Annotated in this window: 54 protein-coding genes, 1 tRNA gene and 1 riboswitch (1 of these 56 cut by a window edge); of the genes, 31 read left to right on the top strand and 24 right to left on the bottom strand. The window is 61.4% G+C overall.

Going from position 1 to position 54,927, the window contains the following annotated elements; all coding sequences use genetic code 11:
- Positions 1-230 precede the first annotated feature (230 nt).
- Both NKI59_RS35080 and NKI59_RS09175 read right to left on the bottom strand, forming a co-directional pair.
- Positions 231-503 carry a beta-barrel domain-containing protein gene (locus NKI59_RS35080; protein WP_502897332.1) on the bottom strand — a complete coding sequence of 91 codons (273 nt, stop codon included), beginning with the start codon at positions 501-503 and terminating at the stop codon, positions 231-233.
- Between the two features lie 116 nt (positions 504-619).
- On the bottom strand, positions 620-1,717 hold the full coding sequence (locus tag NKI59_RS09175) for a cupin-like domain-containing protein (RefSeq protein ID WP_352570606.1): 1,098 nt from the start codon (positions 1,715-1,717) through the stop codon (positions 620-622).
- A gap of 183 nt (positions 1,718-1,900) precedes the next feature.
- On the opposite strand from NKI59_RS09175, the gene NKI59_RS09170 reads away from it, so the two are divergent.
- A complete protein-coding gene (locus tag NKI59_RS09170) occupies positions 1,901-2,041 on the top strand; it encodes a hypothetical protein (RefSeq protein WP_352589768.1) in 141 nt (46 codons plus the stop codon).
- Positions 2,042-2,108: 67 nt separating this feature from the next.
- Here NKI59_RS09170 and NKI59_RS09165 read toward each other — a convergent pair whose 3' ends face one another.
- The 3 genes from NKI59_RS09165 to NKI59_RS09155 all read right to left on the bottom strand — a co-directional run bounded on the left by NKI59_RS09165 (position 2,109) and on the right by NKI59_RS09155 (position 6,646).
- On the bottom strand, positions 2,109-3,434 hold the full coding sequence (locus NKI59_RS09165) for an HlyD family type I secretion periplasmic adaptor subunit (RefSeq protein ID WP_352703699.1): 1,326 nt from the start codon (positions 3,432-3,434) through the stop codon (positions 2,109-2,111).
- Complete coding sequence (locus NKI59_RS09160; RefSeq protein WP_352570603.1) at positions 3,431-5,038, bottom strand: ATP-binding cassette domain-containing protein; 1,608 nt, start codon at positions 5,036-5,038, stop codon at positions 3,431-3,433. The genes NKI59_RS09165 and NKI59_RS09160 overlap by 4 nt, the downstream gene beginning before the upstream one ends.
- A gap of 96 nt (positions 5,039-5,134) precedes the next feature.
- On the bottom strand, positions 5,135-6,646 hold the full coding sequence (locus NKI59_RS09155; RefSeq protein WP_352703696.1) for a hypothetical protein: 1,512 nt from the start codon (positions 6,644-6,646) through the stop codon (positions 5,135-5,137).
- A 709-nt stretch (positions 6,647-7,355) separates the two neighbouring features.
- On the opposite strand from NKI59_RS09155, the gene NKI59_RS09150 reads away from it, so the two are divergent.
- From NKI59_RS09150 to NKI59_RS09130, 5 genes are all read left to right on the top strand, one after another.
- The gene (locus tag NKI59_RS09150) at positions 7,356-9,506 is read left to right on the top strand and encodes an ATP-grasp domain-containing protein (protein WP_352703694.1); all 2,151 of its coding nucleotides are present in this window, start codon (positions 7,356-7,358) and stop codon (positions 9,504-9,506) included.
- Positions 9,507-9,552: 46 nt separating this feature from the next.
- Positions 9,553-10,017 (top strand): hypothetical protein, encoded by a 465-nt coding sequence (locus NKI59_RS09145; protein WP_352696798.1) that lies wholly within the window; start codon positions 9,553-9,555, stop codon positions 10,015-10,017.
- A gap of 311 nt (positions 10,018-10,328) precedes the next feature.
- Positions 10,329-12,635: a CapA family protein gene (locus tag NKI59_RS09140; protein WP_352703692.1), complete on the top strand. Its 2,307-nt coding sequence runs from the start codon at positions 10,329-10,331 to the stop codon at positions 12,633-12,635.
- 720 nt (positions 12,636-13,355) lie between these two features.
- The gene (locus NKI59_RS09135; RefSeq protein WP_352451186.1) at positions 13,356-13,781 is read left to right on the top strand and encodes a hypothetical protein; all 426 of its coding nucleotides are present in this window, start codon (positions 13,356-13,358) and stop codon (positions 13,779-13,781) included.
- Between the two features lie 175 nt (positions 13,782-13,956).
- Positions 13,957-15,162: a TadE/TadG family type IV pilus assembly protein gene (locus NKI59_RS09130; protein WP_352703690.1), complete on the top strand. Its 1,206-nt coding sequence runs from the start codon at positions 13,957-13,959 to the stop codon at positions 15,160-15,162.
- 379 nt (positions 15,163-15,541) lie between these two features.
- Here the strand turns inward: NKI59_RS09130 and NKI59_RS09125 are convergent, their stop codons facing one another.
- From NKI59_RS09125 to NKI59_RS09115, 3 genes are all read right to left on the bottom strand, one after another.
- Positions 15,542-16,933 carry a UDP-N-acetylmuramoyl-tripeptide--D-alanyl-D-alanine ligase gene (locus NKI59_RS09125; RefSeq protein WP_352703688.1) on the bottom strand — a complete coding sequence of 464 codons (1,392 nt, stop codon included), beginning with the start codon at positions 16,931-16,933 and terminating at the stop codon, positions 15,542-15,544.
- 1,085 nt (positions 16,934-18,018) lie between these two features.
- Positions 18,019-18,095: transfer RNA gene (locus tag NKI59_RS09120), tRNA-Arg, on the bottom strand.
- A 47-nt stretch (positions 18,096-18,142) separates the two neighbouring features.
- Positions 18,143-18,835, bottom strand: a complete 693-nt coding sequence (locus NKI59_RS09115) for a winged helix-turn-helix transcriptional regulator (protein ID WP_352457625.1) — start codon at positions 18,833-18,835, stop codon at positions 18,143-18,145.
- Between the two features lie 339 nt (positions 18,836-19,174).
- Between NKI59_RS09115 and NKI59_RS09110 the strand changes: the two genes are divergently transcribed.
- From NKI59_RS09110 to NKI59_RS09095, 4 genes are all read left to right on the top strand, one after another.
- Positions 19,175-19,501, top strand: coding sequence for a DUF1330 domain-containing protein (locus NKI59_RS09110; RefSeq protein WP_023677873.1), 327 nt, complete (start codon positions 19,175-19,177; stop codon positions 19,499-19,501).
- 121 nt (positions 19,502-19,622) lie between these two features.
- The gene (locus tag NKI59_RS09105) at positions 19,623-20,153 is read left to right on the top strand and encodes a hypothetical protein (RefSeq protein WP_084641262.1); all 531 of its coding nucleotides are present in this window, start codon (positions 19,623-19,625) and stop codon (positions 20,151-20,153) included.
- 120 nt (positions 20,154-20,273) lie between these two features.
- Positions 20,274-20,564 (top strand): DUF768 domain-containing protein, encoded by a 291-nt coding sequence (locus NKI59_RS09100; protein ID WP_023677875.1) that lies wholly within the window; start codon positions 20,274-20,276, stop codon positions 20,562-20,564.
- Between the two features lie 41 nt (positions 20,565-20,605).
- Positions 20,606-20,749 (top strand): glycine zipper domain-containing protein, encoded by a 144-nt coding sequence (locus NKI59_RS09095; protein ID WP_198023575.1) that lies wholly within the window; start codon positions 20,606-20,608, stop codon positions 20,747-20,749.
- Positions 20,750-20,821: 72 nt separating this feature from the next.
- Here NKI59_RS09095 and NKI59_RS09090 read toward each other — a convergent pair whose 3' ends face one another.
- Positions 20,822-21,985, bottom strand: a complete 1,164-nt coding sequence (locus NKI59_RS09090) for a M20 aminoacylase family protein (protein ID WP_352703685.1) — start codon at positions 21,983-21,985, stop codon at positions 20,822-20,824.
- Positions 21,986-22,255: 270 nt separating this feature from the next.
- Here NKI59_RS09090 and NKI59_RS09085 point away from each other — a divergent pair, with 270 nt between their 5' ends.
- Both NKI59_RS09085 and NKI59_RS09080 read left to right on the top strand, forming a co-directional pair.
- Entirely contained in the window at positions 22,256-23,434 is a 1,179-nt protein-coding gene (locus tag NKI59_RS09085; protein WP_352703955.1) for a D-alanyl-D-alanine carboxypeptidase family protein, read from the top strand.
- A gap of 4 nt (positions 23,435-23,438) precedes the next feature.
- Complete coding sequence (locus tag NKI59_RS09080) at positions 23,439-24,566, top strand: CobW family GTP-binding protein (RefSeq protein ID WP_352589741.1); 1,128 nt, start codon at positions 23,439-23,441, stop codon at positions 24,564-24,566.
- 193 nt (positions 24,567-24,759) lie between these two features.
- Here the strand turns inward: NKI59_RS09080 and NKI59_RS09075 are convergent, their stop codons facing one another.
- The 5 genes from NKI59_RS09075 to NKI59_RS09055 all read right to left on the bottom strand — a co-directional run bounded on the left by NKI59_RS09075 (position 24,760) and on the right by NKI59_RS09055 (position 28,692).
- Positions 24,760-25,035: a sulfurtransferase TusA family protein gene (locus NKI59_RS09075; RefSeq protein WP_352703684.1), complete on the bottom strand. Its 276-nt coding sequence runs from the start codon at positions 25,033-25,035 to the stop codon at positions 24,760-24,762.
- 5 nt (positions 25,036-25,040) lie between these two features.
- Positions 25,041-26,366: a L,D-transpeptidase family protein gene (locus tag NKI59_RS09070; RefSeq protein ID WP_352703952.1), complete on the bottom strand. Its 1,326-nt coding sequence runs from the start codon at positions 26,364-26,366 to the stop codon at positions 25,041-25,043.
- 212 nt (positions 26,367-26,578) lie between these two features.
- On the bottom strand, positions 26,579-27,529 hold the full coding sequence (locus NKI59_RS09065) for an acetyl-CoA carboxylase carboxyltransferase subunit alpha (RefSeq protein WP_352451195.1): 951 nt from the start codon (positions 27,527-27,529) through the stop codon (positions 26,579-26,581).
- Between the two features lie 99 nt (positions 27,530-27,628).
- Entirely contained in the window at positions 27,629-28,546 is a 918-nt protein-coding gene (locus NKI59_RS09060) for a site-specific tyrosine recombinase XerD (protein WP_352703682.1), read from the bottom strand.
- Positions 28,543-28,692 carry a hypothetical protein gene (locus NKI59_RS09055; protein WP_023677884.1) on the bottom strand — a complete coding sequence of 50 codons (150 nt, stop codon included), beginning with the start codon at positions 28,690-28,692 and terminating at the stop codon, positions 28,543-28,545. The genes NKI59_RS09060 and NKI59_RS09055 overlap by 4 nt, the downstream gene beginning before the upstream one ends.
- Positions 28,693-28,850: 158 nt before the next feature.
- Between NKI59_RS09055 and NKI59_RS09050 the strand changes: the two genes are divergently transcribed.
- From NKI59_RS09050 to NKI59_RS09035, 4 genes are all read left to right on the top strand, one after another.
- Positions 28,851-29,453, top strand: coding sequence for a shikimate kinase (locus NKI59_RS09050; protein ID WP_352457618.1), 603 nt, complete (start codon positions 28,851-28,853; stop codon positions 29,451-29,453).
- Positions 29,450-30,592: a 3-dehydroquinate synthase gene (gene aroB / locus NKI59_RS09045; protein WP_352703679.1), complete on the top strand. Its 1,143-nt coding sequence runs from the start codon at positions 29,450-29,452 to the stop codon at positions 30,590-30,592. The genes NKI59_RS09050 and aroB overlap by 4 nt, the downstream gene beginning before the upstream one ends.
- Positions 30,589-31,485 carry an HlyC/CorC family transporter gene (locus NKI59_RS09040; protein WP_352703677.1) on the top strand — a complete coding sequence of 299 codons (897 nt, stop codon included), beginning with the start codon at positions 30,589-30,591 and terminating at the stop codon, positions 31,483-31,485. Before aroB ends, NKI59_RS09040 begins: the two co-directional genes overlap by 4 nt.
- Positions 31,486-31,561: 76 nt before the next feature.
- Entirely contained in the window at positions 31,562-32,332 is a 771-nt protein-coding gene (locus tag NKI59_RS09035) for an alpha/beta hydrolase (protein ID WP_352703950.1), read from the top strand.
- A gap of 3 nt (positions 32,333-32,335) precedes the next feature.
- Here NKI59_RS09035 and NKI59_RS09030 read toward each other — a convergent pair whose 3' ends face one another.
- Positions 32,336-32,638, bottom strand: coding sequence for a BolA family protein (locus NKI59_RS09030; protein WP_352703675.1), 303 nt, complete (start codon positions 32,636-32,638; stop codon positions 32,336-32,338).
- 133 nt (positions 32,639-32,771) lie between these two features.
- Between NKI59_RS09030 and NKI59_RS09025 the strand changes: the two genes are divergently transcribed.
- From NKI59_RS09025 to NKI59_RS09000, 6 genes are all read left to right on the top strand, one after another.
- Complete coding sequence (locus NKI59_RS09025; protein ID WP_036238769.1) at positions 32,772-33,401, top strand: J domain-containing protein; 630 nt, start codon at positions 32,772-32,774, stop codon at positions 33,399-33,401.
- A 123-nt stretch (positions 33,402-33,524) separates the two neighbouring features.
- Positions 33,525-34,511, top strand: coding sequence for a cobaltochelatase subunit CobS (gene cobS, locus NKI59_RS09020; RefSeq protein ID WP_352451201.1), 987 nt, complete (start codon positions 33,525-33,527; stop codon positions 34,509-34,511).
- An 11-nt stretch (positions 34,512-34,522) separates the two neighbouring features.
- Complete coding sequence (gene cobT / locus NKI59_RS09015) at positions 34,523-36,421, top strand: cobaltochelatase subunit CobT (protein WP_352703673.1); 1,899 nt, start codon at positions 34,523-34,525, stop codon at positions 36,419-36,421.
- Positions 36,418-37,443, top strand: a complete 1,026-nt coding sequence (locus NKI59_RS09010) for an esterase-like activity of phytase family protein (protein WP_352703671.1) — start codon at positions 36,418-36,420, stop codon at positions 37,441-37,443. Before cobT ends, NKI59_RS09010 begins: the two co-directional genes overlap by 4 nt.
- A gap of 188 nt (positions 37,444-37,631) precedes the next feature.
- Entirely contained in the window at positions 37,632-38,000 is a 369-nt protein-coding gene (locus NKI59_RS09005; protein WP_352570585.1) for an ArsR/SmtB family transcription factor, read from the top strand.
- Positions 37,997-38,482 (top strand): SRPBCC family protein, encoded by a 486-nt coding sequence (locus tag NKI59_RS09000; protein ID WP_352570584.1) that lies wholly within the window; start codon positions 37,997-37,999, stop codon positions 38,480-38,482. Before NKI59_RS09005 ends, NKI59_RS09000 begins: the two co-directional genes overlap by 4 nt.
- A gap of 57 nt (positions 38,483-38,539) precedes the next feature.
- Here the strand turns inward: NKI59_RS09000 and NKI59_RS08995 are convergent, their stop codons facing one another.
- The 3 genes from NKI59_RS08995 to rpmB all read right to left on the bottom strand — a co-directional run bounded on the left by NKI59_RS08995 (position 38,540) and on the right by rpmB (position 40,328).
- Positions 38,540-39,214 (bottom strand): spermidine synthase, encoded by a 675-nt coding sequence (locus tag NKI59_RS08995; RefSeq protein WP_352703669.1) that lies wholly within the window; start codon positions 39,212-39,214, stop codon positions 38,540-38,542.
- A 55-nt stretch (positions 39,215-39,269) separates the two neighbouring features.
- On the bottom strand, positions 39,270-39,950 hold the full coding sequence (locus NKI59_RS08990; protein ID WP_352703667.1) for a queuosine precursor transporter: 681 nt from the start codon (positions 39,948-39,950) through the stop codon (positions 39,270-39,272).
- 81 nt (positions 39,951-40,031) lie between these two features.
- A complete protein-coding gene (gene rpmB / locus NKI59_RS08985) occupies positions 40,032-40,328 on the bottom strand; it encodes a 50S ribosomal protein L28 (RefSeq protein ID WP_006328411.1) in 297 nt (98 codons plus the stop codon).
- A gap of 611 nt (positions 40,329-40,939) precedes the next feature.
- On the opposite strand from rpmB, the gene NKI59_RS08980 reads away from it, so the two are divergent.
- Genes NKI59_RS08980 through NKI59_RS08970 form a run of 3 tightly spaced genes read left to right on the top strand, consistent with a single transcriptional unit; the run spans position 40,940 to position 43,325 of the window.
- A complete protein-coding gene (locus tag NKI59_RS08980; protein ID WP_352703665.1) occupies positions 40,940-41,731 on the top strand; it encodes a DUF3108 domain-containing protein in 792 nt (263 codons plus the stop codon).
- Between the two features lie 38 nt (positions 41,732-41,769).
- Positions 41,770-42,657, top strand: a complete 888-nt coding sequence (gene yddG / locus NKI59_RS08975; protein ID WP_352703663.1) for an aromatic amino acid exporter YddG — start codon at positions 41,770-41,772, stop codon at positions 42,655-42,657.
- Positions 42,657-43,325 (top strand): lysoplasmalogenase family protein, encoded by a 669-nt coding sequence (locus NKI59_RS08970; protein WP_352703662.1) that lies wholly within the window; start codon positions 42,657-42,659, stop codon positions 43,323-43,325. The genes yddG and NKI59_RS08970 overlap by 1 nt, the downstream gene beginning before the upstream one ends.
- Before the next feature lie 5 nt (positions 43,326-43,330).
- Here the strand turns inward: NKI59_RS08970 and NKI59_RS08965 are convergent, their stop codons facing one another.
- Together NKI59_RS08965 and gloB are read right to left on the bottom strand one after the other, a co-directional pair.
- Positions 43,331-43,759 (bottom strand): cupin domain-containing protein, encoded by a 429-nt coding sequence (locus NKI59_RS08965; RefSeq protein WP_352703660.1) that lies wholly within the window; start codon positions 43,757-43,759, stop codon positions 43,331-43,333.
- 21 nt (positions 43,760-43,780) lie between these two features.
- A complete protein-coding gene (gloB, locus tag NKI59_RS08960; protein ID WP_352703658.1) occupies positions 43,781-44,548 on the bottom strand; it encodes a hydroxyacylglutathione hydrolase in 768 nt (255 codons plus the stop codon).
- Positions 44,549-44,646: 98 nt separating this feature from the next.
- Between gloB and NKI59_RS08955 the strand changes: the two genes are divergently transcribed.
- The 3 genes from NKI59_RS08955 (at position 44,647) to NKI59_RS08945 (ending at position 48,262) form a co-directional block, all read left to right on the top strand.
- The gene (locus tag NKI59_RS08955) at positions 44,647-45,429 is read left to right on the top strand and encodes a class I SAM-dependent methyltransferase (protein ID WP_352703656.1); all 783 of its coding nucleotides are present in this window, start codon (positions 44,647-44,649) and stop codon (positions 45,427-45,429) included.
- Positions 45,430-45,546: 117 nt separating this feature from the next.
- On the top strand, positions 45,547-47,379 hold the full coding sequence (locus NKI59_RS08950) for an ABC transporter ATP-binding protein/permease (RefSeq protein WP_352703655.1): 1,833 nt from the start codon (positions 45,547-45,549) through the stop codon (positions 47,377-47,379).
- A 76-nt stretch (positions 47,380-47,455) separates the two neighbouring features.
- Complete coding sequence (locus NKI59_RS08945; RefSeq protein WP_023677905.1) at positions 47,456-48,262, top strand: DUF1194 domain-containing protein; 807 nt, start codon at positions 47,456-47,458, stop codon at positions 48,260-48,262.
- 18 nt (positions 48,263-48,280) lie between these two features.
- Here the strand turns inward: NKI59_RS08945 and NKI59_RS08940 are convergent, their stop codons facing one another.
- Together NKI59_RS08940 and NKI59_RS08935 are read right to left on the bottom strand one after the other, a co-directional pair.
- Positions 48,281-49,306, bottom strand: a complete 1,026-nt coding sequence (locus NKI59_RS08940) for an RNA polymerase subunit sigma-70 (RefSeq protein ID WP_352570576.1) — start codon at positions 49,304-49,306, stop codon at positions 48,281-48,283.
- 42 nt (positions 49,307-49,348) lie between these two features.
- A complete protein-coding gene (locus NKI59_RS08935) occupies positions 49,349-50,095 on the bottom strand; it encodes an SDR family NAD(P)-dependent oxidoreductase (RefSeq protein ID WP_352452472.1) in 747 nt (248 codons plus the stop codon).
- Positions 50,096-50,330: 235 nt separating this feature from the next.
- Between NKI59_RS08935 and NKI59_RS08930 the strand changes: the two genes are divergently transcribed.
- Complete coding sequence (locus NKI59_RS08930; protein ID WP_352677772.1) at positions 50,331-50,651, top strand: DUF1330 domain-containing protein; 321 nt, start codon at positions 50,331-50,333, stop codon at positions 50,649-50,651.
- 25 nt (positions 50,652-50,676) lie between these two features.
- On the opposite strand, the gene metW is transcribed toward NKI59_RS08930, so the two are convergent.
- Together metW and metX are read right to left on the bottom strand one after the other, a co-directional pair.
- A complete protein-coding gene (gene metW / locus NKI59_RS08925) occupies positions 50,677-51,291 on the bottom strand; it encodes a methionine biosynthesis protein MetW (RefSeq protein ID WP_023677909.1) in 615 nt (204 codons plus the stop codon).
- A gap of 115 nt (positions 51,292-51,406) precedes the next feature.
- On the bottom strand, positions 51,407-52,576 hold the full coding sequence (gene metX, locus NKI59_RS08920) for a homoserine O-acetyltransferase MetX (protein ID WP_023677910.1): 1,170 nt from the start codon (positions 52,574-52,576) through the stop codon (positions 51,407-51,409).
- Positions 52,577-52,668: 92 nt separating this feature from the next.
- A riboswitch (SAM riboswitch) is annotated at positions 52,669-52,746 on the bottom strand.
- Positions 52,747-52,884: 138 nt separating this feature from the next.
- Here metX and hisC point away from each other — a divergent pair.
- A complete protein-coding gene (gene hisC, locus NKI59_RS08915) occupies positions 52,885-53,994 on the top strand; it encodes a histidinol-phosphate transaminase (protein WP_352621618.1) in 1,110 nt (369 codons plus the stop codon).
- A 6-nt stretch (positions 53,995-54,000) separates the two neighbouring features.
- A protein-coding gene (locus tag NKI59_RS08910; protein WP_352621620.1) for a prephenate/arogenate dehydrogenase family protein crosses the window boundary here: on the top strand, positions 54,001-54,927 show its 5' portion. 9 nt of this gene lie beyond the right edge of the window; only the first 927 of its 936 coding nucleotides appear in the window; the start codon lies at positions 54,001-54,003; its stop codon lies off the right edge, out of view.

The following is a 54,927-nucleotide window of genomic DNA, read 5'->3' as shown; positions in this document are numbered from 1 at the left end:
AAGCACTATAGCAAGGAAAATCGTAAGCGGTGTTTCCGCGCGCCAAAACAAGATCGCCAGAGACGGGCTGTATGGGTCCGGTGACAAGTGTGCGCATGTGAAATGCCGCGACCCGGCGGGTAGAGAATTCACGTTTAGCTCTCTTCTAGTCCCGCGAATTCTGGAATAAGACATTATATTCGCCCAAATTATACTTTAACTTGAGCTCCAAATTCTTTTTGCCCGTCCCTTTATCCACGAAGGGCGCGCCCCATGGCGGCAGAGACCGGCGCGCTGAGATACTCCCATGCTGACCTCGCTCCAGTTTCGATCATGACCTGCGTGCTCATCCCAGCTTGCAATGCTGCAGGCGCTGCTTTCAAAGACTCCGGTCTCAGAGCAATTCGAACTGAATAGAAAGCTTGACCGGTCCGAGGATCAATCAGTTGGTCAGCTGAAAGAGTGCGCATATCGCCGCTCATCGCTTGCTGGTAACGTCTGCTCACAGCGCTCAGCCAAACCATCGCGTAACCGCCGTCCCCTCCTCAGCTTGTCGCAGGATGAAGGCGATCTGCACCTCCGAAAACTTCAACTCAGTGGAAAATTCCAGCTCAGAACGGTCAGAAATCCGGGATGCAGGTCACTGCCGAACAGGTAGTCCAACCGCGGGATGCGAGAGCGCCTCAAACTCTGCCTTCGTTAGGTCTTGCTCGGTCTGAAACCACCGCGCCATGAGGACTCCGAGATCTTCGGGGATCCGCAACGCCTTTGCTTGGTCCCGCCCCAACTGCGCCAGGAATGCGCACCATTGATCGTATTCGGTTTTGCCGGTGTCGCTCTTCCACTCAACATAGGCATGCTGGGCCAGAGTCTTAATTTCGTCGGTGGGGATCGGTTCGATGCCGTAACGGTATGCGCCTTGCAGGACCTGATAGCCGAATACAAGCAGAGCGCCGGCCCAGTCCAGCGCACTCCGTCTCAAACGCCGGTTGATGCTGACAGAGAATCCCTCGGTTTCAACCTCATGCCACCAATCGACCGGCATATACAAAACGTCACCTGCATTCAGTACGGCAATCTCTCCATGCAGTTGATTCAACAACGGGAACTGGTCAAAATCGGGATTATTCAAATCCACAAGCGCCCGCCTGGGCTTGTCGGCCGTCTTTTCATGCTGCGGATAGATGAAACTATAATCCCAAGGGGGGAACATTTTTACGGCTTTTGTCCCGTGTAGCTGCACCAGGAATGCGTACCAATGATCATAATGCGCCTTGGCGGTAACCCCTTCGGAAGCAACATAGGGAGACGAGCCAACGAACTCCAGGTCGCTTGGCCAAGGCAATGCCTCCAGAAGACTGCTCGGGACTTTCCCACCAAACATGTAGTAGCGCTCGTTTGCATCGATCAGTGGTTGCCATTCCCCCTGGCCTAGGATCCGCTCGAACAACTCACGGAAGGTCATTTCGTGTGTCATCCCGCTCTTGCGTAAGACATAGGATGCAGTGGAAACCGTGGTCTCGTCCCCTGGAACCACCGTAACCTGCCCGGTATGCCGCGCCCATTTGGGGTCATCCAATCCCCAACCGTCGGAGGCTGCAACCCAGCCTCGAACAACAAACGGCCGATTTTGTCGGATTGCCGTGGAGATTTGCTTGCTGTCAATCTCCTCGATCGGTTTCATGTTAAGCTTTGGCGTTTCGCGAGCTGATTCAGCGAGTTTGGCGTTGCTGGCCATGGTTTCCACCCTTATTGAGATGACCTTAATCAAAGAAATGAAATACAAATTGCGTTTCAGTTGGATGATATGTGGCTGTCGGGAGCAATGTCGTCGTGCATTCGAATGGCAGCGATCCAGACACTTGGTGTTCAATGGCCGTGCTGATCGACGAAAGCCGTCACCTGGCAGCGGGATACGCCGATGGCCTGGCAGAGCTTGGCGCTGTTTCCATTCCTCACCGTGCGCGAGAATGTCGAGTTCGGCCTGCGCATGCGCGGCGTCGACAGGGCCGAGCGGCGGCGACGCGTCGACTGGTGGCCGCGAATCTGGGAGAAGACATAATACTCGATACTCGCCCAAATTATACTTGAACGGGAGCGTAAAAGTCTTTGTCTATTGCTCGTTCTCTTTATTCACGAAGAGCACGTCCCATAGCGGCATAGACCGGCGCGCTGAGATACTCCCATGCTGACCTCGCTCCAGTTTCGATCATGACCTGTGTGCCCATTCCAGCTTGCAATGCTCCAGGCTTCAAAGACTCCGGCCTCAGAACAATTCGGACTGAATAAAAAGCCTGACCGGTCCGAGGGTCAATTAGCCGGTCAGCTGAAAGAGTGCGAACGTCACCGCTCATCGGTTGCTGGTAACGTCTGTTCACAGCGCTAAGCCACACCGTCGCGTGCAGCCCCACTTTCACCTGATCGACGTCGAGGGGGTCAACGTTTGCCACAACAACGAAGCTATCCTCCTGAGGGACGATGTCCATCAGCGGCTCTCCCGCCGTTACGACCCCTCCGTTCGTGTGGACCTTAAGTCCCACTATGGTGCCTCCGATAGGAGCACGTATCTCGGTACGCGTCGCCACGTCATCAGCAGCGGCCATTCGCTGCTCGTATTCGTATATTTTGGCGCGGGTTTCTCCTAGTGTCTCGACGATATCGGCCGTCGTCGAGGCGCTAAGTTCGGCAATCTTGAATTTCGTCTCCTCCATCTTTTGCTGGGTCGCGCCGATCGACGCTACATACCCGCTTAGGGCACCTCCCACGTCCGCCTTTTCTCTTTCCAAATCTACAAGGCGCGTCCTGACTACCAACTTCCTTTCGTACAGGCTGCGCACATCACCTAATTGCTCCTCGATCAGCTCGAGCTTCCGGGTAGCCGCTACCACTTGCCCTTCAAAACCCTCTATCTCCTTCGCCATGCTTCCGGTTGCTTGCTGCAGCAGGGAGAGCTGCTCTCTGAAGAGGTTTTGACGTGTCCGAAAGACACTCTCCTGCCCGGAAACAGCATCCGCTGCCAATTTGCCGGACGCTTTCAATTCAGGCGGAATTTCGATCGAGTCCTTTCCATCTCTTTCCGCGACCAAGCGCGCTTCCGTAGCCTTCGCCTCGTACCACTGCGCCTTGATTTCATTTGCAGCAGCCGCCGAAGCGGTGTTTTGCAATCGTATCAACACCTGGCCTGGCGACACGCGATCTCCTTCTTGAGCCAATATCTCTGATATGATGCCGCCTTCGAGGTGCTGAACTGTCTTTACGTTTGACGCGACATTCACCACCCCGGTGGCCAAGACCGCACCCTGGATAGGTGCCGCGACAAGCCACATGCCGGTCAGAGTCGAGAAGGCAGCGACAATCGCGAAACCAGAGATCACTAAACGCCTACCAAACGGCGGCGGATCCTCGGCTTGCTGGGTACCAGAGTGTTCGGTGTCACGGGCGAGCGAAGCTATCATTTAACGCTCCGCAATTCAGTTTTCCCGAAGCGAACGGGAGGAACCGAACCTTCGGTGAGCTCGGGCGATCGACTTCCTAGGATCAGCGACCTATCAACTAATCCGGCAAGACGGTTGGTCTGTCCGGATATGGTGACAATTACCGAGCTTCCCGCATCCTTCATAAGCCTAACCGCCGACTCGAGGGTCTTCTTCGAGGCAGCGTCCAAATTGGCGAATGGCTCGTCCAAGACAATAAGCCTCGGCGCGCGAAAGAGCGCGCGGGCAAGGGCTACTCGCTTCCGTTCACTCCCGGATAGGCCGACCGAGTCATTAAGCAAAGTGTCGTAACCCTGGCCCAGACGAATGATAACTTCGTGTATTCCGGCTATTTTTGCTGCGGAAACCACGTCATCGATAGAACTTTGTTGAAAACGTGCAATATTTTCCGCGACGGTTCCCTCAAAAAGTTCAACGTGCTGAGGTAAATAGCCGATGCCTCCAACTCTAACATTATCCGGAAGCCTGGTTATGTCCATGTCTCCCAAGCGGATCTGACCGGTGCGGGGCTTGAGCAAACCAATGAGAAGACGAGAAAGCGTCGTCTTGCCGGTGGCTGCACGTCCTATGACCAGCAGCAATTCCCCAGGAGCCAGAGAAAGCGACAGTTTCCTAAATACGTCTGCTCGCGATCCAGCATGCCTGAATGTAACTTGATCGAGAACTAACGAGCCTTGCGGCGTTCCAGGAAGCAGAGACGGCTCTACGTCCAACGGTTTGGCAAGCTCCGCCTTGATCTTGGAGTATCCCTCCCGCGCTTCCCTGAGGCTTCTGAGCTCCCGAACTGCCTTTTCCACCATTCTGTAAGCAAATCTGGCAATGAGCCGGGCTGCAAATACGCCTCCGAGGGACGCCGAATCGTTCAGGAACAGCCAGATGCCCGATGCCAATAGAACTATGTAAACGCAACGGTTCAGCGCCCGGATCGCTGCATCAAGGCTCGATCCTCTGGCATTAAGCCGCTCCCGCTGCAAAAAGCCATCTACTCTGTTCCTACCCCAGCGACCGGCGATCGCGTCGGCCATTGCGAAGGCGCCGACTACGTCTTTGTGCCTTTCCGCTGAGATCAATACCTCTTTCGCCTGCTTGGCAGCTTCACGTTCAGCTTGGCGGGGCTCTTGTGTGATCTTTTCTTTGAGCAGGCTCATACCTGTCAGCAAAGCCATGCCTGCCAACGCGATCAGGCCGAGAACAGGATGGATCAGGTATACACATAACAGGAAAACGGGAGCCCAGACCACGTCCAGCCAAGCAGCTAGCCCTCGCTCAACAAAGCTGGAGACTTTCTCGATGCTGGTCAGAAGCGGCGGATTGGGGACGCCTGCCGTCAATCCGGCTTTCACGGACTGGCTGGTCAAGTGGTGCTCGATCCAAACGCTCCAGCGGGAAAGCATACGACGACGAATGGCTTCCAGCACGACGCCGGTTACCAGAGCGAGCAAGGCGGCCAAGGTCAGAATAACGAGGGTTTCCACGCTGCGGCTGGAAATGACCCGGTCGAATATTTGTATAAAATAAAGCGGCCCAGCAAATCGGAGCGCATTGATACAGACACCAAAACCCACAACCGCAGCAAGGCCGGGTATCGACCTTCGCCACATTTCGCTGAGGGGGGCGCTGTACCGCCGCCTACCTCGTGTTCTCAGCAAGGACACCGTCTTTCACGCCCGTCCAAGCGGGGCATGCTGGTCGGGGTCCTCGTTGAAAATTCCCGAGAAATTCATGATCATCCCATCCAAATCGTCATGAGGGCCCAAAGCAGGTCCCGCAAGAACATTTGGCTGAAGCCGATTTGCTGCCCAAAGGCGTTCATCGCGATCAACTGCCTCGAACATCAACCAAGCTCCGCTCACGAGGTTGTACATTTGGGTGGCGGACAGGGGAGGGCACCCGAGGGCTTGGACCAGGCTGCCCAGAGATGACTTGAGGGCTCCACGGGTTTTTGCCAAAACTGCCGCTTCTATCAACTCAGCGGGCGCCTGGATCGACATAAACGCGGGGTTCGAGCTTTGTGATAGCAACTCGGGTAAGGTGACCGAGACGCTCCCAAAGGGACTCGGCCATGTCGCCCTGCTGTCACTGGCAGGCCTTCCGGGGCCAGGTGTTTCTCCCAACTCTGCCTGAATCAGTTCGTGCGCGAGCTTCCCTAAAAAATCAATTCGCAGCTGGGAAGAGTAGGCTCGACCTTGGTCGAGTGCCGTCATTGGATTTGGGGAATCAGCAATACGCCGTAGATATGGATTATTGCCCTGTCCGTTAGCCAGTTTTTCAGAAGCGCGAGCCTTTAGAACGGGGCTGAGTGCCCCATCCTGGAGCTCCCATGGGGAATAGACATGCAGGCCAGTGGCTTCCTCAGCCTCCCTCACACCGAGCGGCGATCGGCCGATCCTGCCGCTAATTGCAAGTACCTTGTGGCCGGCAGCGCGGAGGGTATCAACCCCATACTTTGCTCCCATCGCGTCATAGGAAGCGAAAATCGCGCCAAGAGCCATGCTCCGAAAAGATTCAGCCAGAATTAGCTCGGAAGTTTCCTTCTGCTGCAGCCCATCGGCAATCTCAATAACAGCGACGTCACATCCATTTTCAGCGGCATGGTTCAGTAGGCGGAAAGCACCCTTCTCAATCAACTCTACCGGGGCTAAATACGTCGTTGCAAATCCTGCATCTGTGAAATCAAGAACGATGTCGGCTCCGGCATCCCGCACAATCCAAGTGTCGCCACCCGAGCCAGTTCCTGTAATTTTCAGTGCGGCCACCTTCAGTCCCGCCTTTTTGAATCCTCTGACCAATGACGTCGCCGTCAATGTCTTGCCGGCGTTCATTGACGTCCCAAGCGACAGAACAATCGGCAGGGAAGGGGGCAAATCGTCGGAGCTGACCTTGTAATCCCACACGTTTAGCCGGCGACCGAATTTGTCGCCAATCAGGCCGAGAGGGGTGATCTTGGTTGGCGCCAGCATGCGAGCATGCCTGGAAAGCTCACATGCCGCGATGCCGCCCCCCGCTACCAAGTCGCACGGCCCCAGATCGGGGCCTATTACCGCCTCGAACTGGTCAGGAGCGTACCTGTTTCCATAACAGAGGATTATCTCATCTCCGCGAAACATGATCGCCTTTCGCCCGCAGATGAGCTCCAGTCTGCTGTGATTGCCGAGTTCATCAACGCGCGCCAAAACAAGATCGCCAGCGACGGGCTGTATAGGTCCGGTGACGAGTGTGCGCATGTGAGATGCGGCGACCCGGCGGGTGGCGAATGCTCGTTTAGCTCTCTTCAGGCGCCCGCGCTTAATTCTTGAAACGGACATGAACCCCCCAACTTACATTTGGATGGCATTTAGAAGTCTTCTCTGTTCGATGGTATAAGATTAAGCTCTCTTCTATACTCCTCTCCGTTTTGCAATCGATTATCCAATAACCAATATGATTAGATAAATAGCATTAGATGCCTAAAATACATACCCAAGCTGACGACTTTTAACTGCTATTAACACTATAATGTCTGGATCTCTGCCATTCGAATGCATGACGACGTCTCCCCGCGAGGCCACATACCATCCAGCTGCATTGTCCGGATCTGGCCGGCGGGAAATCCACTGGTCTTTCAAGAGAATAAGAACGCGACTTCCGGATGCTGCGGCCGTAGCGTTTAGGCCGACTGAACGCGGGGGATCAGATATAAAGGGTGCTTAAATGTGGTGGAATGCGCCACATCTTCGCCCCTTCACATCGGGTCTTGCCGAAGCCGCTCATGCCCATCGATGCGGTGCCCGTTTCGAGATGCATTTGAAGTGGCTGCAGCGGAAGCGTGGTCAGGAAGTCTGTATTGTGGGAGACGGTCGAAAAGCAGGCGGAGCGTGAACATCCGGGGTCAAAAGTGGGGTTATGGTCAGCCTATCTGAAGAGTTGGGACAAATTGAGATTGTCAGTTTTAAGGTGCTATCGGGACTTAATGTGCATAGCACGAACACGGTGGTCAAATTAACCCTGAATATCGGGCGGCTAGCGGTTTCTTGCATCTCCGATTTTACTGCGCTGGCTCGCTCAGCGCTGTCCGAAATGTTTCCCGGTTGTGCACAAAACGCTTTGGTCCCTCGCTACATTGCCGACGCAATCCTGTCCGCTGATCTTGAGCTTCGCCGCGCGATGAATTTCTATTCGTTTTCGCCGACGGCGTCGCTAATAGGCGATCCGTCCGAAAGCCATCTTGCAATCGTTTGGGAGTCGGATGACCCGCAGATGTCGCGCGCGGCTGCTTCGGCTGTCGTTGAAGCGATAGGTGAGGCGGCGCGAGGCGAGGACGGGGCAGCGAAATACGCTCAGACTCGGGAGCTAAACCTGGAAAGGGCGAAGAGACGACGTCTTTCAAATTCGACCGCTGTGCTTGTAGCTGCAGCTAAGAGAAATCACATCCCGTTCGAATTCATTGCCCGTAACCACCTTCGCCTTGGCCAAGGCAAGCACCAGAAGCAGCTGTTCTCGACGATATCGGGCTCTACATCGTTTGCGTCGGCGAAGGTGGCCTTGGACAAAAGGCTGGGCAACAGACTTTTGGCGCAAGCGGGGATCCCAGTACCCCGTCAGATTACCGTTCGCACCAAACCTGAGGCCGTCGCTGCCGCCAAACAGCTGGGTAAGACCGTCGTGGTTAAACCGGTTCAGGGAAATCAGGGGCGGGGAGTCTCGATTAAACTGCGGGGACGCCGTGCAGTTGAGGCTGCATTCGATATAGCGCACGACGTCACTCAGTCAGAGCGGTTTGGCGTCTTGGTTGAGCAGTTCATCGCCGGCCCGGAATTTCGAGCGACAGTCGTTGACTATCATCTCGTGGCGGCGGTCATGTGTTGCCCCCCCCAAGTCGTTGGCGACGGTGAAAAAGCGATAGTTGACCTGATTCATGATTTGAACCGAGAACCCGACAGAGACGGGAGACGTCTTTCTCCTGTAGAGATTGACGATGAGCTGCTACGGCACCTAGCCTTGCGTCGTCTTACGCTGGAGTCCGTCCCAATTTCCGGGCAGCCTTTGGTTCTCCGACCTACCGGCCACCTCGCCCGTGGAGGCGTCCCGGTCGATGTTACAAACTCCGTTCATCCAGATAACAGGCAACTGTGCGAGCGCATCGTGAGAGTCATCGGCCTTAACATTGCCGGGATAGATCTCATCATGCCCGATATTGCAAGATCATACAAAGAGGTCGGGTGTACTGTCATCGAGGTAAATGCACGGCCGGGGATCGAGTTTCATCTTTGGCCGCGAGCGGGGACCTCGAGAGATGTGAGTGAGATAATCCTGGCCAATATGTACAATGAGCCCGGCTCTTCGGAAATTGCCACCGTACTCGTCATCGGCGATCGACACACTGGTGCGGTGGCGACAGCAATCGATCATCGGTTCCAGGCGGAAGGGCGAAGAGTTGGTCTCTTGTCGAAAAGAGGCGCTTACATCAACACTGTACCCCAGGAATTTGGGCGGCGGACAACCCCGCAAATGCTGGCCAGAGACCCGTTCCTGGAAGCCCTGGTTTATGCAGCCTCTCCGGACAGACTTTGGGCGAGCGGTCTTTGTCTGGGTGCTTGCCGTGCGGTCTCGATGACTCGAACGGATGCAGACAATGGTACAGTTCTCGAAGATCTCGCTCAGCGAGTGTTGCAGTGCGGAAACCAAGGCTATTTCATTGTCAACAGCGAAGATGAATGGCCCCGCCGTGCGCTGTCGACCTTGCCGACCACACGACTAATATTGGTCAGTTCCGAGCCTGATACTGATACCGACCTACGTCGCCACCTACAGAGTGGTGGTTTGGTTCTAACTTTGAGATGGAGCACTGACGGATCGGGTGCCAAAATGGCGCTTTTGTCGAGATCTGGTGAGCTAGCCGCGGAACCCCTCGCATCTATGTCTCAGTCGCGGCCACAGCAAATAAGGTCTGCCATGCACGCAATGGCAATGTCGTATTTGGCAAAAAAGGATGGCTGGTTCGATGAAGTGGCCCCGTTTCCTTCAGTTCGGCCCGAGACGAACGACGTTCGATAGCAGTGATGAGTTTATCGATTCTGCTCAAGCTAAGGAGAGTAAGGTTATGAACACTGTTTCGCCGACTGCAACACCGAGTGTTTCGCTAAGTGATGCGGCGACACTCGTTGCTTTGACTTTGAAGCGCACCACAAACAAAGCGGGACAGCCGCGAACCCGTGCAAGAATGTCGTACAAGACATTCAGGCGCCTGACTGGACGGCGTGTCGGCGGGGCGGCGTTCGTGAGAGGCTTCACGGAGGAATTGTTGAAGCTAGGCTGGCTGATGGTCCGTATGCCATCGGCTTACGGCTTCGTGCGCGCCGCCTCCCTCGACAAGTGGCGTCTCATAAAATCAAATATGGTCGCGGAAGAACTTAAGGTGATTAAGGAGGGATCTGCGGCGAAGGCATTGGAGAGTGCTCGGCAAGAGCTCGCTGGATCGGGTGAGAATAACGGTTCAGCAGGCGGCCTCAGTAAGGCAGTTCGAATAAGCGGAGAGAAGAAAAAGCCGGTCGCAAGCATCGGATAGATGTGCCTCGTCAGGAGATTGATTTGTGTAGCCCCCATCAGGGGCAGGCGAATTGAGGCCAAAACGCTGCCGGAAGCTGGGCTGCAGACTCGGATCCAGCTTCCCACCATGGAGTGAAAATGCGGCCTCAGAGCATGTTGAAGGACAATCTCCACGCCCTGTAGAGAGTTGGCCTCAGGGCAACCGACGGCATGTCCTTTCGATCAATTTCAGCACCCGTCGGCGAAAGGTTCGCAGGATTGCGGAGCGCAAGACTTGTGAATTCTTGCGTCCCAGCGTTCGCAGAAGAAGCAGTAGCTTTGGGGAAAAAGATGGCGACTGGATCTGTTTACGTCTGGGAGCGTTGCGATTCAGATTTTACTGGTGGCCGGGTGCATTCAACCGAGGTCGAACTGCCTTATCTTTGCCAAAACACGGGGAGGCAAGGGCTGCGTGGGCGGTACGTGGACGTAATCGGTCATTCAGCCACGGATGTTCACTGGCCCACGGGTGAGATGGGCGAAGCACTGCCCGACAAGCAAGGTAACTATGTTTTCAAACCTTTCGGCGGCGGAATTCTTGGTGAACAGGAAGGTTGTGAGGCCGCGGCACGCTTCGGCCAGGTCAACGTCTACTACCACGTCTCCTTGATAGCTCATCGAGTGAACGAAGTGCTGCGTTCACTCGGCGAGGGCCCGTTGCCGAAGGTCAGAGCGATCGTTAATGCGCACCAGCCGAAACAAGGGGGAGTTAACGGGGATCTACTTAGGTTGGTGCCGCTCAAAGGGACCAAATACCGATATCCAGCAAGAATCGAAAATCTCGATGATTTTTCGATCCCCCTCTGTGGGGAATTGCTGTTCGGCCCGGGGCGGGCAGTCACAGCGGAAGGGTGGCTTCCACGAATTTCAGGCGGTGCTTATCTATGCGACCCCTCGCACAATGCCAGTTTCATATATCAGGCATTCGGGTTTCACGTGGTGCGCCATACCGCTGACATCCAAGCTGACAGGCTGCATGCACCGCGCGCCAGTTTCAGCAGGCCTGGTCCCCTTGAGTACGCCTTGAGCGCATACTTTGCGGCCGCGATGCTGTCGACTCCCTACGTATGGTGTTGGCACCTCCGTCATGATGCCGAGTTCGTACCATCGGATACTCTTGCCAATGATTCGCGTATGGACGACGCCGAGATGCCACCGCCGGAGGCGCTGGTCGCGCAAGTCATAGCGGCGACAATGTGGGACCTACACAAGGCTTTTCCGGGAGACGAACTTACTTGCATTTCGTTAGTTGTAGCTGCCCTTTTGGCGCTGGGACGACTTTCTGATAGCCCGTATGCTCCTTCCGGAATTCGAACGCGCGCCCTCAGGTCACTTCCGAAGAGCTTTGCCTCGTGTTTGCTTCATGCAGACCGAATGAGATTCAGCAGCCGTTACGAAACGCTGATCCGAAGCGTTTTTGAGAAGCGTGGGATCGGCTTTAGTTCTTCAGCGGTTGAGACATTGTTGGCACCCTCCGTTCAGCCACCCCTCTACCGCCTCAGTGAATCGGAAGAAGTCCGGCGCCATGTTCTAAAAATTCGCGAGAAGTTTTCAGAGGTCATAATTCCGGATGACATCGATCTCATCGACCCGGACCAACTTGAACAGTTCCTCTCTTCGTCCACCAGCGCTCCGTACCATTTGGCGGCGGTCGGAGATGTGATGACCGGGATGCGGATGCGTCATCGTATCCGCAGGTTTGGCCCAGACTATGCCTTCGCCTGGGTCAGGCCGATCTTTAGACGCTGCGCTTTGATAACGGGAAACCTTGAGGGGCCGTTCTCCACCATCTCTGAGAAAGCAGATACCACTCGGAACTACTCATACAAAGTGGACCCCAAGTCAGCCTCTGTCTTACGTCGTGCAGGCTTCGCTGCCATGACTGTCGCGAATAACCACATTCAAGACTGCGGTCGGGGTGGCGTGGTTGAGACGCTAGCCACGTTAGAGCGACAGTATATCCAACCGTACGGTGGTGGTAGGAACCAGAGCTCTGCTTACCACCCCGCGATTTTTGATGGCGCAGATATCCGCATCGGACTTCTCGGATATTACTGGAACCGTCGAACAGCGGCTCGTGGCGAACTTCCAGGCTCCGCACAAGATGTGCCCGAATTCATCGAGCGTGATCTGGCCCAACTTCGTCCACTGGTCGATCGGATCGCCGTGATGGTACATTGGGGTTTGCCATACCAGCGCCAACCTACCGAGCAAGACCGCATGAAAGCGCGGCTATTTATCGACCTGGGTGCGGACGCAGTCATCGGCCATCATCCCCACATCCTTCAGCCGATCGAGATTTATAATGGTCGGCCGATATTATACAGTGTCGGCAATTTTGCATTTGGGTCCGGAAACAGCAAAGGGGAGTCCATTCTGCCTTGCTTCCACTTTGGTGCGAAGCAGATCCGTTTAGATATTTATCCAGTTTACGTTCAAAACAGAGATCCGCGCCTCGACTACCAACCAAAGATAATGGGAGGAGCAGCCGGTCGCGCGACAATCGATCGGTTGCTGGCGTTGTCGCCTGGACTCGCCGATGTTGTCGTAGCCGTTCAAGACAGATGCCTTAGATTGGCCATCCCTGCACTGGCGTGAGGCTCCGAAGCTCATGCGTATGCCGTACGCGGATTTGCACTGGGTTCCTCGATCGCAATGGCGGCGCGAGCGATACGTGCCGACAAAACAAGGAGCCGATACCCTGTCACGCAGGACGCTGAGGTGCCGCGGAGGCGTCGCTTGCGAACATTGCGAGGACCAGACGTGGAGGAACGAACTCTTTACTGCTCAGCCGGTTTTGATTTGTTTAGCTGCCGCTAATGGGATATGTCATCCCTGCGGGATCGTCCATGGGAGCGACAGGTGCGATTTCTAATCCGTCTGTTAGGGGCAGTCGTCTTAGGCTGTAGTCTGACGTATTCAGGCCAAGTACTTGCCTGGAAGGTCGGCAAAGGTACGACCTCAGCAACTATTAACGGCATAAAGTTGACGGTATACACCTATCATCCGAAGAACTGTGCCAATCCATCGATCCTGTTCGTGTTCCATGGACTAAGCCGAACCGCCGAATCCTACCGAGACTACGCGCAGCCTCTTGCGGATCGAAATTGCCTGATCGTTATGGCGCCGCTTTTCGACCTGGAAAGGTTCCCAGGCTGGAGCTATCAGCGGGGAGGCATTGTCAACTCGGGCACAATTCAACCTCGGGACAGGTGGACTGTCTGGTACGTGAAGGGCTTGGTAAACTGGGCGAGGGCCCGAGAGGGGCTGCCGACTGCGCAGTATTACCTTTTTGGGCACTCGGCGGGAGGTCAATTCATGTCGCGTGTTGCAGCATTTGCCTTGTCGGATGCCAAGAGAGTGGTCGTAGCCAATCCGTCGACCTACGTATTGCCCTCGCTAGCAGAGGCGGCAGCCTACGGGCTGGGATGTCTCTCCTCGGGCTGCGTCTATACGCCGGATCAGGCCTCTCAGGAGTTGAAGGCCTATCTGGCTTTGCCGCTAACGATCTATCTTGGAGAAGACGACACTGGCGATGTCGATCTAAACGAAAGCGCAGCTGCTATGCGCCAAGGAGAGACGCGTTTGGATCGGGGGCAGTTCACTTTTGAGCTGGCGCAAGCTGTCGCGACCGCTAACGGGTGGCCTTTCAATTGGCGTCTCGTGATTTTGCCGGGTGTCGGACATTCGGCGCGCGACTTGTTGCAGTCTGACCAGGCTCAGCAAGTCTTCGGCCTTAAGTAGAGAATTAGCACATCGCTGACCTCAAGGTCTGCCGCGTTTCACTCAGCTCAATGAGCAGCGAGACAGCTTGCATCGCCTTTTTGCCGAGCGTGAATTGCCGCTGCGTTTTGTTGTTCTAATTTAGTAAATTCTAAACCATCTCCGGTCTAAGTTGCTCTTAAGAGAGGGCTTCTGGATGCGGAGACTGAAAGATCTGCCGCCCGAAAAACGGGGGAACTTTGCCGTCGCGATGGCCTTAATGGTGGTGCCACTGGGCTTGGCCCTCGGCCTTAGCATTGACTTTACCAACGCCGCTTCCTGGAGATCCAAGCTGCAGGAGATAGCCGATTCGGCGGCTCTTGTTGCTGTCGAGAGCGATGGAGGAAACGAAGCAGCCGTCCAGGCCGCGAAGAATTGGGCGCTGGCCAATGGCTCCTTCGTGACCGGCGCTGTCGTTGGGGTGAGCATCACCACTCCTTCTGCTGGGACGCGAGAGGCGGCGGTTGAAATCTCAGCTGAAATGCCAACCGCTTTCATGAGTCTTGCTGGAATTCGGAGCATTAACCTTCACGCGGCGGCAACGGCCCGAAAAGCCGCGCCGGATTATTGCTTCTATGTCCTCGATCCTGCCTCAAATGGAGCGCTGACGGTAATGGGTTCCGGGGGGCTTTCGGTGCCAAACTGCGGTATCCAAGTGAATTCCTCCAGTCCAAGGGCACTGAGGCACGTTGGAACCGGAAAGATTGTCGCCAGAAAAATCTCTATAGTGGGCAATTACCAAGGCGGCGGTTACACCATCATCCCGAAAACCAACCAACCCGAACTTGCAGACCCCCTTGTCGATCTACCGCAGCCCGTTCCACCGAACGGCTGCGACTACAGTGATCAGATGCTGACCGATGTTACCATTCCGGCCGGCCGGGTGTTCTGTGGAAACATCGACCTCGATGGAAATGTCGTTCTTTCTCCCGGAGTTCACTATTTTCAGAACGCAACAGTGAGCATCGGCAGCCATGTGAATCTCTCGGGCGACGAAGTCACGATATTCGTTGACTCCGAGTCAAGCATTATTCAGTCAGCAGGCAAAGGTGGCGTAAGGCTTTCGGCTCCCACGAGCGGCATTTACGCTGGCATCGCTATCTTCGGGTCACGCACAGTTACGCCCTCTGTGCCAACGGTCTCATTGTCCGGAAACAAAAACTACTTAATTGAAGGGGCTATCTACCTGCCCCATCATCGTTTTCGGATGAGAGGGACAACAGACCTGAAGTCGACTGTCAACTCAGGTTGGATTGTTGCGTGGCAATTTTTCTATAGTGGCAACTCGAGTGTGGCCCTGGACTGGTATGGTGCGACTCCGCCGAAAGGCCTTGGAGACTTAGGAATAGTGCTCCTTCGCTGAAGCAATACTGATGTCAGTGCTCGGCACAGGGCTATATCTTTGTTGTTGCTGCATTGGGCTCGGACCAACCAACCATTCCCGGCGGCTGCCGTTATATGCATGGCCGAAATGACCGAGCGGGCATGACTGTGCGCAGCTCTTCGGTTGGCGGCGTCCAGCCGGCGCTACCCTGGTCACCTGGAGGCAGCACAGATCGAATCAGGCGGCGAAGCACAATTTTCCGCCAAGTGCCTGAGACTGTTTGGTAGTGGAACCAGTCATGGGCGGAGCTGATCTCCGATCAATGTTTCTGCTTTGGTCCAAAAAAACAGCGAAATTCGACGAATCTCAACTTTTCGGGCACCCTCGATCTCAAACACCGATGCTATATCGCGGCGGACTAGCGTCCAAATTGCCGGCGCAAGCGAGTTACAACTTCATGCAGACCCATGGCATTCGAAGCTTTCACAAGAAGGCGGTCCTTCGCGCGCAGGATAGTGGCGAGCTCGGGCAACACATCGTCTGCTGTCGCGAAGTGTGGGCCGAGGAGGTACTCCGGCAGGGCACGACGGAGATATGTCATCTGCGTCCCAACCGTCATCACCATATCCAGATCGGCCGCGAGAACGGGTTCCGCCAGACCGGCGTGAAATTCGGCCGATCGTGGCCCGAGTTCCCGCATGTCGCCAAGAAGGGCAAGCTTTCGGCCCCCACTTGCGCGCTTCCCCTCAGCGAGTGCCGCCAGCACGGCGGCCACCGATGTCGGATTCGCGTTGTAGGCCTCATCGACGACATGGATCTCGCCGGACGCGAGGGCGATGCGTATGACTTCGCCACGTCCGTGGATGGCCTGCACCTCCCCGAGCGCGTTGGTCGCAGCTCCCAGATCAAGGCCGAGCGAATCGACAGCCGCCAGCGCGCTGAGGCTGTTGACTGCCATGTGCCGCCCTGGATTACCTAGCTTGTAGGCGAAATCCCGGCCCTTCAGGACCGCACGCACCAGTTGATCTTCGTGCGAATAGTCCACGAGCCGGTAGTCGGCCTTAGCATGTTCACCGAAGGACACGACCTTCGCCCCGAACGACAGCGCGCGGGCTCGGAGATATTCGAAATGCTCGGAATCCCGAGGCATGATCGCAGTGCCGCCCTCAGCGACATCGTACAGGCGGGCTTTCAACTTGGCGATGGCCTCACGCGAGCCGTACTCTTCGAGATGGGCGTCGCCGATCGTCGTGATAAGAGCGACATGCGGCTTGAGCGCAGATACCTCAAGGAGCCGCCGAAAAAAGCCAATCGACACCTCGACAGCGTGGATGCCATCAGGGGGAAGGTTGGCGATCAGGCCGAGCACGCCGGAGACGGTATTGAAGTTTTCGCCCGGAAAAGGTGGATAACCAGCTGCGGTGAGAATGACGTTGATCATCGCCGTGGTGCTCGTCTTGCCGACGCTGCCGCCAACCGCGATCAGGCGTCCGCCGTAAGCAGACCGCGCTCGCTCGGCTAGATACTTCATGGCGACGCGGACCGAAGCCACCCGGAGCAACGGCAAGTCTTCGAAGTTGGGCCGGTACTCTCGGTCCGCGAGGAGCGCGAGCCCCTGTCGCCTGAAGCGCCTGATCTTCCTGGGGTGTACGCCGTAACGGTAGGTGCCAACGCGCGGGATGACGAGCGCGCCGGGGCCGATCAGTGCATCGCAGAAGGCTATGCAGTCGGTCGTCCAGCCTTCCGGCAGGTCGCCTTCCCATATGCCTCCAGTGATCTCCGCAAGCTCAGCCTTCGTCCAAGGGTGCATTTCTCCCCCTGTCCCGCCGATCGACCCGAATCACGTTAACCCGCGCCCCGGCCACCTTGAATGGGTGGCCGTCCGACATCCCTGTCCTGTGGTTCGATCACTTTCAGCCAATTCCGCTCAATGTGCAATGGTTCCGGGTACCACCTGAGACCTTTGCCGGGTTCAAAGCGGCCTTCGCCAAGCCCGCTACTTTAACGACCACATCCGCAATCACTTTTGAGATCGTCTGGTTGGGACCGATCACGATCTTGGATGAGCGAAACCATCTGTTCGAACGCTAGTCACCTATTCATCGAGTTCAACGGCTCATGGTCGGGGAGACAGTGATGCAGCACCTCGCCAAGGTTTCGCTTGTCGAACGTCTGGCCACAAACGGGGCAGAACTCGAAATATCCTGCTTCGTCGTTGGCCGGCGGCCCGTGGCGCTTGCCCTTGATGCCGGTTGCGGGGTTGTTGGTTCGATCTCGTCTCACGTTGGTCGCCACCGCACGTAACTTTCATGGGGACGGGCCGACAGCCGATCGGGGGTTCCAGCGGGCCGCCGGGCCTACCGGCTGCCAGTGGCGCTGCCGGGTAGAGTCAATTGTAGGCCATTTCATGCGTCATTACTAATACAATAAAATGATAGCGTTCCGTTCCTCTAGCCGCCAGACCGGGCGCGTCCATTCCCCCTATGATGCGGACTTTGGTGGACAATCCGCCCTAAGGGGACGGATGGACACACGAGTCGAGTTCGACCTCGTGATCGATGATGCCGATGTTCGCATTCTTACTCGCCGCGGTCTCGATTGAACGACGAAGTAGCGAGACCTTTCGGCGCCGCCAAGGAGACGTCGACGCTGACGGTCGGTAGCGGCTGCCGTCCGTCGTCTCGGTGCGTCGAAAAACGGGCAAGTTTATTGGGAACAACGATTACCTACCTCGATTTAGGCATCGTAACGCCGCGCTTCGCAGCGGTTTTGGGCCGCTTCGCCCTTGGAATATGTGTGCCCAAAGTCTGAAGGTCTGCGAAATTCGCCGTACTTATTTTCGCAGAAATCCTGCAAAAAAAGTACGGCGATTTCGCGCTAAGTACTTGAAAAACATGGTGATCCCGACAGGAATCGAACCTGTGACCTACAGATTAGGAATCTGCCGCTCTATCCTACTGAGCTACGGGACCATCGCGCCCGACACATAACCGCTTCGGATCGTTTCGCCAAGAGGCAGCTAGGCCGCTCGCTTGGGTTCGACCGCGAACGGGCTCAGGCCGAGCCAGGTCTGCATTTTGCGCGCGATATCCTGGTCGCCCGTCAAGATGACTTTCGGCCCGGCCTTCTCGACGGTGATCAGCCCCATCCAGATTTCGGTCATCGTGTGCAGGTCGGTCGAGACGTAGAGATCGACATCGAAGCCCGGATCGTACCAGCAGAGGTCGACCTCGCCGTGCTTCTCGACGATCAGCCACCATGACCGCTTGGAGGCGGGGAGCTCCTGATACAGAAATTGTATCACCGTGCGCCCGTCGGGCAGCGGCGACGCGTTGAGGTTGCGCCGCATGTCCCACATCAGCAGCGACGGATCGAGGTTCTTCAGCGACAGCCGCGACTCGACCCATTTCTGCCCCCAAAAGCCCATCGCCTCGACAACGGAACGCAGATCCCTGCCTGCCTCGGTCATCCGGTATTCGAAGATGCCTTTCTCGCCGCGCACCTCCTTGCGCTCGACGATCCCGGCCAGCTCGAGCTCCTTGAGGCGTTGCGACAGAAGGGTCGGCGACATTTTGGGGACGCCGCGGCGCAGATCGTTGAAACGGGTCGAGCCCGCCACCAATTCGCGAAGCAGAACCATGGTCCAGCGGGTGCACAGCACCTCGGCGGCCATCGATAGCGGGCAGAACTGCTTGTATCCGGACTGGGTCATGATGTTGCCTTCCCCTCAAACTCAGCCGGGATCATAGGCCTTCCCCGGCGGCACGGCGAGTACAGAAACTGTACCGGCCCAGTGTGGTGGATTTGAAGTTCCTGCTTTCTGGGTGGCATCAGCGTTAGGAACTTCAAATCCAAAACCACACTGGAAATCCAAGCACTTGCTGGTGTGGCTTTTGAATCCGAAATTCGCTCGCTGCGTTGCTCCAAAGTGAATGCGAATTTCGGATTCGCCACACCAGTACAGATCGCGGACTGGCTGGCGCCGGCCTTGCCGTGCGAGCCCTTGGCCGCTGCACGGGATACCCCTGTGCACGACCAGGAGACATGACCCATGACCGCTTACGTTATCGCAGACATCAAGGTGAGGGACCCGAAGTGGATGCCGGCCTATGCCGCGTCGGTCCACGACCTCGTTCACAAGCACGGCGGCAGATATCTGTCGCGCAGCGGCAATGTGAAGACGCTCGAAGGCAAGCCGCTCGACACGACGCTGATTGCCTTGATGGCGTTCCCGACCGAGGCCGCGGCGCGCGCCTTCACCGACGATCCTGCCTACGCGCCGTTCGTTTCGGCCCGTCAGGGCGGCAGCGACAGCCGTTTCCAGCTGATCGACAACTCCGATCTGGCCGGAACCATCCCGTATTTGCCGAAGGGATGATCTTCCCCTGCATTCGTCGCATCGGGATAGGGATCTCCCAGCAACAACAGCCACAGCGCCCACCTGCCGGACCTCCTTACTTCCGGCGGCCGGCCGGGCTGTGCTTTTCAAGAAGAATGGAATGACTATGACAATCAACTTTCGCAATAGAGTTCTCGCTGCCGCGGCGCTGCTGTCGGCCTGCACTGCGTTGGCGCAGGCGCATCAGGCAGCGCCCGCGTCCGGTCCCAATCCGCTGGCCGACAAGGTACGCGCGGCCAACAGCCGCTTCGAGAATGTGGCGGCGGCGACCGCTGAGGGCTATGCGCCGATCCCCTGCGCCAGCGGCATCACCGGCGGCGCCATGGGCATCCATTACGTCAATCCCGACTACCTCAAGGACGACGCTGTCGATGTCGCCAAGCCGGAAGCCGTGATGTACGAGCCGATGGCCGACGGCACGCTAAAACTGATCGCGGTCGAATACATCACCTCGAAAGGCCCGGCCTCGCTCGATGGGCATCTGTTCAACTTCAACAGCGCGCCCAATCGCTATGGCCTCGGTCCGTTCTATGAGCTGCATGTCTGGGCCTGGAAGGGCAACCCGACCGGCGCGTTCGCGGATATGAACCCGAACGTGTCGTGCGAACCGACGACTGCTGTCAGCCAGTAAGCAGCCGAGCCCGGCGGCGCCAACGCCGCCTGGCCGAATGTGGGAGCAGGCCCCAAAGAGGTCGGGATAGCGGAACTTTCGGGACGCCGGCGCGCTTTAGTGTCCCGAAGGAGACACCGCATGAGCGCCACCAAAGAGTTCTTTCAAACGTGGCTGCAGGAGAATGTCGGCAATCTGCCGGCCGAGAGCGAGGTGAGCGTCGCCGTCCTGGCGCAGCAATTCGAACAGGATGCCGACGCTGCCGGCTATGGCCACGAGGTTCGCGAAGACGAGCTCGGCAATATCCAGGAGGCGATCGAGGCAGCCCTGACGAAGGCGAGGACAGGCGAAGAGCCGCAACCTGCCGACGACAATGAGCTGGCGCCGGTCATGGAGGCGCTGGAGGTCGAGGATCCGAAGAGCGGACCGTAGCGGTTGCGGCTCTTCCCTTCCACGCTACATGACCGGGCATAATGGATGCCAAACACCTCACACTCGGCGTCGTGATCGGCGTGGCTATCGGCGTCGTGTTGGACAACATTGTTGCGGGCATCGGGATAGGTATTGCTCTGGGCATTGCCTTCGGCCTTGCCCGGAAGTCGTCCGGCCGGAAGTGACCAGCAGAACATGTCCTGCCCGGTTTTGCCGCCCAGAGGTGCGGCGGTTGCCGCACCGCCGATGCCGAATGGCTACGCCGCCAGCGCTGTTTCCGCCAGCTTCACCCAATAGCTCATGCCGTGCGGGATGACCTCGTCGTTGAAGTCGTAGGCTGGGTTGTGCAGGCCGGCGGTATCGCCATTGCCGATGAAGATGAAGGCGCCCGGCCGCGCTTCAAGCATGTAGGAGAAATCCTCGCCGCCCATCACCGGCTGGATCGCGCGGTGCACATGGCTTTCGCCGGCGACGTCGGCCGCGATGTCGCTGGCAAAGACCGTTTCTTCCGGATGGTTGAAGGTGACGGGGTAATTGGCATTGTAATCAACCTCGATTGTCGCGCCGAAGGCAGCGCCCAGGCCTTGGCAAAGTGCGCGGATGCGCTCTTCGGCCTTCTTGGCGACTTCCTTCTTCAGCGTGCGTACGGTGCCGGCGATCTCGGCGGTCTCGGGAATGACGTTATAGGCGTCGCCGGCGTGGAATTTCGTCACCGAGACGACCACCGCCTCGACCGGATCGGTGCTGCGCGAGGCGATCGTCTGCAATGCGCCGACGAGTTGGCTGGTGATGACGATCGGGTCGATGGTGCCGTGCGGCATCGCCGCGTGGCCGCCCCGGCCCTTGACGGTGATGGTGAATTCGGCGGTCGCCGCCATGATTGGACCCGGCCTGATGGCGAACTGACCGACCGGCAGGCCCGGCATGTTGTGCATGCCGAACACCTTGGAGATACCGAAGCGCTCCATCATACCGTCCTTGACCATCTCGTTGCCGCCGCCGCCGCCCTCTTCGGCCGGCTGGAAGATGACCGCGACGGAGCCGGCGAAATTGCGCGTTTCGGCGAGGTATTTGGCGGCACCCAACAGCATCGCGGTGTGGCCGTCATGACCGCAGGCGTGCATCTTGCCGGGGACGGTCGAAGCATAGGATTTGCCGGTGATCTCGTTGAGCGGCAGGGCATCCATGTCGGCGCGCAGGCCGATGGTCGAGCCTTCGCCGTGGCGGCCGCGGATGATGCCGACGACGCCGGTCTTGCCCAAACCCGTCACGATATCGTCGCAGCCGAAAGCCTTCAGCTTCTCGGTGACGAAAGCGGCGGTCTTGAAGACGTCGAAATTCAGCTCCGGCGTCTGGTGCAAATGGCGGCGCCAGCCGGCCACCTCGTCCTGCATTTCGGCGGCTCGGTTCAGGATCGGCATGATGGTTCCATTTCGCTGTTGGAGCAGGCGGTCTTGGCCTGCTGCTTTGCAATTGTGCCTGCTGCCTTGCAACCATGCACGCTGCTTTGCATTGTGCTGCTGCTTCCACATTGTGATCGGCAGCACTTTGCCATGTTGACGTCACATAGAGTAAATAGCACCGCGACTGTGGTCCGGGAACAGAGGGCCGGACCATTATCCTGGCGATCGTGTAACGAAATCTTACGGAGCCAGGTGGGACTGCGGCAAGAGGCTATTTCGGTTTTCATGATGCGCTACAGGCATTTCCTCAAACTGTTGGTGGCGGGCACGGTGGTGCTTGCGGCGCTGGCCGGGCCTGCCTTGGCCAATCCGACAATCCTGTTCGACCTGAACAGCGGCAAGATCCTGCAGCACCAGGAGGCGTTCAGGCGCTGGTACCCGGCTTCGCTGACCAAGCTGATGACCGCCTATGTGGCGTTTCGGGCGATTGCCGCGGGCGAGGTCCAGCTCGATTCGCCGATCAAGGTAACGAAACATTCTGCCGGCGAGCCGCCGAGCAAAATGGGCTTCAACCCGGGCTCGGTGATGCGGTTGGACAATGCGCTGAAGATGATGCTGGTCAAATCGGCCAACGATATCGCCATGGCGGTCGGCGAGAATATCGGCGGTTCGCAAGCGGCTTTCGCCGAACGCATGAACGCCGAAGCGCAGAGGCTCGGCATGAGCGGGTCGCATTTCGTCAATCCGAACGGGCTCTATTCGCCGGACCAGTATACGACAGCGCGCGATCTCGCTCTGCTGGTGATGGCGATCCGCAAGGAATTCCCGCAATATGCCCCGTGGTTCTCGATCGAAGGCCTTGCCGTCGGCAACAAGGCGATCTCCAACTACAACCTGCTGATCGGCCGCTATCCGGGTGCCGACGGCATGAAAACGGGCTTCGTCTGCTCGTCCGGCTTCAACATGATCGGCTCGGCGACCCGCAACGGCCGCACCCTGGTCGCCGTGGTGCTCGGCGAACGATCGGCAGTCACCCGCGCCGAGGCGGCGGCAAAACTGCTCGACCAGGGTTTTGCAACGCCGGCGCCGAGCTGGCTGACGGTCGCGGCGCTGCCTGCCTATGGCGACACCATGTCGGCCAACGACATGAACGACGAGATCTGCAAGAAGAAGCCGGTCGAGGAGCAGTCGGAAGCCGCACCCGCCGTCGGCGACAAGGGCAAGGACGTGCCGAAATCGCCCTATCAGGAAAAGCTCGACCATGTACCGACGCTGATCGCCGTCGGCCTCGGCGGCGCCACGGGACCGAAGCCGAAGGCGATGCTCGACGCCTCCGGGCAGGAATATGCCGACGTGCCGCTGCCGACATGGCGGCCGGACCGGCCGCCGCCGGCCGACGCCGAGCCAGTTGTGGCCGGATCCGCCACCGCCGCGCAGGTCCAGCAGCCGGCCAAGGCGCTGAACTAGCCGCATGGCCGGCTTCCCGATCCCCGTTTCGGTGCTCACCGGCTTTCTCGGTGCCGGCAAGACGACGCTGCTCAACCGGCTGCTCCGGGATCCGGCGCTCGCCGACACCGCCGTCATCATCAACGAGTTCGGCGAGGTGGCGATCGACCATCTCCTGGTCGAGCAGGCCTCCGACGGCATCATCCAGCTCTCCGACGGCTGTCTCTGCTGCACGGTGCGCGGCGAGCTGGTCGATACGCTTGCCGATCTCGTCGACCGCCTGCAGACCGGCCGCATCGACCGGCTTGCCCGCGTCATCGTCGAGACCACCGGGCTCGCCGATCCCGCCCCCGTACTGCAGTCGATCATGGCACACCCGGCCCTGGTCCAGGCCTTCCGGCTCGACGGCGTCATCACCCTGGTCGATGCCGTCAACGGCAATGCGACGCTCGATGCGCATGTCGAGGCGGTGAAGCAGGTGGCCGTCGCCGATCGTATCGTGCTCAGCAAGGCCGACCTGACCACGGATGCAGGCGATGTCGAGGCGTTGCGGGCGCGGCTCAGGCAGCTCAACCCGGGCGCCGTGGTGCTCGACGCGGGCGAGGCAAGCACCGCGACCCTGTTCGATAGCGGCCTCTACAATCCGGCCACCAAATCCGTCGATGTGCAGCGTTGGCTCGGCGAAGAAGCCGGCCACGACCATGACCACGGCGGGCATGACCACGGCGGGCATGATCACGACGGGCATGACCATGCCGACCATGATCACCATGATCACAGGCACGATTCCCGCGTGCGTTCGTATTCGCTGGTTCATGACGGGCCGGTGCCGTTTTCGGCAATCGAGATGTTCCTCGATCTGTTGCGCTCGGCGCATGGCGAGCGCCTGTTGCGGATGAAAGGCGTCATCGAGCTTGCAGAAGACCCGTCGCGGCCGCTGGTTATCCATGGCGTGCAGAAGATCCTGCATCCGCCGGTGCAACTGCCGGCCTGGCCGGACAGCCAGCGCGGCACCAGGCTGGTGCTGATCACGCTCGACATGCCCGAAGACTATGTCCGGCGGCTGTTCGCCGCCTTCACCAACCGGCCGTCGATCGACACGCCGGATCGCGCAGCACTGGAAAGCAACCCGCTGGCTATTGCCGGATCGTGATCTCCCCCCTTGAGGGGGAGATGTCGCCGAAGGCGACAGAGGGGTCGCCTCGGCTGGCGCGACGCCCTGTGGGACGAAAGAAAAGGTTGGCGCTTGACGCGCGGCAACCCCCTCTGGCCTGCCGGCCATCTCCCCCTCAAGGGGGGAGATTATCCCGCTCAGCCGCTTTCGCCAGAACGAGCTAAGTCGAGACTCAGCCGATCCCGCGCTCGACCAGGAAGCGGTGGCCGCCTGACATCGCCGTTGTCTCGACCAGCCGATGGCCGCTCTCGGCGCAGAAGGCGGGAATGTCGATGACGGCGAGCGGGTCGGTGGTTTCGAGCCACAGCCGGCTGCCCGGCTGCATTGCGGCCAGGCGCTTTTTTGCCTTGAGCACGGGCAACGGGCAGTTCAGGCCTTTGAGGTCGTAGACGGCGGCGGGGCTAGTTGAGGGCCTGTGTTCTTGGCCGCCATCTTCTTGCTCAAGCATGAAGTTCAGCCGCCAAACATGCCGAGCAGCTTTTTCTTCAACCTTGTCGCCGTGCTTTCGGCGTCCGCAGCCTGCGTTTCGACTGCCGGGGCGGCGTCCGATGGCGCTACGGTGGCGGTGGCGACAGGCATCTCTGCGGCGGTCTTGGCAGCTTCCTTTTCGGCGAGCGCCTTGGCTTTGGCAGCTTCCTTCTCGGCCAAGGCCTGTGCCTTGGCTGCCTCTTTCGCGGCCTTGGCCGCTTCTATGGCGGCAAGCCTTTGTTCCTCGGCCTTCTGCTTGGCGGCCTTTTCGGCATCGAGCGCCGCCATCTTGCGGCCCGCCGGCGAATCGATGCGGCCCATGCGCGCCGTTTCGGCCACGGTGCCGTCCGGGTTGAGCGAGGGCGGCTCGATCGGCACGCGTTCGCCGCGCGCACGCCGTTTCGACCAGTCGGAAACGATGCTGGCTTCCTTGATCCCGGCGATGGTCGGCTTGGGTGCCGGCACGCTGGCCTTGACGGCGCCGTTGAAGGCCGCCTCATAGGTGCTTTGATAGGCGTTGATGGCGCTCTTCAGCGAATCGGGCTGGGTGGTCGCAGGGCAAGCGCCGGTCGGATTAAAGGTCGAGCCGTCGGCCGCAACCTGGTTGAAGACGTAGCGCTTCTCGCAGACGTCGACTTTCGGCGGCACCTTGGTAACCTCGAAATTGTCGTAGCCGACCTTCAGCATCTTCCAGAATTCGTAGTTCGGATCGTTGCGATAGCGCGCCATGTTGGCTGCGGTCATGCGGAACGGAAAAGCCTGGATCTGGAACTCGGTCTGGCCGCCCTGGAAGGCGTCGCGGCCGAAAGCGTAAATCTGCTCGATCTGCGCGTCGGTCATCGAATAGCAGCCAGACGACGAGCAGGCGCCATGGACCATCAGGTTGGAACCCGTGCGGCCATTGGCGCGGTCATAGGCGTTCGGGTAGCCGATATTGAAGGACAGGTGGTAATTCGACCGCGGGTTCATCTGTGCCGGGCGGACCGTGTAAAAGCCTTCCGGCGCCTGGCGGTCGCCTTCGGTGAATTTTGGCCCGAGCTTGCCCGACCATTTGCAGATGTCGTAGCTGGCGACCAGGTCGTAGCGGCCGTTGGTCTTGGCCTTCCAGATTTCGAGCTTGCCTTCTTCCTTGAAGATGCGGGCCATCACCGAGGAGGTGCGGACCATGCCCTTGGCTTTCATCTCGGCCAGGATCTTGTCCGGCAGCGGCTTGTTGCCTTGCGGCGCAAAATCCTTCATCGAAGCGTCATTGCAGCCGGCGACGCCGATCGCAGCGATCAGAACTCCGGTGCGGGCAAGCTTGGCAAACATGGATATGGCTATCGTCTTCATCTCTGCGCCGCGGATGCCGCGGCTGCTAAACTGACCACTGACGGACCCTAAGCCCGTTAACCTTGAAAATTCCTTACTGCAATCATGCTGGCGCGTCCCCTTACGGCAAGCCCACTGAGCCGAATGCGGCGGCATTTTTGTGGCGAAACTGGTTCACGCCGCCACATTTCGGGCCGCGTGCCTGCCGGATGTTACAGATTGCGGCCCATCGCCAGGTATTTCTCGCGGCGATGCTCGCGGAAGTCGGTGTTGGCGCCGGAGAATTCCTTCATCGTCCTGGCGATGAGGTCGCCGGTGGCGGCAATCACCGTTTCGGGGGCGCGATGGGCACCGCCGAGCGGCTCGGCGACGATGGCGTCGATGATCTTCAGCTCCAACAGATCCTGCGCCGTGATCTTCATGTTGGTCGCCGCGTCCTTGGACCGCGTGGTGTCGCGCCACAGGATCGAGGCGGCGCCTTCCGGCGAGATCACCGAATAGATGGCGTGTTCGAGCATGTAGACGCGGTTGGCGGTGGCGATCGCTATGGCGCCGCCCGAGCCGCCTTCGCCGATCACCACCGAGATCGACGGCACCTTCAGGCCAAGGCAGGCCGAGGTCGAGCGGGCGATGGCTTCCGCCTGGCCGCGCTCTTCGGCGTTGACGCCGGGATAGGCGCCGGCCGTGTCGACCAGCGTCAGCAGCGGGATTTGGAAGCGGTCGGCGAGTTCCATCAACCGCACCGCCTTGCGGTAGCCCTCCGGCCGCACCGAGCCGAAATTATGCTTCAGCCGGCTTGTCGTATCCGAACCCTTCTCCTGGCCGATGATTGCCACCGGCTCGCCACGGAAGCGGGCGAAGCCGCCGACGATCGCCTGGTCCTCGCCGAAATTGCGGTCGCCGGCGAGCGGCGTGAAATCGGTAAGCAGACCCTTGATGTAGTCGATGCAATGCGGCCTGTCCGGATGGCGCGCCACCTGCACCTTCTGCCATGGCGTCAGCGCCTTGTAGGCGTCGCGCAGCGCATCGCGCGAGCGCTTTTCGAGACGGGCGATCTCATCGCCGACATCGACCGCCTCGCCGTTCTCGGCAAGCTTCTTCAGCTCAAGGATCTTGCCTTCGAGATCCTGCACAGGCTTTTCGAAATCGAGGTAATTGTACATTCTTGGGCGGACCGGCAAGTCGGAAGGCAATGACTGACGCAAGCCTGAAAATGCAGGCTGGGCGCGGTGGAACGTCGTTCTCACATAGCGACATGACGCCTAGTCGGCAAGCGGATGATGATCGTTGACCAGACGCACCAGCCGCTCCTCCAGCACATGCGTGTATATCTGCGTCGTTGAAATATCGGCATGGCCGAGCAGCTGCTGCACGGCCCTGAGATCGGCGCCGTTCTGCAGGAGATGGCTGGCGAAAGCATGGCGCAGCACATGCGGCGATATCTTCGCCGTGGCAATGCCGGCCCGCGCGGCAAGCCCTTTCAGCTCGCGGGCAAAGACCTGTCTCGAGAGATAGCCGCTGTCGGAGGCAGCCGGAAACAGGAACGGGCTGTCGGCAAGAGCCGGCACCGCCCCCCGTGCAGCAAGCCATGTCCGCATCGCGGTGCGCGCCTTGGCCGACAGCGGCACCATGCGTTCCTTGTTGCCCTTGCCGCGGACCATGAAGAAGCGGTCGTCGCGTTGTGCCACCGTCACGGGAAGGCCGACCAGCTCCGAAACGCGCAAGCCGGTGGCGTAGAGCACCTCGACCAGCGCGTGCAGGCGCAGCGCCGCCAGCCTGTCGCCGTCATGCATGGAGGGGTCCACCGCCTCCTGCGCCGCGCGGTCGAGCAGCCGGCCGGTATCGGCCTCGCTCATCGTCTTAGGCAGCGGCCGGCCTTTCCTCGGACTGTCCAGCGTGCCGGTCGGATCGTCACCCCGCAGGCCTTCGGCGTAGAGGAACTTGAAGAACTGCCGGATCGCCGACAATTTGCGCGCCTGCGAGGTGGCGGCAAAGCCGCGCGCGGCGATGTCGTCGAGATAGGCACGGATGTCGGCGCTGGTGGCAGCGGCAAGCCCACCGCCGATCCCGGCGGAAGCGTCTTCGAGGTCGCGGCGATAGGAGGAAAGCGTGTTTTCGGCGGCGCCGCGCTCGGCGCTCATCATCTCCAGGAAAGCTTCGATGCGGGCGGCGCTGTTCATTTTTTGGGATTGAGCTTTTCCGGAGGGATACGCACGCTCATTTCCGCCTTTCTCGGCTCGACGAACATGACCAGGGCGAACATCGCGCCATAGACAATGCCGGCCAGAATCGCGAGCGTCACGACAAAGCGAAACAGTGTTGGCATTAATTTTCGCCCGTCGTCTTATTCTGCATTTCCAACCCTGTGCCCTTATGAGACGCCAATCCGGCCAATTCAAGGGTGAAGCCCATAGTCCCGGTTGCGCCGCGCTTGACGCAAACAGGCTTTTGATGTCGATACGCCGCCAAAGAGGCCCTAGAAGCATGAACGCGCTACCAGCAAATCCTCCGGGCGAGAGCCATGCCGCGCTGCTCGGCCGGCTGGGCGGCCGTTCCATCGTCTTTGTCGGGCTGATGGGCGCCGGCAAGACGGCGATCGGCCGCAAGGTGGCGGCGATGCTGGCACTGCCCTTCATCGACAGCGACCAGGAGATCGAAACTGTTTCGCGCATGAGCGTCCCGGACCTGTTCGAGCGCTATGGCGAGGCGGAGTTCCGGGCACTGGAGCAGCGCGTCATCCTGCGTGTGCTGGAGCACGGGCCGCAGGTGCTGTCGACCGGCGGCGGCGCCTTCATGAACGCGCAGACGCGCGAGGCGATCGCCAGCCATGGCGTGTCGGTTTGGCTGAAGGCCGAGATCGACCTGTTGATGGAGCGCGTTTCCAAGAAGCAGAACCGGCCGCTGCTGAAAAGCGCCGATCCGCGCGCCGTGCTGGAACGGCTGATGGCGGAACGCTACCCGGTTTATGCCGCGGCCGACGTCGTCGTGCCGACCCGCGACGACCGCAAGGAGATCATTGCCGCCGAAGTGGTGGACGCGCTGCGCGGCCATCTCGGCGTTGCCGACATTGACGAGGTGCGGTCGTGAGCGCTGATGCAACGGTCTCTGTCGAAGTCGGGCTTGGCGAGCGTGCCTACGATATTTTGATCGGTCCCGGCCTGCTGTCACGCGCCGGCGCCGAGATTTCGCGCTGTCTGCCGGGGACGCGGGCGGCGGTCGTCACCGACGAAAACGTTGCGGCCGCGCATCTCGCGACGCTTGCGGCCGGCCTGGCAAGCGGTGGCATCCAACATGCCGTCATCACGTTGCCGCCAGGCGAAAAGACCAAGAGCTTTGCGCATCTCGAAGAGGTGGTCGACGGCGTGCTGGCCGCCAAGCTGGAGCGCGGCGACGTCGTCATCGCGCTCGGCGGCGGCGTCGTCGGCGACCTCGCCGGCTTTGCCGCCGGCATCGCGCGGCGCGGCATGAACTTCGTGCAGGTTCCGACCTCGCTGCTGGCGCAGGTCGATTCCTCCGTCGGCGGCAAGACCGGCATCAACAGCAAGCGCGGCAAGAACCTGGTCGGGGTGTTCCACCAGCCCAGGCTGGTGCTGGCCGACACCGAAGTGCTCGACACGCTGCCGATCCGCGAATTTCGCGCCGGCTATGCCGAACTGGCCAAATACGGGCTGATCGACCGGCCCGAGTTTTTCGCCTGGCTGGAAGAAAACTGGCGTCAAGTGTTTGCCGGCGGGCCGGAGCGGGCTGCGGCCATCGCCGAGGCCTGTCGTGCCAAGGCCGACGTCGTTGCCCGCGACGAGTTCGAGACCGGCGACCGCGCGTTGCTCAATCTCGGCCACACCTTCGGTCATGCGCTGGAGGCGGCGACCGGCTATGACGGCGCAAGGCTCGTGCATGGCGAGGGCGTCGCCATCGGCATGGCGCTGGCGCACCGCTTTTCGTCAAGGCTCAATTTGGCGAGCCCCGACGACGCGGCGCGTGTCGAGGCGCATCTTCGCGCCGTCGGTCTGCCCTGGCGCATGGCCGACATTCCAGGCGAACTGCCCGACGCCGAGACGCTGTTCTCCTTCATCACCCAGGACAAGAAGGTGTCGCGCGGCGCGCTGACCTTCATCCTGACGCGCGGCATCGGCCAGGCCTTTATCGCCCGGGATGTGCCGGCCTCGGAAGTGCTGGCGTTCCTCCGGGAGAACCATCCGGGTCGGCAGGAAAGCCGCCCGGGATGAGCCAGGCCGGCTGGATCGCGGCTGCCGTGCTCGCCGGCCTCGGCCTGCTGGGCTTCGTCTTGCGCCGGCGCCTGCTCGCCGCCTTCGGCTACGAGCTGCAACGCATCGAGCCGCAGCGCTCTGCGCGCGACGAACTGCGCGGCGCCGTCGACGATTTCCGCCGCGACGGCCAGGTGGTGCGCGAGGACCGCGCCCGCATCGGCGGCCTGTTCGACCTCGAGGAGCTCGAAGTGTCGGACGTCATGGTCCACCGCACGAATATGCGCTCCGTCAACGCCGACGACCCGCCCGAAGCGGTGGTTCGCGAGATCCTGCAGAGCCCGCACACCCGCATGCCGTTATGGAAGGGTTCGCTCGACAACATTGTCGGCGTGCTGCACGCGAAGGATCTGCTGCGCGCGCTGAACGAGGTCGGCAACGATTTTTCCAGGATCGACGTGATGAAGATCGCGTCGAAACCGTGGTTCGTGCCCGACACCACGACGCTGCAGGAGCAGCTCAATGCCTTCCTGCGCCGCAAGGCGCATTTCGCCATCGTCGTCGACGAATATGGCGAGGTCGAAGGGCTGGTGACGCTGGAAGACATCATCGAGGAGATCGTCGGCGAGATCGCCGACGAGCACGACATCGACATCCAGGGCGTCAAGCAGGAGGCCGACGGCTCCGTCGTCGTCGACGGCACGGTGCCGATCCGCGACCTTAACCGGGCGCTCGACTGGAACCTGCCGGACGAGGAAGCCACCACCATCGCCGGCCTTGTCATCCACGAGGCGCAGTCGATCCCGGACGAAAAGCAGGCCTTTACGTTTCACGGCAAGCGCTTCGTCGTCATGAAGCGCGACAAGAACCGTATCGCGCGGCTGAGGATCAAGCCGGCGATGCTTGGAGAATGACAGTGCGCACCTTGTGGCAGCCGTGGGCAGTCAGGAGTTGGTGACGATCGATCGGCGAAGCCTGGTTCTTGCGTCGATGGCGGCGCTGCTGCCGGGACAGGCGGCGGCATTGCGGCTGCGTTCGCCGTCGCCCGAAACCTTCGACTATGGGCCGGCCAGGCTCGACATCTATTCCCGCGATGGCGCAAGCGGCCTGCCGGTCGTCTTCTTCGTCCATGGCGGCGCCTGGCGGGTCGGCAACCGCAACAATGTCAATTCCAAGCCTGGTTTCCTGCTCGACAATGGCTTCGGCTTCGTCTCGATCGACTACCGGATGCTGCCTGAAGCCGACGTCGCCACCCAGGCGGCAGATGTCGAACTGGCCTATCGTTACGTCCGCGCCAACATCGCCAGGCATGGCGGCGATCCGGACCGGATCGTCGCCATGGGCCATTCGGCCGGCTGCCATCTCGTCGCATTGACCGGGCTGCGCGGCGGCCTGCCCGGCGTCGCGGCGCTGGTTCTCGACGACACCAGGGCCTACGATCTGGAGGCGCTGGCCAGAAGCGGCGGCATGGCAGGGGTCTATGCCCGCGCCTTTCCCGATCCAGCGCAGTGGCGCGCGCTGTCGCCTGTCACCTATGTGGAAGGCCGCAAGCACCCGCCGACCTTCATCGCCCATTCGCGGGCGAAAGCCCGCGCGGCGGACGCGCAGGCCTTCGCCGGGCGTCTGCGCGCCACCGGAACCAGGGTCACACTGTTCGACGGCAGCGCCTATTCGCACATGTCGATCAATCGCGACTTCGGCACCGAAGGCGATGCATTGACCGCAGCGGTGATGGCCTTCCTGAGGGCGAGCCTCGGCTGAAATTTACCAGCGGGTCTTTTCACCGGGCGCCACCGGCTCGATTGCCAGGGCGTGGACGCCGGATTTCAACTCCTCGGCCAGCAGATCGTTGACTGCGCGGTGACGCTCGACGCGGCTCATGCCGACAAAGGCTGGCGCGACGATGCGGACGCGGAAATGCGTCTCGCCAGTGCCGTCGAAGGTGGCGTGATGGCCGGAATCCACATGATGATGCCCGGCATGGAGATGGCTTTCGTTGATGACGTCCAGCCGTTCCGGCGAAAACGCCTTTTTCAGCTTATCTTCCATCGTTGCCTGTATGGACATCGCCGCTTCCCTTCACCACATCTATGTCATCGCACAAAATTCGCAATTCGCCGGTTTTATGCCGCGATTCAGCGGTTAGGGCGATCATCGCGAAAATGTCAATTCTTGTTTCGCATCCGCGAACAGCCCATAAATGGGTGAGATGAAGCCGTACCCAAAATATTTCGAGAAGATTCGCATCCGCCCGGAGAAGGACGCGGAGCTGAAGTCGCGTTCGCCGATCTGCCAGTGGGATGGCTGCAAGGAGGCCGGTACCCACCGTGCCCCGGTCGGACGGATGAAGGAAGGCGAGTATTTCCAGTTCTGCTTCGACCATGTGCGCGAGTACAACAAAGGCTTCAATTATTTCTCGGGCGTTCCCGACACCGAGATCGCCCGCTTCCAGAAGGAAGCCATGACCGGCCATCGGCCGACCTGGAAAATGGGCGTCAACGGCGCCTCGACCCGCTCCTCGCCGGACTTTGCCCAGGCGCGCTCCGGTCGCGCCGGCTACTACAATCGCATGCGCGATCCGTTCGACCTGTTCAAAGGCCCGAAGGACCCGCGCGAAGCACGCGAGCGCAAGGCCAAGCCGCTTGAGGCCAAGGCACTGGAAACGCTTGGCCTTGATACAAAGGCAACTGGCAAGGATATCAAGGCGCGCTATAAGGAACTTGTGAAACGCCACCACCCGGATGCGAATGGCGGCGACAGAGGTTCGGAAGACCGGTTCCGCGATGTGCTCCAGGCGTATCGCGTGCTCAAGCAGGCAGGTTTGTGCTGAGCGACCTTACGGTTCGTGTCGTTTTCCAACTTTCATAAGGTTGGAAAAGGCTCTAAGACCGCCCCCGAACAAAATCGATTGCCGGCGAAACGCGGCGTTTCGCTTGTGGAGACGTTGATAGAGATGAACAAGGTCGATCGCGACATCGCCAACCTGCCCGACACCACGGTGTCGGTGAAGGAGACATTCGGCTTCGACTCCAAGATGGTGGTGCCGGCCTATGCGGTGACGAGCGAGCATGTCCCCGACATCGATCCGGACTACCTGTTCGACAAGAACACGACCATGGCGATCCTCGCCGGCTTTGCCTACAATCGCCGCGTCATGGTGTCGGGCTATCACGGCACCGGCAAGTCGACGCATATCGAGCAGGTCGCCGCCCGCCTCAACTGGCCCTGCGTGCGTGTCAATCTCGATAGCCATGTCAGCCGTATCGACCTCGTCGGCAAGGACGCCATCGTGGTCAAGGACGGGCTGCAGATCACCGAATTCCGCGACGGCATCCTGCCCTGGGCCTATCAGCACAATGTCGCGCTGTGCTTCGACGAGTACGATGCCGGCCGCCCGGACGTGATGTTCGTCATCCAGCGCGTGCTGGAATCGTCGGGCCGGCTGACGCTGCTCGACCAGAGCCGGGTCATCCGCCCGCACCCGGCCTTCCGGCTGTTTTCGACCGCCAACACGGTTGGGCTTGGCGACACCACCGGCCTCTACCACGGCACCCAGCAGATCAACCAGGCGCAGATGGACCGCTGGTCGATCGTCACCACGCTGAACTACCTCCCGCACGACAATGAGGTGAACATCGTGCTGGCCAAGGCCAAGCACTATCGCGATGGCAAGGGCAAGGAGATCGTCAACAAGATGGTGCGCGTCGCCGACATGACGCGCTCGGCCTTCATCAACGGCGATTTGTCGACGGTGATGAGCCCGCGTACCGTTATCACCTGGGCCGAGAATGCCGAAATCTTCGGCAATATCGGCATGGCGTTCCGGCTGACCTTCCTCAACAAATGCGACGAGCTGGAACGCTCGCTCGTCGCCGAATTCTACCAGCGCGCCTTCGGCGAAGATCTGCCGGAATCGGCGGCGAATGTGGTGCTGGGCTAAGCAGAGTCTCGATGGCGGGTCCGGGCGACAACACGCGAAACAAATCCAAGACCGGCGCTGAGAACGACAGCTTCAAGCGCGCCGTCACCGTCTGCATGCGCGCCATTGCCGGCGACAAGGATCTCGAGGTCGGCTTCGCCAAGGATCGGCCGGCACTGGCCGGCAGCCGCGCCCGGCTGCCGGAATTGCCGAAGAAGGCATCGAAGGCGGACATCGCCATCACCCGCGGGCTCGGCGATTCCATGGCGCTGAAGCGCGCCTGCCACGATGCGCGCATCCACACCAGGCTGGCGCCGGAAGGCAAGCAGGCGCGCGCCATCTATGACGCGGTCGAGCAGGCCCGGGTGGAGGCGATCGGCAGCCGCGCCATGCAGGGCGTCGCCGACAATATCGGCTCGATGCTGGAGGACAAATACGCCAGGGCCAACCTCGTCGACGTCAAGGACAAGGCCGACGCGCCGATCGAGGAGGCGCTGGCGCTGATGGTGCGCGAAAAACTGACCGGCCGCGCTGTGCCGAAGAGCGGCGAACGGCTGGTCGATCTCTGGCGGCCCTGGGTCGAGGAAAAGGCCAGCGCCGACCTCGACGGGCTGTCGGCAAAGCTCGATGACCAGCAGGCGTTCGCCCGCGTGGTGCGCGAGATGCTCGCCTCCATGGAAATGGCCGAGGAGCTCGGCGATGACCAGGAGACGGAAGACTCCGAAGACAACGACGAAAACCAGCCGCAAGGCGAGGAGCAGAGCGAGGAGGGCGGCGAAGACGATTCGGGCTCCGAGCAGTCGCAGTCCGAGGATACAGAGGCATCGTCGGACGACGAGCAATCGGCCGAGACAGAGGCCTCCGACGCCACCGCCGAGGATCTCTCCGACGATGACGACGCCGATGCGGAGACGCCCGGCGAGGCGCGCCGCAACGACAATCCCTTCACCAATCTGCCGAAAGAGATCGACTACAAGGTCTTCACCACGGCCTTCGACGAGACCGTAGGTGCGGAGGAACTGTGCGAGGAGGAGGAGCTCGACCGGCTGCGCGCCTTCCTCGACAAGCAGCTCGCCAACCTTTCCGGCGTCGTCGGGCGGCTGGCCAACCGGCTGCAGCGCCGCCTGATGGCGCAGCAGAACCGCTCCTGGGATTTCGACCTCGAAGAAGGCTATCTCGATCCGGCGCGGCTGGTGCGCGTCGTCATCGACCCGATGCAGCCTTTGTCCTTCAAGCAGGAGCGCGATACCAAATTCCGCGACACGGTGGTGTCGCTGGTGCTCGACAATTCGGGCTCGATGCGCGGCCGGCCGATCACCGTCGCCGCCACCTGCGCCGACATCCTGGCGCGCACGCTGGAACGCTGCGGCGTCTCGGTCGAAATCCTCGGCTTCACCACCCGCGCCTGGAAGGGCGGACAGGCGCGCGAGAAATGGCTGAAGGAAGGCAAGCCGCCGAACCCCGGCCGGCTCAACGATCTGCGCCACATCATCTACAAATCCGCCGACCATCCGTGGCGGCGGGCGCGCCGCAACCTCGGCCTGATGATGCGCGAGGGCCTGCTCAAGGAAAACATCGACGGCGAGGCGCTGCTGTGGGCGCACAACCGGCTGATCGCGCGGCCGGAGCAGCGCAAGATCCTGATGATGATCTCGGACGGCGCGCCGGTCGACGATTCGACGCTGTCGGTCAATCCGGGCAATTATCTCGAGCGGCATCTGCGCGCCATCATCGAGCTCATCGAGACGCGCTCGCCGGTCGAGCTTTTGGCCATCGGCATCGGCCACGACGTCACCCGCTACTATCGCCGCGCCGTCACCATCGTCGATGCCGAAGAATTGGCCGGCGCCATGACCGAGCAGCTGGCCTCGCTGTTCGCCGAGGAAACCGTGCGCGACACGCGGCGCGGCGGCATGCGGCGCGCCGGATGATTTTTTCCCGCGGCGGCTTTTGGCAGAAGCTTTTGGCCGCCATTGCGTTGTTCGGCATCATTTTGGCCCCGGCTGTCGCTGCCGGGCCGGCCTCGGTCGAGCCGGCCGAAATCTCGGCCCGGCCCATAACCCAGTTTCGCATCGGCAATGACGAAAAACAGTTCGGGCCGCTCGAATTCGTCGGCGGGCTCGAAATGACCTCGCCGACGCGCGATTTCGGCGCGCTGTCGGCGCTTCGGTTCCTCAAGCCAGGCAGCGATTTCATCGGCGTCGCCGACACCGGTTTCTGGTTCTTCGGCACCCTCGTTCACGATGCCGAGAAGCGGCCTTCCGGCATCCAGAATTTTCGCATGCAGCAGATGGTCGATGCGGCCGGCCAGCCGATCGACGAGAAATGGGTGGTCGATGCCGAAGGCCTCGCGGTCAAGGACGGTATTGCCACAGTCGGTTTCGAGCGCGATCACCGCATCGCAGAGTTCAAGATCGATCCGGACGACATGAAGGCGCCGTTCAAGCAGTTGGACTTCCTGATTCCGGCCTGGGAACTCCGCCGCAATCGCGGCTTCGAGACCGTCACCCGCGCCCATCCTTACGGGCAGCACGCGGGCGGGCTGGTCGTGGTGTCGGAAAAGAGCCTCGACAAGACCGGCAACATCTTTGCCGCGATCATCGAAGGGCCGCGCAAGGGCGTCTTCACCATCAAGCGCAATGGCGATTTCGACATCACCGACGGCGCCTTCCTGCCGGACGGCGACCTGTTGCTTCTGGAGCGCAGTTTTTCGATGGCCGGCGGCGTCAAGATGCGGCTGCGGCGCATATATGGCGAAAGCGTCGAGAAGGGCGCCGTCGCCGACGGGCCGGTGCTGCTCGAAGCCGACATGGGCTACCAGATCGACAACATGGAAGCGCTCGACGTCTGGACCCGCGACGATGGCGCGCTGATCGTGTCGCTGATGTCCGACGACAACCACTCGATCCTGCAGCGCAATCTTTACCTGGAATTTGTGCTGCACGAGGATTGACGCGCGACCGGCCTGCTGGCTGACAGCATCGCTGGCGTTTCCGCGCCGTTTTGCAACGCAGGCAATTTCCCTTGCAATTTCCCCTGGCAATGACCCGCGTCGCGGGTTTTCCAGCCGGCTCTCACCATCAGCAAAAATACTTTAGCCGTGACTTGACAATTTGTGTCATCGGCGAAATACTCAAGTCCATGCTTAAGTATTCCGAGATCGACAGCATCCTGCGGGCTCTTGCCGAGCCGACGCGCCGGGCAATCCTGGAAAGGCTGAGCCGCGGGCCGGCCACCGTCAGCCAGTTGGCGGAGCCGTTCGGCATGACCTTCGCCGCCGTGCTCCAGCACCTCCAGGTGCTTGAAGCGTGCGGGCTGATCCGCAGCGAAAAGATCGGGCGCGTGCGCACCTGCCGGATCGAGCCCGGCGGGCTAGCCCCGCTTGCCGACTGGATCGCCGCGCGCCGTACGCCGGCCGAACGCCAGCTCGACCGTCTCGGCCAGATCCTGGCGGAGACTGACCAATCGAAAGCAACAATCCACGAGCAGGAAAAGGACGAAAAGAAATGAACCAGATTGCCCCTGTTAACGACGAGCACTCCGTCATCCATTCGACCTTCACGATCGAGCGGACCTATCCGCAATCGCCCGAGCGCGTCTTCTTCGCCTTTGCCGACAAGGCGACGGTGCGGCGCTGGCGCGTCGAAGGCGACGGCTTCACCATCGCCGAATTCACCTTCGATTTCCGTGTCGGCGGCGGCGAGGTTTCGCGGTTCAGCTACCAGGGCGGCCCGGAGATCAGGCTCGATGCGCAGTTCCAGGACATCGTCCCTGACCGGCGCATCGTATTTTCATACCGGATGGCGGTCGGGGCGCAGCCGCTGTCGGCGTCGCTCACCACGGTCGAGCTTGCACCTTCCGGCGAGGGCACCCGCCTGACCTATACCGAACAGGGTGCGTTCTTCGATGGCGTCGATTCAGCGCAAGGGCGCGAGGAGGGCACGCGCGGGCTGCTGCAGGCACTTGCCGCCGAGCTTCAGAAGGCGAAGTAGAGGTCCGTGGGCGTACCGGGCAGCGTCCAACAAGGCCCGCCCGGATTGCGAGGTGGCCTATTGCCCCTTGCTCGCGAGCCAGACGACGTGACGGGCGCCGCGCTTGCCGTGAGCCCGCGCCTTGACCTCCTCGACCGTGAAGCCGGCCTGCTTGAGCCTTCGGGTGAAACCTGCGTCAGGGCCCTGCGACCAGACCGCCAGCACACCGCCGGGCTTGAGAGCTGCTCTCGCGCTGATCAGGCCGGCTGCGCTGTAGAGCGCATCGTTGGCCTTGTAGACGATGCCCTCGGGGCCGTTGTCGACATCGAGCAGGATCGCGTCCCAGGCCGATGCTTGCGAACGGATGAGCTGACCGACATCGGTCTCACGAATGCTGACGCGCCGGTCATCAAGGCAGCCGCCGAACAGCTCGGCCATCGGGCCGCGCGCCCAAATCACGACCGCCGGCACCAGTTCGGCAACGGCGACCTGCGCATCGTCGCCGAGCTCGGCCAGCGCCGCGCGCAAGGTAAAGCCCATGCCGAGGCCGCCGATCAGGATGTTTGGGGTCCGGCGGCCGGCAATCCTTTGACAGGACAGTTTCGCCAGCGCCTCTTCGGAACCGCTGAGCCGGCTGTTCATCAGCTCGTTCGCGCCAAGCATGATCGAGAATTCGCCGCCGCGCCGTTTCAGGCGGAGTTCCTGTCCGCCGTCAGGCGTTTTTGCCGAGTCCAGTTGAAGCCAGGGGATCATGCTCGATAGTCTTTGAGCATGATCTTGTCCGAAAACCGGTTCCCACTTTTCGGGATCATGCTGCCAGTGCCGGCTGGCTCCAGCGGGCGGCAAGCAGCCGGTAGGGGATCAGCGCCACCACCGCTATGATCAGCTTGACGCTGAGATCGCCGAGCGCCCAGGAGACCCAGCGCATCGTCTCGACCGGCAGCACGCCCATCAGCGGTGCGGTTTCCAGCGCAAAGCCGTCATTCGGCCCGGCGAAGGCGAAAGCCGCCGCAAAGGCGACGGTGAAAAACACCACCGTATCGAAAACGGAGCCGACCAGTGTGCCGACGATCGGCGCGCGCCACCAGCTCTGCCGGCGCAGGCGGTTGAACACGGTGACGTCGAGCAACTGCGCGGTGAGGAAGGCGGCGCCCGACGCCGCGGCAATGCGCACCAGCCGGTCGGCGGCGGTCTCGAATTCGATCAGGCCGTGGCGAAACAGCAGCGGTGGGATGACGATCGAGCAGATCACCGCTGTCATGAAGCCGACAAAAACGATCCTGCGCGCCACCGCCGGCCCATAGCGGCGATTGGCGAGATCGGTGACCAGGAATGAGAACGGATAGGTGAAGGCGCCCCAGGTCAGGATGTCGGCCAGCGACAACCCGCCGATTGAACCCTGCATCGGGAACTGCACGAGGATGTTCGAAGCCACGACGACGAGCGCCATGGCCGCCACGAAGGGCAGGTACCGCGAGAGGAAAGTCATTTTTTTATCCTGGGTAATGGAACCAGCGGAACGCGATCCGGAACCGGATCACGCCCTGGAAGGCGGCTGCCGCCGAAAAACTCAGGCGGCCGGCTGTTCGGCGAGCTTCTTGGCGATCTGCTTCTTCAACAGGCGGGCGCGCTGCGACAATTCCTTGGCATCGGCCTTGGCCAGGAAGGCATCGAGGCCGCCGCGATGCTCGACCGAACGCAGCGCGTTGGCCGAAATGCGCAGGCGCACATTCTGGTTCAGCGCTTCCGAGATCAGCGTCACATTGACGAGATTGGGCAGGAAGCGACGCTTGGTCTTGTTGTTGGCGTGGCTCACATTGTTGCCGGACATGACTGCCTTGGCAGTGAGTTCGCAGGTGCGGGACATGGTTCTAACCTTCGGTTCTCGGTCCTGGCCAAACATTCGACCCGCGCCGGGTGGCGCGCGGTTTCGGTCAGGCGGCCTTATGGAAAAAGTTGGCGTTCCATAGTTGCATTTCGCCGATGCGTCAAGCTTGGGGTTGGTTAGTGCCAAGGGAATCAATCAAAAGATGACCGATGCCGGCGCTGCCCCTCATTCGCCTGCCGGCACCTTCTCCCCGTATAGTAACGGGGAGAAGGGGCTTGGCCGCAGGCTCGGCGCTTCTGCAACTCCGCAAATTGGCGAAACCCTTTGCAAGGCGACCTTCTCCCCGTCCCTATACGGGGAGAAGTGCCCGGCAGGGCGATGAGGGGCTGCGCAAACCTGTCGCGATTTTCCAGGTGGCCACATTTTGTTCTTGCTTTGTGCCGGCAGCTATGCTACTAATTTCGGTATGGTGCTAATTGGCTCCAACGACCCGCCCGCCGAGGCGGGTTTTTTATTTTGGCCGTCGACCAGCCCCAACGTTGCCTGCCGACGGCGCCTTTCACATTAAGGCCGGAATTCAGCCTATAAGCGGTCGCACAGGGACATGCCAGACCGGAGCCGCCCGTCCGGTCGACAATCAAGGACCCGCCATGCCTCGTTCTTTCCTCCATGCCCTGGTCGTGCTGTTGGCCGTCGCGCTTTCGACGACGGTTTCGGCCGCTGAGCCGCAATCCTTCACGGGCGAATATTCGGTGTCGTTCCTCGGCCTCTCCGTGGCCAAGGCGAAATTCTCCAGCCAGTACGAGGGTGACAGCTATTCGATCGAGGGCAGCGTTTCCGCCGCCGGGCTCGCCACTTTGTTCGACGATACGCGAGGCACGATCTCGTCGAAGGGCAAGATTTCGGGCAAGCAGTTGCAGCCGCAAGCGTTCCACGCCGACTACACGTCCGGCAAGAAGGCATCGATGATCGACATCCAGTTTGCCAACGGCGTCGTCACCTCGACCAAGGTCGTGCCTGAGCCGAAGAAGCGCAATCCCGAGAATTGGATACCGCTGGTCGGCGGCGATCTCGTATCGGTCCTCGATCCGATGGCCGCGACCGTCATCCATGCCGACAGCCTCGACCAGGTCTGCGGGCGCACGGTGAAGCTCTATGACGGCGAAATGCGTGCCGATCTGAAACTGACCTACGAGTCCAAAGGGTCGATCTCGGTGGCCGGCTACAAGGGAGATACGGTCACCTGCAGGCTGGGCTTCGAGCCGGTGGCCGGCTACCGCAAGAACCGCAAGGCGCTGAATTACCTGAAGAAACGCAGCCGCATCATGGTGACGTTTGCACCGGTCGGCCAAAGCGGCGTATATGCGCCGATCCGCGCCACGGTCAGCACGCAAATCGGCCCGTTGACGATCAGCGCGGAGCGGTTCGAAGCAAACGAATAGGCGTGATGGTGCGCCGCCAACGGGCAGGGGCGACGGATATGGCGCGCGCAACACTGATCGGCTTCTCCGCGGTCGCCATGTGGGCGCTGCTGGCGCTGCTTACGGATGCCTCGGGCGCCGTGCCGCCGTTCCTGCTTTCGGCAATCACCTTTACGATCGGCACTTGCGTCGGGCTGGTTGCCCGGCTGTTCATGCCGGCAGCCGATGGCGCCGCGAAGATACCGCGCCAGGTTTGGGTGATCGGCATTGCCGGCCTGTTCGGCTACCACTTCTTCTACTTCACCGCGCTGCGCAATGCGCCGGCCGTCGAGGCCAGCCTGATCGCCTATCTGTGGCCGCTGCTGATCGTGCTGGGGTCGGCGCTGATGCCGGGCGAGCGGCTGGCCTGGAACCACGTCGCCGGCGCGCTGCTTGGCCTTGCCGGCACGGTCCTGATCGTCACCAAGGGCGGCGGGCTTGCCTTCGACGCGCGTTATGCCTTCGGCTACGCCATGGCCGGCGTCTGCGCGGTGCTGTGGTCGTCCTATTCGCTGTTGTCGAGGCGCTTCCCGTCGGTGCCGACCAGCATCGTCACCTGGTTCTGCGCCGCCACCGCGGCACTTTCGCTCGTCTGCCATCTGTTGCTGGAAGAAACGGTGCTGCCCAACGGCGCCGGCCAGTGGCTGGCCGTACTCGGCCTCGGTCTGATGCCGGTGGGGGCGGCGTTCTATGCCTGGGACATCGGCGTCAAGCGCGGCAACATCCAGGTGCTGGGGGCGGCGAGCTATGCCGCGCCGCTGCTGTCCACCCTGGTGCTGATATCAGCCGGCTTCGCCGAGCCGTCATGGCGCATCCTCGCCGCCTGCGTGCTGATCACCGGCGGCGCGGCACTGGCGGCGAAATCGCTGTTCCTGCGCAAGAGGGCTACGAGCGAGGCAAACGCTTGATGCCGTTTCCCAGCGGCATCGATGCCAATGCCAATGCGACGCTGGTATTTTCGCTGGCGGCGGCGGTGATTTACGCGTTCAGCCTCGGCATGCGGCCGCGTCTTTCGCGGTCGGCGGCAAGGACATTGGCGGTGGCGATGCTGGCGGTGCTGGTCGCGCAGCAGGGCGGCCCATGGCAGCTCGTCGCCGCGCTGGGCGTCAGTGCCGTCGGCGACGCCTTCCTGTCGCGCGACGGCGAGAAGGCATTTCTTGGCGCCACGGCCAGTTTTCTTGCCGCGCACGTGCTTTACGTCGTGCTGTTCCTGCGCGCCGGCGGCGGTGTCGGGCAACTTTTGGCCGAACCGTGGCGAGCAGTAATCGTGCTGGCGCTGACCGTATTCGCGCTGGCGATGATTTTCGCGCTCTGGCGCCGCATCGGCCCGGCCTTGCGTTTGCCGATTGGCATCCATGTCGCGGCGCTGCTTGGCATGGGCATTGCGGCGCTCACCCTGAACAGCGTCTGGGTCGTCGTCGGCGGCGTCCTGCTCATGCTGTCCGACGGGCTGCTCGCTGCGGAAAAGTTCCTGCTGCCCGCCATCTCGCCGCACCGCGTCTGGATGCGCCATGTGGTCTGGGTGCTGTACTACGCCGGCCAGCTGGCGATCACGCTGGGTTTCCTGCTGGGCTAAGGTGCCTAGGGCGTGCCCGGCAGCCAGCCTGGTTCGGCGAGTTCGAAGGCGGAGAAATCGAAACCCGGCGCCACGGTGCAGCCGACCAGGGTCCATTCGCCGAGGCTGCGCGCCGACTGCCACCAGCCCGCCGGCACGACGATCTGCGGCCGCTCGCCTGCGGCAAGCGCGGTACCGAGGATCTCCTCGATGACGGGACCGCCTTCTCGATGTATCGACAGCGCCAGCGGCGCACCGTCATAGAAATGCCAGACCTCGGCCGCGTCCCTGACCCGGTGCCAGGCCGACAATTGGTCCTTCTCGAGGAGGAAATAGATCGCTGTCGAATGGCCGCGGGCGCCTGCCGCGCCGTCGCGAAAGGTCTCGGCATACCAGCCACCTTCCGGATGCGGCTTCAGGCCGAGCAGGGCGATGATTTCGGCGGAACTGGTCATGATCCTAGTTCCTGGCGCCGCTCAGAAATTGTCCTTGCGCTTGCGGATCTCGGCGAACACTTCGGCGTCGGAGGCGTTCTCCAGGCCGAGATGCCTGCGGATCGCCGGATCGTGCCAGCGCAGGAACGGATTGGTCGACAGTTCCTCGCCGATCGTCGTCGGCAGCGTCGGTTTGCCGTTGGCGCGCAGCGCCTCGACCTTGGCGGCGCGCTCTTTCAGCGCCGAATTGGTCGGGTCGACGGTCAGCGCGAAACGGGCATTGGCCAGCGTATACTCATGGCCGCAATAGACGACCGTCTCGGCCGGCAGCGCCGCGAGCTTCTTCAGGGATTCGTACATCACCGGCGGCTTGCATTCGAGCAGCCGCCCACAGCCGAGCGCAAACAGCGTGTCGGCGGCGAAAGCCACTTTCGACGCCGGCAGATGATAGGTGACATGGCCGGCGGTATGGCCGGGTGTGGCGATGACCTCGATCCGCTCGTCGCCGAGATGGACGACCGAGCCTTGCTCGACGGTTTCGTCGATGCCGGGAATCTTCGCCTTTTCGGCTTTCGGCCCGACAATGCGCAGCTTGAAACGCTCCTTCAGCGCCAGATTGGCCTCGACATGGTCGAGATGGTGGTGAGTGGTCAGGATCATCGTCGGGGTCCAGCCGGTGCGCTTGATCGCCGCCAGGATCGGCGCCTCCTCGGGCGCATCGATGAGCGCCGTCTGACCGCTTTTCGGGTCGTGCACCAGCACGCCGAAATTGTCGCTGCGGCACATGAATTGTTCGATCTCGACCGGCATTGCATCTCTCCCTTTATTGCCGCAGACATAGGGCGCCTGCCAGCCGATGTCATCTGCCTTTGTTGAACTTGGACTGCTTCGAAGCTACCGTCCCGCGCATGCATTCAGACATTGTCGATCTCCGTTCGTTTTATTCGACCACGCTCGGCCGCCTGGCCGAACGCTCGATCACCATGGCGCTGTCCTCGATATGGGCCGTCGTGCCCAACGAGCGGCTGGTCGGCCTCGGCTACACCTTGCCGTGGCTGGAGCGCTTCGGCAGCGATGCCGAGCGCGTCTTTGCCTTTATGCCGGCAACGCAGGGCGCGGTGGTGTGGCCGGCGACGGGGCCGACGGCGACCGCCCTGGTCTTCGATGAGGAACTGCCGCTGGTCGATTCCTGCATCGACCGCATGCTCCTCGTCCATTCGCTTGAACATGTCGAGAACCCACGCGAGACGCTGAACGAGATCTGGCGGGTGCTGTCGCCGGCCGGCCGTGTCGTCATCGTCGTGCCCAACCGGCGCGGCGTCTGGGCACGCTTCGAGCGTACGCCTTTCGGCAATGGCCGGCCGTTCTCGCGCGGCCAGCTGACCGAATTGCTGCGCGAAGCGAATTTCACGCCGGCGGCGTGGTCCGATGCGCTGTTCTTCCCGCCGTCGCCGCGACGTTTCATGATGCAGTTCCACAATGTGCTGGAACGTGCCGGCCGGCGCTTCTGGCCGATCTTTTCGGGCGTTATCGTCGTCGAGGCGCAGAAGCGGCTCTATCAAGGCGTGCCGGTCGCCCAGCGCGCGTCCCGCCGCGTCTTCGTGCCGGTTCTCTCGCCGCATGGCGCGCCGACGCTTGGCCGGGCTGTCGCGGACCGAACGTCCGGCGCCGCCAGGATGACGCGTTCGTGATCCGAGACGTGCTTTTTCACGCCTATCTGACGATATCAGGTTTGCTGTCCGATTGAAGGCCGTGCGGCCGATCCCTATGACCGGTTTGGCATTGCTCCGAATGCAAGGATTTAACCGATGGATGATCGTCCGGATGTCGAGGCCAGCGCCCAGAAGCTTGCCACGTCGATCGAAGCCAGCAGCCTGCGTGAGCAGCTGGCAACAATCAAGATAGCGCTGACCACCTCGCCGGTGCGAAAACAATTGCTTTGGGCAGCGATCGGCATCGTCGCCGTCATCGTGGCGAGCTCGATCGGGCAGGTTCTGCTCAATCGCTGGAACCAGCCTTTCTATGACGCGCTGGCACGGCGCGACATGCCGGCTTTCCTGCATCAGCTTCTGGTCTTTGCCGGCATCGCCGGCGGGCTTGTGGTGCTCAATGTCGGCCAGACCTGGCTCGACCAGATGCTCCGCCTGAAGCTGCGCGAGGCGCTGACGCTCGACCTGATCGACGAATGGATGCGGCCGGCGCGTGCCTTCCGGCTGACCCATGCCGGCGCCATCGGCGTCAATCCCGACCAGCGCCTGCAGCAGGATGCCGGGCATCTCTCCGATCTTTCCACCGGTCTTGGCATCGGCCTGCTGCAGTCCTGCATCCTGCTTGCCTCGTTCGTTGGCGTCCTGTGGTCGCTGTCTTCCGGCTTCGTCTTCCACATAGGCGGCCATTCGCTGGCCATACCCGGCTACATGGTCTGGGCGGCGATCCTTTATGCTGGCACCGCCTCCTGGTTGAGCTGGCTGGTCGGGCGGCCGTTGATCCGCTTCAACAACGATCGCTATACGCGTGAAGCGGAGCTGCGCTCCTCGGTGGTTCGCGTCAACGAGAATGTCGATGCCATCGCGCTGGCGCACGGCGAGGCCGATGCCAGGCGCCGGCTCGAATTCGATCTCGGCATGGTGCTGGGCGCCATGCGGCGCATCTACAGCGCCCAGATCAATCTTTCCTGGGTTACCGACACCTATGGCTGGATCACTGTCGTCGCGCCGATTCTGGTCGCCTCACCGGTCTATTTCGCCGGCGATATCAGTTTTGGCGGCTTGATGATGGCAGTCGGCGCTTTCAACCAGGTTCATTCGTCGCTGCGCTGGTTCATCAACAATATCGGCGGCATCGCCGATTGGCGCGCTACGCTGATGCGGGTCGCCGACTTCCGCATCGCGCTTGGCGACACCGACGCGCTGCACCATACGGAAAGGCGCATTTCGTTCGGCGAAAACCCGGACGGCAGCCTGACCTTCGAGAAACTCGAGGTCGCCTCGCCGGAGGGATGTACCAAGCTTGCCGAGCCGCATGTCGAAATCCGCGCCGGCGACCGGGTCATGATCACCGGAGATCCGGGCGCCGGCAAGACGCTGTTCTTCCGGGCCATTGCCGGTCTGTGGCCATGGGGCAGCGGACGGATCGGCATGCCGGCCGGAGAAGCGCCGATCTTTGTTCCGCGTACCCCTTATTTCCCGCTCGGCAAGCTGCGCGAGGTGCTCAATCATTCAGACGGCGCAGCGGAGGCGAGCGATGGCGAGATCTCGGAGGTGCTGGCCGATGTCGGGCTGCAACGCCTGTCGTCCTCGCTCGATCGCTCGGCGCGCTGGGAGCGTGAGCTCAGTGACGACGAGCAGCGTCTGCTGGCCTTTGCCAGGCTGGCCTTGCGACGGCCGAAATGGGTGATCATCGACGAGGCGCTGGACGCGTTCGACGGCCCAACGCTGAGGCAAGTACTGTCGATGCTGGAGAAGCGCCTTCCCGACGCCGCGATCCTCAATATCGGCCGCGGCCAGCACAATGCCCGCTTCTTCCGGCGGGCGTTGACCATCGTCAAGGATGCCGGCCAACCGCCACTCAAGCCGGCCCGTATCAGGGCAGGTGCCATCGAACCGCCCCCGGCGATCGCCTCGACCGGCCGAAAGAAATAGAAGGCAAGCTTTATTTCGCCGCGATCGCGGCGAAAAACTGTCGCGATCGTTTCAGATGGGAACGTTCCGATCGGCCATGCTTGACGCTCTCGCCCTGCTCGCCTGCCTTGCCTGCACCCCGGCGGCACCTGCGGCCGCACCGGCCAATGCAATTGCCGTCGATGTCGAGCTGGTGCTGGCCGTCGACATCTCGCAGTCAATGGATGAAAGGGAGTTTGCCCTGCAGCGCGCCGGCTATGTCGCGGCGCTGCGCCACCCCGACTTCATCAACGCCGTGCGTGCCGGCACCTTCGGCCGCATCGCCATCGCCTATTTCGAATGGGCCGGCACCATCCGCGACGATGCGGTCATTGCCTGGCAGGTCGTCGACAGCAAGGAGAGCGCCAACGCTTTCGCCGACAAGATCGCGGCCCGCCCGTTCAGGAGCTTTCGCGGCACCTCGATTTCCGGTGCTGTGGCTTTCGGCGCCGAGCTTTTCAACGGCACGGCCTTCACCGGCAAACGCCGCGTCATCGACGTCTCGGGGGACGGCCCAAACAACACCGGCTTGCCGGTCACAACGGCACGCGATGCGGCGCTGGCGAAGGGCATCGTCATCAACGGGCTGCCGATCCTGATCAGCCCGTCACCCACCTTCAGCCATCTCGACCGGTATTATGCCGAATGCGTAACCGGCGGGCCGGGCTCGTTCGTGCTGCCGATCTATGCTGCTTCCGAATTCGCCACCGCCACTCGCCGCAAACTGATCCTCGAGGTCAGCGGCATCGAGTATCCCAAGGTGGATCCGAGGACGATCCGCATCGACGCACCGATCGACTGCCTGCAAGGCGAGCGCGACCGGCGGTTTTTCTCGGACCCATATTTCCCGGAACTTGACCGATAAGGCTGGCCCAGGGGTAAGCTAGGCTGGTGGCAGGCCGAAGGCCGGGAACAGAGATGGCCCGAGCGGCCCTATGAAGATCGTCAAGGAAGCGATCCCGCCCTCGGCTGCGTCGAACACATGCAGGGAATGGGCCCGCCATTCAGGGCCATCGTGGCTGCGGGAATAAACCCCGACCGCCGGCTGGGCATTGGCGCGGGTGGCCAGCGTGCGGAAGCCGCCAAACCTCGGCCAGACGGTCTCGAAGAAACCGCGGATCGCTTCGCGGCCTTGATACCATTCACGCCAAGGCGGCATGGTATAGATGGCGTCCTCACGCAGCAGCTCGATCAAGCCGTCGAGATTGGCGGCCTGCCAGGCCTGCATGTAGCGTTCGAGCAGCAGGCCTTCTTCGGGGCTGGGCCGTGATCGGCTGCCCGGCCGTCCCTGAGGATAGCGCGCTGCAAGGGTTGCGCGGGCGCGCTGCAACGCGCTGTTGATCGAAGCCGTCGATCCGCCCAGCAAACGCGCCGTCTCGACGGCCGACCATCCCAGGACGTCGGCAAGCAGCAGCGCGGCGCGCTGCCTGGGCGGCAGATCCTGGATCGCCGCGACGAAGGCGAGCTGGACGGCCTCGCGGCTCTCGTAACGGGCTTCCGGACCTGGCTCGCTGCCGGCAACGTCTGGAAGCTCGGCGTCGGGGTAGGGCTCCAGCCAGGCGATGTCGGCTACGGGCCCGCCTATGGCCGCCCCGTGCGAGGGCTGCCGTCCGGGTTCCCGGAGAATGCGACGCGCCCTCGACCTCGCCTTGATGGCGTTGAGGCAAGCGTTGGTCGCGATCATGTAGAGCCAACCGCGAACCGAACCTCGCCCGTCGAACTCCGATCTTGCGCGCCAGGCGCGAAGCAACGTGTCCTGGACGAGGTCGTCGGCCTCGTGCAGCGAACCCATCATGCGATAACAATGCAGCTTGAGCTCGCGGCGATGCGCGGCCGTGACCTTCTCGAAGGCCAGCCGATCGAGGATCGGCTGGCGTGCTGGTTCCAGAGGTGGTTGAGCGTCTGTCATGTGGCTTGTGCGGTTACGAGCGAGCGTTGCATTACGCGCCGCTCAGGCGGCCGGGGCAAGCCCGCTACCGCTCACCATGAAGGAACTGCCTTGCGGCTGGCCGGTGGCGAGTGCGACCACCGCCCGTCCGACATCGGCCGGCGTTTGCATGTCGGTCATGGCGGCGATGAAGTCCGCCGGCTGGATGCCCATATAGGCCGCTATGCTGTCGACGCCGGCCTTGCCCACGCCGGTTTCGGGCATGATGCGCATCGGCGCGAGCGCCATGAAGCGCAGGCCGAGGCCAAGCCGGTCGGCCTCCTTCTGGCTATGACCGGCCAGGAACATCTGCATGCGTTTCGCGCCGGCATAGCCGCCGGCGTTCGGTGGTCCGCCGGTCAAGGCCGCGCCGCTGGAGATCAGAACGATCCGGGTCCCCGGCTTGAGCGGACGCCGCAGAGCGGCCCGGCAAAACAGGAACGACGCCTTGACGTCCGTGTCCCAATTTGCCGAGAACGCCTTCCAGTTCTGTTCATGCACCGGCGCAGAAGGCGCCAGCGCACCTGCGCAGATCACCAGCACGTCCGGCTCAAGCGCGGCGAAGACCTTATCCGGGGCGGAGTCCACCGTAGCATCGACCGCGAGCGTCTTCACGCCCGAGACCTCCCAGGCAAATTGCGCCAGGGCCTGTTTTCCGCGGGCGACGGCCAGCACCGTCGCTTTCTCCTTGAGAGCGGCCTCCGCGATCGAGCGGCCGACACCACGGCTGCCTCCGACGACGACGACATTCTGATTTTGCAACGATCCCATGGATCACCTCTCGTTCCCGGCCGCCGGACCATCCAGGCGCGCTCATCGATAAGGACAGCGCAGGTGGGTGGAAATCATCGGTGCCTGGCGGAAATATCTTTCAGGTGACGGCAGCCGCGCGTCGGTTTTTGTATTCAGTGTCATTACCTCTGGGGTAATCGACCAGCGCACTACGTCTCGGCAAACTGCTCCCATCAAGCCGGTTGTCCGGCCTTCGACCACAAGGAGATACGCCATGACCGCCTACGCCGTCGCCCATATGCGCCAGGTCACGCCGGGGCCGCAGATCGTCGAGTACCTGCACAAGATCGATGCCACGCTGGAACCGTTTGGCGGCCGCTTCGTAGTGCACGGAGGCGAGGTGGAAGTCGTTGAAAACATCTGGCCGGGCTATCTCATAGTCATCGAGTTTCCCAACCGGCAGCAGGCACGTGCATGGTACGACTCGCCCGCCTATCAGGAGATATTGCCGCTGCGTACCGGCAATTCCCAGTCCGACGTGGTCTTCGTTGACGGCGTCCAGCACCCCCACAAGGCCACCGACGTTCTCGAATAGAGGGACGATCTGCGACGATTGGCTCTTATCGTTTCAGCAGGAACACCGCCTGCTGGCCGAAAAAATTCCAGAACCACCACGGCATCGAGAAGCCGATCCGCTGGCCGTTGGCGTCGAGCGCGGTTGCCTTTTCCACCGTCGCGCCAAGCTCGTCGCACAGATTGACGAAGTCGCGAATGGTGCAGAAATGGATGTTCGGCGTGTCGTACCAGGAATAGGGCAGGTCCCTGGTCACCGGCATGCGGCCGTTGAAGAGCAACGAAAAGCGCACCCGCCAGTGGCCGAAATTCGGGAATGAGACGATGGCGCGGTTGCCGATCCGGAGCAGTTCGTCGAGCACCAGCTTCGGATTGCGTGTCGCCTGCAAGGTCTGCGACAAGACGACGAAGTCGAAGCCCTTGTCGGGATAGAATTGGAGATCCTTGTCGGCATCGCCCTGGATGACCGACAGGCCACGCGCCACGCATTCGTTGACGCCGCGCTGCGACAGCTCCAGGCCGCGGCCATCGACCTTCTTGGTCGCCTGAAGCAATTCGAGCAGCAGGCCGTCGCCGGAACCGACGTCCAGCACCCGCGACTGCGGCGGGATGAGATCGGCGACGACTTCGAGGTCGACGCGCTGGGCGCGGTTGACGCTCATGCGTTCGCCTCTTGCCTGGCGCATGATCCTGATCCGAAAAGTCTGCAACTTTTCGGGGTCATGCGCTGATGCCTGGCGCATGGTCCTGATCCGAAAAGCCGGCAACTTTTCGGGGTCATGCGCCGAGCCCTCTCGCCCGAGCGGCCGAGGCGATGAAGCCTTTGATGGCGGCGAACAGTTCGGGCTCGTCGAGCAGAAAGGCGTCGTGGCCGCGGTCGGTCTCGATTTCGACGAACGATACCGAGGCGCCGGCCGCGTTCAGCGCGTGCACGACCGAGCGGCTCTCTTCGGTCGGGAACAGCCAGTCGCTGGTGAACGAAACCAGGCAGAAGCGCGTCTTGGTGCTGGCGAAGGCATCGGCCAGCCGGCCGCCATGGTCGGCGGCGAGATCGAAATAGTCCATCGCCCGGGTCATGTAGAGATAGGAGTTGGCATCGAAGCGATCGACGAAGGTCATGCCCTGATGGCGCAGATAGCTCTCGATCTGGAAGTCGGCATCGAAACCGAAGGTCAGCGCTTCGCGGTCCTGCAGGTTGCGGCCGAACTTGCGATGCAGCGCTGCTTCCGACAGATAGGTGATGTGGGCGGCCATGCGCGCCACCGCCAGCCCCTTTTCCGGCCGCTTGCCATGCTCGAAATATTTGCCGCCGTGCCAATCGGGGTCGGCCATCACCGCCTGCCTGCCGACCTCGTGGAAGGCGATGTTCTGCGAAGAATGGCGGGCGCCGGTCGCGATCGGCAGCGCCGAGAAGACGCGCTCGGGATAGCTGGAGGCCCATTGCAGCACCTGCATGCCGCCCATCGAGCCGCCAAGCACGCTGAACAACTGTTCGATGCCGAAATGCTCGACCAGCATCAACTGCGCCCGCACCATGTCGCGGATGGTGATGATCGGCAGGTCGAGCCCGTAAGGCTTGGCTGTGGCGGGATTTGTCGAGGCGGGGCCGGTGGAGCCGAGGCAGCCGCCGATGACGTTTGACGAGATGACGAAGAAACGGTCGGTATCGATGATCTTGCCGGGGCCGATCAGCACTTCCCACCAGCCCGGCTTGCCGGTCACGGGATTGGTGTTGGCGACGTGCTGGTCGCCGGTCAGCGCATGGCAGACGAGGATGGCGTTGGAGCGCGCGTCGTTGAGCGTGCCATAGGTCTGGTAGGCGATCTGGAACGGCGACAGCAGCGTGCCGGCGTCGAGCTTGAGCGGCTTGTCGGCGCCGAAACGCAACACGGGGCTCGACGGCTGGTCGGCCTCGTTGTTGGTTTTTCGAGCGCGCAAAGCGACCATTACATCTCCTTGCCCGGCCTTCCGTTGTCCGCCGGTCTGGGCAACAGCCAGTCAGGGCAACAAAAAACCGGCCATGCCTTCGCAAAGCCGGTTACAAGATGCAAACGGCCCTTTAGCAAGTTGTTTAACGTGGCTGCAAGCCGACCGGCCAAATCACCACGGAACTGTTGCTGCTCTTCTAGGACCGACGCATGGCTTCGTCAACGGCAAGTTCTTGATCCCGAATTGCCGCCCCTCGACATTCCGAGCCACGGCTTGTATTTCCGCTGCGGCCTCCGGATGGAGGCACTCTCGACGGATTTCATGAAATGAGCCAGACACCGGATCAGACACGTCCAAGGCCCCGCGCCGGCATCATGGACATCGAAGCCTATGTGCCCGGCAAGAGCGCGGCGCCTGAAGGTGTCGCCAAGGTCCATAAATTGTCGGCGAACGAGAACCCGCTCGGTCCTTCGCCAAAGGCGATAGAGGCCGCGCGCGCGGTCGCCGACAAGCTCGCGGTCTATCCCGACGGCAGCGCCAGGCGCCTGAGGGAAGCGATCGCCGAGGTGCACGGGCTCAACCCGGCGAACATCGTCTGCTCCAACGGCTCCGACGAGATTCTGGGCCTGCTGGCGCAGACCTATCTCGCACCCGGCGACGAAGCCATCATCACCGAACACGGCTTCATGGTCTACAAGATCTACATACAGTCGGCCGGTGCCGTCCCGGTAACGGTCAAGGAGACCGATGAACGCGCCGACATCGATGCGATCCTCGCCGCGGTGACGCCGGCTACCCGGATCATCTTCCTTGCCAATCCAAACAATCCAACCGGCACCTACGTGCCGTTCCAGGAGGTGCGCCGCCTGCATGCCGGCCTGCCGCGAAACGTGCTTCTGGTGCTGGATGCAGCTTACGCCGAATATGTCCGGCGAAACGATTATGAAGCCGGCGTCGAGTTGGTGGGCAGCGCGGAAAACGTGGTCATGACCCGCACTTTCTCCAAATTGGGCCTGGGCGGGGCGCGGATCGGCTGGATGTATGCGCCAATGCACGTCATCGACGCGATCAACCGCGTGCGCGGGCCTTTCAACGTCAATGCGACGGCGATCGAGGCCGGCATCGCGGCGATCCACGACCGCGCCCATATCGAACGCAGCGTCGCGCACAACGAGACCTGGCTAGCCTGGCTGAGCGAGCAACTAAGCGAGCTCGGGCTGCGGGTGACGCCGAGCGTAGGCAATTTCATCCTCATCCACTTTCCCGAGGACAAAAAGCATTCGGCGGCGGCCGCCGACGACTACCTCAGTGCGCGCGGCTACATATTGCGGCGCGTTTCCGGCTACGGTTTTCCGAGCGCGCTGCGCATGAGCATCGGCACCGAAGAGGCCAATCGCGGCGTTGTCGCAGCACTCGCGACATTCCTGAAAAGCTAGAACACCATGACCTCACCGATGTTCGAAAAGATCGCGCTGGTCGGCATCGGCCTGATCGGCTCGTCGCTGGCCCGCGTCATCCGCCGCGAGGGACTCGCCGGCCAAGTCGCGATTTCGACGCGCAGCGACGCGACGCTGGCACGCGCGAGCCAACTCGACCTTGGCGACACCTATACGACGGATGCGAAAGAGGCGGTTGGCGATGCTGATCTGGTTATCGTTTCGGTGCCGGTCGGCTCTTCAGGCACGGTCGCCGCAGAGATCGCGCCGGCGCTGAAGAAGGGCGCCATCCTCACCGATGTCGGCTCGACCAAGGCGTCGGTGATCGCGCAGATGCAGCCGCATGTGCCTGATGGCGTGCACTTCATCCCCGGCCATCCTTTGGCCGGCACCGAAAAATCGGGACCGGACGCCGGTTTTGCCGAACTGTTCGAGAACCGCTGGTGCATTTTCACGCCGCTGCCCGGTACCGATCCCGCAGCACTGGAAAAGCTCTCGGAATTCTGGCGCTGCTGCGGCTCCAACATCGACACGATGGACCCGCAGCATCACGACATGACGCTGGCCATCGTTTCGCACCTGCCGCATATCATCGCTTACAATATCGTCGGTACCGCCGACGATCTGGAGTCGGTGACCAAGTCCGAGGTCATCAAATACTCGGCTTCCGGCTTTCGCGACTTCACCCGTCTCGCGGCGTCCGACCCGACCATGTGGCGCGACGTCTGCCTGCACAACAAGGACGCCATTCTCGAAATGCTGGCGCGGTTTTCCGAGGATCTGTCCTCGCTGCAGCGGGCGATCCGCTGGGGCGACGGCGAAAAACTGTTCGACCTGTTCACCCGCACCCGCGCCGTCCGCCGCTCGATTATCGAGGCCGGCCAGGACATCGACGTACCGGATTTCGGCCGCCAGGCAGTCGAACACCCGCCG

It is taken from the genome of Mesorhizobium sp. M0598 (assembly GCF_040320865.1).
Taxonomy (GTDB): Bacteria; Pseudomonadota; Alphaproteobacteria; order Rhizobiales; family Rhizobiaceae; genus Mesorhizobium.
The sequence above is the reverse complement of the archived record's forward strand: the minus strand, read 5'-3'. Positions and strand labels throughout refer to the sequence as shown.

Bases quoted from the DNA above. Each gene is read 5' to 3' on its own strand.
- NKI59_RS35080 (WP_502897332.1), bottom strand. From the start codon at position 503: ATGGTTTGGCTGAGCGCTGTGAGCAGACGTTACCAGCAAGCGATGAGC.
- NKI59_RS09175 (WP_352570606.1), bottom strand. From the start codon at position 1,717: ATGGCCAGCAACGCCAAACTCGCTGAATCAGCTCGCGAAACGCCAAAG.
- NKI59_RS09170 (WP_352589768.1), top strand. From the start codon at position 1,901: ATGGCCTGGCAGAGCTTGGCGCTGTTTCCATTCCTCACCGTGCGCGAG.
- NKI59_RS09165 (WP_352703699.1), bottom strand. From the start codon at position 3,434: ATGATAGCTTCGCTCGCCCGTGACACCGAACACTCTGGTACCCAGCAA.
- NKI59_RS09150 (WP_352703694.1), top strand. From the start codon at position 7,356: ATGGTCAGCCTATCTGAAGAGTTGGGACAAATTGAGATTGTCAGTTTT.
- NKI59_RS09145 (WP_352696798.1), top strand. From the start codon at position 9,553: ATGAACACTGTTTCGCCGACTGCAACACCGAGTGTTTCGCTAAGTGAT.
- NKI59_RS09140 (WP_352703692.1), top strand. From the start codon at position 10,329: ATGGCGACTGGATCTGTTTACGTCTGGGAGCGTTGCGATTCAGATTTT.
- NKI59_RS09135 (WP_352451186.1), top strand. From the start codon at position 13,356: ATGTCGCGTGTTGCAGCATTTGCCTTGTCGGATGCCAAGAGAGTGGTC.
- NKI59_RS09130 (WP_352703690.1), top strand. From the start codon at position 13,957: ATGCGGAGACTGAAAGATCTGCCGCCCGAAAAACGGGGGAACTTTGCC.
- NKI59_RS09125 (WP_352703688.1), bottom strand. From the start codon at position 16,933: ATGCACCCTTGGACGAAGGCTGAGCTTGCGGAGATCACTGGAGGCATA.
- NKI59_RS09115 (WP_352457625.1), bottom strand. From the start codon at position 18,835: ATGACCCAGTCCGGATACAAGCAGTTCTGCCCGCTATCGATGGCCGCC.
- NKI59_RS09110 (WP_023677873.1), top strand. From the start codon at position 19,175: ATGACCGCTTACGTTATCGCAGACATCAAGGTGAGGGACCCGAAGTGG.
- NKI59_RS09105 (WP_084641262.1), top strand. From the start codon at position 19,623: ATGACTATGACAATCAACTTTCGCAATAGAGTTCTCGCTGCCGCGGCG.
- NKI59_RS09100 (WP_023677875.1), top strand. From the start codon at position 20,274: ATGAGCGCCACCAAAGAGTTCTTTCAAACGTGGCTGCAGGAGAATGTC.
- NKI59_RS09095 (WP_198023575.1), top strand. From the start codon at position 20,606: ATGGATGCCAAACACCTCACACTCGGCGTCGTGATCGGCGTGGCTATC.
- NKI59_RS09090 (WP_352703685.1), bottom strand. From the start codon at position 21,985: ATGCCGATCCTGAACCGAGCCGCCGAAATGCAGGACGAGGTGGCCGGC.
- NKI59_RS09085 (WP_352703955.1), top strand. From the start codon at position 22,256: ATGCGCTACAGGCATTTCCTCAAACTGTTGGTGGCGGGCACGGTGGTG.
- NKI59_RS09080 (WP_352589741.1), top strand. From the start codon at position 23,439: ATGGCCGGCTTCCCGATCCCCGTTTCGGTGCTCACCGGCTTTCTCGGT.
- NKI59_RS09075 (WP_352703684.1), bottom strand. From the start codon at position 25,035: ATGCTTGAGCAAGAAGATGGCGGCCAAGAACACAGGCCCTCAACTAGC.
- NKI59_RS09070 (WP_352703952.1), bottom strand. From the start codon at position 26,366: ATGTTTGCCAAGCTTGCCCGCACCGGAGTTCTGATCGCTGCGATCGGC.
- NKI59_RS09065 (WP_352451195.1), bottom strand. From the start codon at position 27,529: ATGTACAATTACCTCGATTTCGAAAAGCCTGTGCAGGATCTCGAAGGC.
- NKI59_RS09060 (WP_352703682.1), bottom strand. From the start codon at position 28,546: ATGAACAGCGCCGCCCGCATCGAAGCTTTCCTGGAGATGATGAGCGCC.
- NKI59_RS09055 (WP_023677884.1), bottom strand. From the start codon at position 28,692: ATGCCAACACTGTTTCGCTTTGTCGTGACGCTCGCGATTCTGGCCGGC.
- NKI59_RS09050 (WP_352457618.1), top strand. From the start codon at position 28,851: ATGAACGCGCTACCAGCAAATCCTCCGGGCGAGAGCCATGCCGCGCTG.
- NKI59_RS09040 (WP_352703677.1), top strand. From the start codon at position 30,589: ATGAGCCAGGCCGGCTGGATCGCGGCTGCCGTGCTCGCCGGCCTCGGC.
- NKI59_RS09035 (WP_352703950.1), top strand. From the start codon at position 31,562: ATGGCGGCGCTGCTGCCGGGACAGGCGGCGGCATTGCGGCTGCGTTCG.
- NKI59_RS09030 (WP_352703675.1), bottom strand. From the start codon at position 32,638: ATGTCCATACAGGCAACGATGGAAGATAAGCTGAAAAAGGCGTTTTCG.
- NKI59_RS09025 (WP_036238769.1), top strand. From the start codon at position 32,772: ATGGGTGAGATGAAGCCGTACCCAAAATATTTCGAGAAGATTCGCATC.
- cobS (WP_352451201.1), top strand. From the start codon at position 33,525: ATGAACAAGGTCGATCGCGACATCGCCAACCTGCCCGACACCACGGTG.
- cobT (WP_352703673.1), top strand. From the start codon at position 34,523: ATGGCGGGTCCGGGCGACAACACGCGAAACAAATCCAAGACCGGCGCT.
- NKI59_RS09010 (WP_352703671.1), top strand. From the start codon at position 36,418: ATGATTTTTTCCCGCGGCGGCTTTTGGCAGAAGCTTTTGGCCGCCATT.
- NKI59_RS09005 (WP_352570585.1), top strand. From the start codon at position 37,632: ATGCTTAAGTATTCCGAGATCGACAGCATCCTGCGGGCTCTTGCCGAG.
- NKI59_RS09000 (WP_352570584.1), top strand. From the start codon at position 37,997: ATGAACCAGATTGCCCCTGTTAACGACGAGCACTCCGTCATCCATTCG.
- NKI59_RS08995 (WP_352703669.1), bottom strand. From the start codon at position 39,214: ATGATCCCCTGGCTTCAACTGGACTCGGCAAAAACGCCTGACGGCGGA.
- NKI59_RS08990 (WP_352703667.1), bottom strand. From the start codon at position 39,950: ATGACTTTCCTCTCGCGGTACCTGCCCTTCGTGGCGGCCATGGCGCTC.
- rpmB (WP_006328411.1), bottom strand. From the start codon at position 40,328: ATGTCCCGCACCTGCGAACTCACTGCCAAGGCAGTCATGTCCGGCAAC.
- NKI59_RS08980 (WP_352703665.1), top strand. From the start codon at position 40,940: ATGCCTCGTTCTTTCCTCCATGCCCTGGTCGTGCTGTTGGCCGTCGCG.
- yddG (WP_352703663.1), top strand. From the start codon at position 41,770: ATGGCGCGCGCAACACTGATCGGCTTCTCCGCGGTCGCCATGTGGGCG.
- NKI59_RS08970 (WP_352703662.1), top strand. From the start codon at position 42,657: ATGCCGTTTCCCAGCGGCATCGATGCCAATGCCAATGCGACGCTGGTA.
- NKI59_RS08965 (WP_352703660.1), bottom strand. From the start codon at position 43,759: ATGACCAGTTCCGCCGAAATCATCGCCCTGCTCGGCCTGAAGCCGCAT.
- gloB (WP_352703658.1), bottom strand. From the start codon at position 44,548: ATGCCGGTCGAGATCGAACAATTCATGTGCCGCAGCGACAATTTCGGC.
- NKI59_RS08955 (WP_352703656.1), top strand. From the start codon at position 44,647: ATGCATTCAGACATTGTCGATCTCCGTTCGTTTTATTCGACCACGCTC.
- NKI59_RS08950 (WP_352703655.1), top strand. From the start codon at position 45,547: ATGGATGATCGTCCGGATGTCGAGGCCAGCGCCCAGAAGCTTGCCACG.
- NKI59_RS08945 (WP_023677905.1), top strand. From the start codon at position 47,456: ATGCTTGACGCTCTCGCCCTGCTCGCCTGCCTTGCCTGCACCCCGGCG.
- NKI59_RS08940 (WP_352570576.1), bottom strand. From the start codon at position 49,306: ATGACAGACGCTCAACCACCTCTGGAACCAGCACGCCAGCCGATCCTC.
- NKI59_RS08935 (WP_352452472.1), bottom strand. From the start codon at position 50,095: ATGGGATCGTTGCAAAATCAGAATGTCGTCGTCGTCGGAGGCAGCCGT.
- NKI59_RS08930 (WP_352677772.1), top strand. From the start codon at position 50,331: ATGACCGCCTACGCCGTCGCCCATATGCGCCAGGTCACGCCGGGGCCG.
- metW (WP_023677909.1), bottom strand. From the start codon at position 51,291: ATGAGCGTCAACCGCGCCCAGCGCGTCGACCTCGAAGTCGTCGCCGAT.
- metX (WP_023677910.1), bottom strand. From the start codon at position 52,576: ATGGTCGCTTTGCGCGCTCGAAAAACCAACAACGAGGCCGACCAGCCG.
- hisC (WP_352621618.1), top strand. From the start codon at position 52,885: ATGAGCCAGACACCGGATCAGACACGTCCAAGGCCCCGCGCCGGCATC.